The 57,671-nt window shown below is 37.9% G+C and carries 51 protein-coding genes (1 of these 51 running past the window's edge); 31 read left to right on the top strand and 20 right to left on the bottom strand.

The annotated features are described in order from the left end of the window. The 3 genes from thrS to CDL10_RS00245 all read right to left on the bottom strand — a co-directional run. Positions 1-1,671 carry the 5' portion of a threonine--tRNA ligase gene (thrS, locus tag CDL10_RS00255; RefSeq protein ID WP_100676667.1) on the bottom strand. The gene continues 270 nt to the left of window position 1, outside the view, so the window shows 1,671 of its 1,941 coding nt (coding positions 1-1,671); it begins with the start codon at positions 1,669-1,671; its stop codon lies beyond the left edge, outside the window. Between the two features lie 98 nt (positions 1,672-1,769). Then, positions 1,770-2,663, bottom strand: a complete 894-nt coding sequence (locus CDL10_RS00250; RefSeq protein WP_100676666.1) for a lytic transglycosylase domain-containing protein — start codon at positions 2,661-2,663, stop codon at positions 1,770-1,772. Further along, positions 2,660-3,346 (bottom strand): alpha/beta fold hydrolase, encoded by a 687-nt coding sequence (locus CDL10_RS00245; protein WP_165772961.1) that lies wholly within the window; start codon positions 3,344-3,346, stop codon positions 2,660-2,662. Before CDL10_RS00245 ends, CDL10_RS00250 begins: the two co-directional genes overlap by 4 nt. 85 nt (positions 3,347-3,431) lie before the next feature. Here CDL10_RS00245 and CDL10_RS00240 point away from each other — a divergent pair, with 85 nt between their 5' ends. Then, entirely contained in the window at positions 3,432-3,713 is a 282-nt protein-coding gene (locus tag CDL10_RS00240; protein WP_100676664.1) for a GNAT family N-acetyltransferase, read from the top strand. Between the two features lie 48 nt (positions 3,714-3,761). On the opposite strand, the gene CDL10_RS00235 is transcribed toward CDL10_RS00240, so the two are convergent. The 8 genes from CDL10_RS00235 to CDL10_RS00200 form a co-directional block, all read right to left on the bottom strand. Then, a complete protein-coding gene (locus CDL10_RS00235; protein WP_100676663.1) occupies positions 3,762-4,262 on the bottom strand; it encodes a GNAT family N-acetyltransferase in 501 nt (166 codons plus the stop codon). Between the two features lie 14 nt (positions 4,263-4,276). Beyond that, a complete protein-coding gene (locus tag CDL10_RS00230) occupies positions 4,277-5,962 on the bottom strand; it encodes a sodium:solute symporter (RefSeq protein ID WP_100676662.1) in 1,686 nt (561 codons plus the stop codon). Between the two features lie 103 nt (positions 5,963-6,065). Then, positions 6,066-8,516: a PIG-L family deacetylase gene (locus CDL10_RS00225; protein WP_100676661.1), complete on the bottom strand. Its 2,451-nt coding sequence runs from the start codon at positions 8,514-8,516 to the stop codon at positions 6,066-6,068. Positions 8,517-8,596: 80 nt separating this feature from the next. Continuing rightward, entirely contained in the window at positions 8,597-9,109 is a 513-nt protein-coding gene (locus CDL10_RS00220) for a mechanosensitive ion channel domain-containing protein (protein WP_100676660.1), read from the bottom strand. Continuing rightward, positions 9,099-9,656, bottom strand: a complete 558-nt coding sequence (locus CDL10_RS00215) for a Maf family nucleotide pyrophosphatase (RefSeq protein WP_243389267.1) — start codon at positions 9,654-9,656, stop codon at positions 9,099-9,101. Before CDL10_RS00215 ends, CDL10_RS00220 begins: the two co-directional genes overlap by 11 nt. A gap of 29 nt (positions 9,657-9,685) precedes the next feature. Further along, positions 9,686-10,582, bottom strand: coding sequence for a UbiA prenyltransferase family protein (locus CDL10_RS00210; RefSeq protein WP_100676658.1), 897 nt, complete (start codon positions 10,580-10,582; stop codon positions 9,686-9,688). Positions 10,583-10,825: 243 nt separating this feature from the next. After that, on the bottom strand, positions 10,826-11,350 hold the full coding sequence (locus tag CDL10_RS00205) for a KdsC family phosphatase (protein ID WP_100676657.1): 525 nt from the start codon (positions 11,348-11,350) through the stop codon (positions 10,826-10,828). Then, the gene (locus CDL10_RS00200; protein WP_100676656.1) at positions 11,334-12,101 is read right to left on the bottom strand and encodes a Rossmann-like and DUF2520 domain-containing protein; all 768 of its coding nucleotides are present in this window, start codon (positions 12,099-12,101) and stop codon (positions 11,334-11,336) included. Before CDL10_RS00200 ends, CDL10_RS00205 begins: the two co-directional genes overlap by 17 nt. Positions 12,102-12,296: 195 nt before the next feature. Between CDL10_RS00200 and clpB the strand changes: the two genes are divergently transcribed. The 16 genes from clpB to CDL10_RS00120 all read left to right on the top strand — a co-directional run bounded on the left by clpB (position 12,297) and on the right by CDL10_RS00120 (position 29,518). Continuing rightward, entirely contained in the window at positions 12,297-14,885 is a 2,589-nt protein-coding gene (clpB, locus tag CDL10_RS00195) for an ATP-dependent chaperone ClpB (RefSeq protein WP_100676655.1), read from the top strand. Between the two features lie 108 nt (positions 14,886-14,993). After that, on the top strand, positions 14,994-15,221 hold the full coding sequence (locus tag CDL10_RS00190; protein WP_100676654.1) for a putative signal transducing protein: 228 nt from the start codon (positions 14,994-14,996) through the stop codon (positions 15,219-15,221). Between the two features lie 12 nt (positions 15,222-15,233). Further along, positions 15,234-15,878: an HD domain-containing protein gene (locus tag CDL10_RS00185; RefSeq protein ID WP_100676653.1), complete on the top strand. Its 645-nt coding sequence runs from the start codon at positions 15,234-15,236 to the stop codon at positions 15,876-15,878. Beyond that, positions 15,853-17,127: a DUF445 domain-containing protein gene (locus CDL10_RS00180; RefSeq protein ID WP_243389266.1), complete on the top strand. Its 1,275-nt coding sequence runs from the start codon at positions 15,853-15,855 to the stop codon at positions 17,125-17,127. The genes CDL10_RS00185 and CDL10_RS00180 overlap by 26 nt, the downstream gene beginning before the upstream one ends. Positions 17,128-17,351: 224 nt before the next feature. Then, entirely contained in the window at positions 17,352-18,077 is a 726-nt protein-coding gene (locus CDL10_RS00175; protein ID WP_100676652.1) for a polyprenol monophosphomannose synthase, read from the top strand. A 98-nt stretch (positions 18,078-18,175) separates the two neighbouring features. Next, positions 18,176-19,510 carry a dihydroorotase gene (locus CDL10_RS00170; RefSeq protein WP_100676651.1) on the top strand — a complete coding sequence of 445 codons (1,335 nt, stop codon included), beginning with the start codon at positions 18,176-18,178 and terminating at the stop codon, positions 19,508-19,510. 4 nt (positions 19,511-19,514) lie between these two features. Further along, complete coding sequence (locus CDL10_RS00165; protein WP_100676650.1) at positions 19,515-19,925, top strand: DUF4296 domain-containing protein; 411 nt, start codon at positions 19,515-19,517, stop codon at positions 19,923-19,925. A 56-nt stretch (positions 19,926-19,981) separates the two neighbouring features. Then, positions 19,982-20,518 (top strand): STM3941 family protein, encoded by a 537-nt coding sequence (locus CDL10_RS00160; RefSeq protein ID WP_100676649.1) that lies wholly within the window; start codon positions 19,982-19,984, stop codon positions 20,516-20,518. A 134-nt stretch (positions 20,519-20,652) separates the two neighbouring features. Beyond that, entirely contained in the window at positions 20,653-21,951 is a 1,299-nt protein-coding gene (gene tyrS / locus CDL10_RS00155; protein ID WP_100676648.1) for a tyrosine--tRNA ligase, read from the top strand. Between the two features lie 163 nt (positions 21,952-22,114). Continuing rightward, entirely contained in the window at positions 22,115-23,386 is a 1,272-nt protein-coding gene (locus CDL10_RS00150; RefSeq protein WP_100676647.1) for a PSP1 domain-containing protein, read from the top strand. Next, positions 23,331-23,864, top strand: a complete 534-nt coding sequence (locus CDL10_RS00145; RefSeq protein WP_100676646.1) for a gliding motility lipoprotein GldH — start codon at positions 23,331-23,333, stop codon at positions 23,862-23,864. The genes CDL10_RS00150 and CDL10_RS00145 overlap by 56 nt, the downstream gene beginning before the upstream one ends. A 4-nt stretch (positions 23,865-23,868) precedes the next feature. Next, positions 23,869-26,217: a penicillin-binding protein 1A gene (locus CDL10_RS00140; protein ID WP_100678582.1), complete on the top strand. Its 2,349-nt coding sequence runs from the start codon at positions 23,869-23,871 to the stop codon at positions 26,215-26,217. 240 nt (positions 26,218-26,457) lie between these two features. Beyond that, the gene (locus CDL10_RS00135; protein ID WP_100676645.1) at positions 26,458-27,156 is read left to right on the top strand and encodes a CoA transferase subunit A; all 699 of its coding nucleotides are present in this window, start codon (positions 26,458-26,460) and stop codon (positions 27,154-27,156) included. Between the two features lie 64 nt (positions 27,157-27,220). Further along, entirely contained in the window at positions 27,221-27,880 is a 660-nt protein-coding gene (locus CDL10_RS00130; protein ID WP_100676644.1) for a CoA transferase subunit B, read from the top strand. A 34-nt stretch (positions 27,881-27,914) separates the two neighbouring features. Then, positions 27,915-29,114: an AI-2E family transporter gene (locus tag CDL10_RS00125; protein WP_165772960.1), complete on the top strand. Its 1,200-nt coding sequence runs from the start codon at positions 27,915-27,917 to the stop codon at positions 29,112-29,114. Beyond that, positions 29,114-29,518, top strand: coding sequence for a hypothetical protein (locus CDL10_RS00120; protein WP_100676642.1), 405 nt, complete (start codon positions 29,114-29,116; stop codon positions 29,516-29,518). The genes CDL10_RS00125 and CDL10_RS00120 overlap by 1 nt, the downstream gene beginning before the upstream one ends. A gap of 68 nt (positions 29,519-29,586) precedes the next feature. Here CDL10_RS00120 and CDL10_RS00115 read toward each other — a convergent pair whose 3' ends face one another. Together CDL10_RS00115 and CDL10_RS00110 are read right to left on the bottom strand one after the other, a co-directional pair. Then, on the bottom strand, positions 29,587-30,285 hold the full coding sequence (locus CDL10_RS00115; RefSeq protein WP_100676641.1) for an OmpA family protein: 699 nt from the start codon (positions 30,283-30,285) through the stop codon (positions 29,587-29,589). 20 nt (positions 30,286-30,305) lie between these two features. Continuing rightward, a complete protein-coding gene (locus tag CDL10_RS00110; protein WP_100676640.1) occupies positions 30,306-30,746 on the bottom strand; it encodes a lipocalin family protein in 441 nt (146 codons plus the stop codon). 158 nt (positions 30,747-30,904) lie between these two features. Here CDL10_RS00110 and htpG point away from each other — a divergent pair, with 158 nt between their 5' ends. From htpG to CDL10_RS00095, 3 genes are all read left to right on the top strand, one after another. Next, positions 30,905-32,770 (top strand): molecular chaperone HtpG, encoded by a 1,866-nt coding sequence (gene htpG / locus CDL10_RS00105; protein ID WP_100676639.1) that lies wholly within the window; start codon positions 30,905-30,907, stop codon positions 32,768-32,770. Between the two features lie 332 nt (positions 32,771-33,102). After that, positions 33,103-34,197, top strand: a complete 1,095-nt coding sequence (gene ychF / locus CDL10_RS00100; protein WP_100676638.1) for a redox-regulated ATPase YchF — start codon at positions 33,103-33,105, stop codon at positions 34,195-34,197. Next, complete coding sequence (locus tag CDL10_RS00095; protein WP_100676637.1) at positions 34,190-34,726, top strand: hypothetical protein; 537 nt, start codon at positions 34,190-34,192, stop codon at positions 34,724-34,726. The genes ychF and CDL10_RS00095 overlap by 8 nt, the downstream gene beginning before the upstream one ends. A 13-nt stretch (positions 34,727-34,739) precedes the next feature. Here CDL10_RS00095 and CDL10_RS00090 read toward each other — a convergent pair whose 3' ends face one another. Next, complete coding sequence (locus CDL10_RS00090) at positions 34,740-35,651, bottom strand: TIGR01777 family oxidoreductase (protein WP_165772959.1); 912 nt, start codon at positions 35,649-35,651, stop codon at positions 34,740-34,742. Positions 35,652-35,653: 2 nt separating this feature from the next. Then, positions 35,654-36,106 (bottom strand): DUF4442 domain-containing protein, encoded by a 453-nt coding sequence (locus CDL10_RS00085; RefSeq protein ID WP_100676635.1) that lies wholly within the window; start codon positions 36,104-36,106, stop codon positions 35,654-35,656. Between the two features lie 158 nt (positions 36,107-36,264). On the opposite strand from CDL10_RS00085, the gene CDL10_RS00080 reads away from it, so the two are divergent. Then, positions 36,265-36,600, top strand: coding sequence for a PadR family transcriptional regulator (locus CDL10_RS00080; protein WP_100676634.1), 336 nt, complete (start codon positions 36,265-36,267; stop codon positions 36,598-36,600). Next, positions 36,597-38,132: a PspC domain-containing protein gene (locus tag CDL10_RS00075; RefSeq protein WP_100676633.1), complete on the top strand. Its 1,536-nt coding sequence runs from the start codon at positions 36,597-36,599 to the stop codon at positions 38,130-38,132. Before CDL10_RS00080 ends, CDL10_RS00075 begins: the two co-directional genes overlap by 4 nt. A 161-nt stretch (positions 38,133-38,293) precedes the next feature. Here CDL10_RS00075 and bshA read toward each other — a convergent pair whose 3' ends face one another. Then, positions 38,294-39,427, bottom strand: coding sequence for an N-acetyl-alpha-D-glucosaminyl L-malate synthase BshA (gene bshA / locus CDL10_RS00070; RefSeq protein ID WP_100676632.1), 1,134 nt, complete (start codon positions 39,425-39,427; stop codon positions 38,294-38,296). A gap of 279 nt (positions 39,428-39,706) precedes the next feature. Then, positions 39,707-42,622 carry a glycoside hydrolase family 3 N-terminal domain-containing protein gene (locus tag CDL10_RS00065; RefSeq protein WP_243389265.1) on the bottom strand — a complete coding sequence of 972 codons (2,916 nt, stop codon included), beginning with the start codon at positions 42,620-42,622 and terminating at the stop codon, positions 39,707-39,709. A gap of 830 nt (positions 42,623-43,452) precedes the next feature. On the opposite strand from CDL10_RS00065, the gene CDL10_RS00060 reads away from it, so the two are divergent. From CDL10_RS00060 to CDL10_RS00035, 6 genes are all read left to right on the top strand, one after another. Next, complete coding sequence (locus tag CDL10_RS00060) at positions 43,453-45,357, top strand: hypothetical protein (RefSeq protein WP_100676630.1); 1,905 nt, start codon at positions 43,453-43,455, stop codon at positions 45,355-45,357. Positions 45,358-45,422: 65 nt separating this feature from the next. Next, positions 45,423-46,097, top strand: coding sequence for a hypothetical protein (locus tag CDL10_RS00055; protein WP_100676629.1), 675 nt, complete (start codon positions 45,423-45,425; stop codon positions 46,095-46,097). Positions 46,098-46,121: 24 nt separating this feature from the next. Next, the gene (locus CDL10_RS00050) at positions 46,122-49,424 is read left to right on the top strand and encodes a hypothetical protein (RefSeq protein WP_133119426.1); all 3,303 of its coding nucleotides are present in this window, start codon (positions 46,122-46,124) and stop codon (positions 49,422-49,424) included. 17 nt (positions 49,425-49,441) lie between these two features. Next, positions 49,442-50,710, top strand: coding sequence for a gliding motility-associated C-terminal domain-containing protein (locus CDL10_RS00045; RefSeq protein WP_100676627.1), 1,269 nt, complete (start codon positions 49,442-49,444; stop codon positions 50,708-50,710). A 3-nt stretch (positions 50,711-50,713) separates the two neighbouring features. Then, entirely contained in the window at positions 50,714-51,634 is a 921-nt protein-coding gene (locus CDL10_RS00040; protein WP_100676626.1) for a PorP/SprF family type IX secretion system membrane protein, read from the top strand. Between the two features lie 3 nt (positions 51,635-51,637). After that, positions 51,638-53,578: an OmpA family protein gene (locus tag CDL10_RS00035; RefSeq protein WP_100676625.1), complete on the top strand. Its 1,941-nt coding sequence runs from the start codon at positions 51,638-51,640 to the stop codon at positions 53,576-53,578. Between the two features lie 201 nt (positions 53,579-53,779). Here CDL10_RS00035 and CDL10_RS00030 read toward each other — a convergent pair whose 3' ends face one another. Then, complete coding sequence (locus CDL10_RS00030) at positions 53,780-54,547, bottom strand: META domain-containing protein (protein ID WP_100676624.1); 768 nt, start codon at positions 54,545-54,547, stop codon at positions 53,780-53,782. Positions 54,548-54,556: 9 nt separating this feature from the next. Further along, a complete protein-coding gene (locus CDL10_RS00025; protein WP_100676623.1) occupies positions 54,557-54,907 on the bottom strand; it encodes a 4Fe-4S dicluster domain-containing protein in 351 nt (116 codons plus the stop codon). Positions 54,908-54,980: 73 nt separating this feature from the next. On the opposite strand from CDL10_RS00025, the gene CDL10_RS00020 reads away from it, so the two are divergent. The 3 genes from CDL10_RS00020 to CDL10_RS00010 all read left to right on the top strand — a co-directional run bounded on the left by CDL10_RS00020 (position 54,981) and on the right by CDL10_RS00010 (position 57,273). Beyond that, complete coding sequence (locus CDL10_RS00020) at positions 54,981-56,036, top strand: acyl-CoA reductase (protein ID WP_100676622.1); 1,056 nt, start codon at positions 54,981-54,983, stop codon at positions 56,034-56,036. Positions 56,037-56,046: 10 nt separating this feature from the next. Beyond that, on the top strand, positions 56,047-56,520 hold the full coding sequence (locus CDL10_RS00015) for a hypothetical protein (protein WP_100676621.1): 474 nt from the start codon (positions 56,047-56,049) through the stop codon (positions 56,518-56,520). A 228-nt stretch (positions 56,521-56,748) separates the two neighbouring features. Next, a complete protein-coding gene (locus tag CDL10_RS00010; protein ID WP_100676620.1) occupies positions 56,749-57,273 on the top strand; it encodes an inorganic diphosphatase in 525 nt (174 codons plus the stop codon). 25 nt (positions 57,274-57,298) lie between these two features. Here CDL10_RS00010 and CDL10_RS11380 read toward each other — a convergent pair. Then, positions 57,299-57,671 (bottom strand): metallophosphoesterase (locus CDL10_RS11380; RefSeq protein ID WP_243389264.1); only part of this gene is annotated, 373 nt, incomplete at its 5' end.

Genomic DNA, 57,671 nt, shown 5'->3' with positions numbered 1-57,671 from the left:
TTCATATTTCTCACTCAAAGACAGTACAATAACTTGCTCCGGCATGAGCCAAAGCGGAAAATGTCCTGCAGTATGCTCGAGTAAAATCGCAATAAATCTTTCCATTGAACCAAACGGTGCTCTGTGAATCATAACTGGTCGATGCAGTTTGTCATCGGCTCCTTTATAATTCAAATCAAATCTTTCCGGAAGGTTGTAATCGACCTGGATAGTTCCCAACTGCCAGCTTCTGCCTAAAGCATCTTTAACCATGAAATCTAGTTTGGGACCATAAAAAGCGGCTTCGCCTTCTTCGATAACATAGTTCAATCCTTTGTCTTTGGCGGCGTTGATGATGGCTTGCTCTGCTTTTTCCCAATTTTCGGTGCTACCTATATATTTGTCCGGGTCTTTCGGATCACGAACGGAAACCTGTGCGGTGAAATTTTCGAATCCTAATGAACCGAATACATACAATACAAGGTCAATTACTTTTTTGAATTCTTCGTCTAACTGATTCGGCATACAGAAAATATGGGCATCGTCTTGCGTAAATCCACGTACTCTGGTTAAACCATGCAATTCGCCGGACTGTTCATAGCGATAAACCGTACCAAATTCGGCATAGCGTTTTGGTAAGTCTTTATATGACCAAGGTTTGGCGTTGTATATCTCACAGTGATGCGGACAATTCATCGGTTTGAGCAAAAATTCTTCGCCTTCTGCCGGTGTATGAATCGGTTGGAAAGAATCTTTACCGTATTTGGCATAATGTCCAGATGTTTCGTATAGTTCTTTTTGTCCGATATGTGGAGTGACCACTTGCTCGTAACCTGCTTTTTTTTGAGCTTTTCTCAGGAATTGTTCCAAACGGTCTCTCAATGCAGCTCCTTTTGGCAGCCACAAAGGTAATCCTTGTCCTACACGCGGCGAAAAGTGGAATAATTCGAGTTCTTTTCCTAATTTACGGTGGTCTCTTTTTTTAGCTTCTTCCAGTAATTCGAGGTATTCCTTCAATTCTTTTTGCTTCGGAAATGAAATTCCGTAAACTCTTGTGAGCTGTTTGTTTTTCTCATCGCCTCTCCAGTAAGCCCCGGCAACATTCAATATCTTAACGGCTTTGATGATTCCTGTATCCGGAATATGCCCTCCACGGCACAAATCGGTAAAATTATCATGGTCGCAAAAAGTGATAGTACCATCTTCGAGATTCTCGATTAATTCGGTTTTGTACTCGTTGTCTTTGTACATAGCCAAAGCCTCAGCTTTCGTTACTGAACGCATTTTGAACAAATGTTTTTCACGGGCAATTTCGAGCATTCGGTCTTCGATTTTTTTGAAATCGTGCTCACTTATTTTCTGATCGCCGAAATCTACATCATAATAAAAACCGTTGTCTATAGCCGGACCAATAGTCAACTTAATGCCCGGATACAAATCCTGCAATGCCTGAGCAAGAACGTGGGCAGACGAATGCCAGAAGGCTTTTTTTCCGTCTTGGTCGTTCCATGTATATAAAATTAAATTACCGTCGGTGGTAAGAGGCGTTACCGTTTCAATCGTTTGGTTGTTGAATTTTGCCGAAATTACATTCCGGGCTAAACCTTCGCTGATGTTTTTGGCAACTTCAATAGCAGTAATGCCTGAATCGTATGCTCTTACTGAACCGTCTGGTAAAGTTATGTTTATCATTTTTTACGCATTTATTTAATGGTGCAAATATAAATTATTTTTCTACTTAATGTAGTCAAATGTAGTAGATATGTAGTTGGATTTTTATAATCAACATTTTATGGCTTTTCGGGAATTTCTATTTCGTAGGTTTTGCCCATTGTTACCTCAAGTTTATCTGATTGCAGCCAAGGGTTGTGCAGTTTTAATAATTTATAATTAATTCCCTGGTCTTTTGCAAACTGATAAAGATTGTCAATATTTTCAGTAGCTCTGATTTTTTTTGTTTTGATGATAGGATATCTGGCATCTTTCGGAATGTTAAATCCGTATTTGGCAGGGTCGCTCATGATTTCTTTCAGAGCGAGAATCCGGAATACATAGCGGGAAGTTTCCTGATTGATGAACAAATCGTAGTAATTATTTACCATTTGTAAATCGAGCTGGCGTTGAATGCCCGTTGTTCCGCGGTTAAATGCTGCAGCGACCAATGTCCAATTTCCGAAACGTTCGTAGGCTTTATTAAAGTAAACACAAGCTGCTTCGGTGGCTTTAATCAGGTGGTAACGCTCATCTACAGTATCTGATACTTCGAGTCCGTATTCGGTAGCAGTCGCTGGCATAAACTGCCAGAAACCCTTGGCACCGGCAGGCGAAGTGACGTTGCTGAGCGAGCTTTCAATTACGCATAAATATTTAAAATCGTCCGGAATACCATTTTTTTTCAAAATCGGCTCAATAACCGGAAAATAGCGATTGGCTCTTTTGATAACTAAAGTAGTGTTGGAATGAAAGTTAATATTCACAATCATTTCTCTGTCCAACCGTTCTTTCACGTCGGTAATATGCACCGGAACGGTTTCATTGCTGAAATGAAGGTTTTTGTTGAGAAAAACATGGTTTTTTACGTCCACGCCCCGGTTGTTATCGGTGCTAGCGAATTGCGAAAATAAAATACCGATTCCGATGAGTGAAACGGCATAAACAGATTTTTTAATGATGTTCTTTTTCATTGGTCTAAAATAATTTGGTGTAATCGCTGGTTTAGCCAGGTTGCTTTGGTCAAAACCAAGGCATGGTCGGCATTTTCTACAATAATAGCGTTTTTTATTAAATCATACGGAAAAATATGGTCTTTTTTTCCATGTATATGTACAATATTCTCAATTTCGGTTTCATTTTGCCATTGGGCAAGCGTTTTCAAACACCACCGCAGGTAATTATTCGAGCGGACAGTCAGGTATTTGTCATAGGCTTTGATTCTGTTTTTTAGCTTTTTATCGGGGGTTATGCGAGCATACAGGTCGAGTGCTTTCCATGTGAGCTGATTCGGGAAAATTTTATATAAATGCGTCCTGTTTACCCACTTAAAATAAGCCGGTAGCTCGTGGCTGTTTTTTATGCTCGATATGATAATAACCTGTTTAACAGTAATCATTCTGGCGATTTCCTGAGCGACAATTCCGCCAAAAGACACGCCGACCAAAACCGGATTTTCAGCTGTGATTTCCCGGCTTATTCTTTGACTGTATTCGTGAAGTGATTCATTTTTAATCGGTTCCAGCCATTCGATATAATGAATTTGATATAAGTCTTCATCGAGGTGTATGCGTTCAAAAATCCGGGTGTTGGCAGCCATTCCAGGGATAAAATAAACGGAGGTTTTATTTTGATTTTTAGTGTTTTGTGATGTCATATTTGATTTGTGCCAAAAAATGTTGTAATTTAGTGGTCTGATTTTCTTCAGAGAAAGGTAAGGTTTTTTAATTAAAAATTCAATCATGGAGCTAATAAATAACGAACTTTTAAGACAGTTTGAGTATCGGTGTGACGATGATGTGCTGGTGGCAGAGTATTCATTTCAGGAAAGAAAAATATTTTTGACCAAGCTGATTACCGACAAATGCCAGAACAAGGAAAAAGTGGAAGAATTTTTAAAAGAAATCATGAATATTGCTGAAGAAAACCGTTGGCGAGTAGTGCCGATTAACCCCGACGTGGTTAGTTTTTTTAAGAAAAATCCGGCTTATAAAGATGTGTTGGCAATAGGGTTGAGGATATAATTTTCTTTTACTGTAAATCGGATATTTTTTGGTAAACAAAGAAATTTTTTATCTTTCAATTTTGTAAATTACTGCCTCTTTTCCTTCAAAATCAACATTTTGTTCGTACTTGAGTCCAATTTTTTCGAGAACTTTTATAGAGCCAGTATTCTCTTTCATTGCTCGTCCGACTATTCGCTTTAAATTCAATTTCTCAAAACCATAATTTATACAAGCTATTGCACTTTCTGTTGCGTAGCCTTTATTCCATTCTTCTCCAAAAAAACGGAATCCAATATCTGTTTCGTTTCCGATTTCTCCGAATTTCAATCCGTACCAACCGATAAATTTGTTTGTGTCTTTCTTTATTACAGCCCGTCTCCCGTAACCGTTCTGTGCATAGTCCTGATAATTTTTTAGAAACTCTCTTGCTTCTTCAACATTTTTAAAAGCCGAATTTCCTGTATATTTTATGACGTTAGGGTTTAAGTTTAAATTGTAGAAATTTGCTGCATCGTCAGGGATTAGTTCTCTTAATGATAGTCGATTAGTTTCTAAAATTTGTTTCATTTGCTTTGTCTTCTTTATTTATTATTATCATTCCCCAACACCAATTGTAATACAATAGCCAGTAAAATAACCATCAGTGCTCCGACAAGATTGAGCCATAAGTAGCTGACTATGTCTAAGTTGTAGATGATGATAACCGAGATTTGCGTAATTAATGCCGACCAAAAAGCGGCTTTACCTTTAACAAATTTAATAAAGAACGCAATCAGGAATACACCTAAAACTGTTCCGTAAAATATTGACCCTATGATGTTTACCAGCTGAATTAGATTTTCAAACAAACTGATGAAACAAGCTGTGATAATACAAACGATTCCCCAGAAAACAACCGACAGTTTAGTAGCTTTCAGGTAATGACTTTCCGATTTTCCTTTCACATGTGATTGGTATAAATCAATGGCAGAAGTTGATGCTACTGCATATAAACCCGATGCAGATGATGACATGGCAGCCGAGAAAATCACTGCCAGCAACAAGCCGATTAATCCTTTAGGTAAATAATTTAAAATGAAATAGATAAAAACATAATCTTTGTCGTTCACGTCGCTGTTTGGCGACGCTTGTTTGATTAAATTTCCGGCTTGTTGCCGTAAGTCTTTTTCCTGTTCGTTCAGCGAAATCATTTTTTCTTCCAGAATGAGGTTATCGTAACCCTGATTAAGTTGCCCGGTATAAAGCAATGTAATCTCTTTTTTCTCATCTAAAAGGTAATCCAACTCTTTTTCCAGTTGGTGGTATTCTTCTTTGTATTCGGAGTTTTCAACTTGTGAAACATTAACCGGATTAAAATGTAGCGGAGCTTTGTTGGTTTGAAAAAAGATAAAAACCATCACACCTACCAGCAAAATAAAAAACTGCATCGGCACTTTGAGCAATCCGTTCATGATAAGTCCCATTTGGGTTTCCCGAATACTTTTTCCAGACAAATAGCGTCCTACCTGAGATTGGTCGGTGCCAAAATAAGCCAACATCAGGAAAAATCCGCCCGTTAATCCGTTCCAAATCGTATATCTTTCTGCCGGGTCAGTCGAAAAATTCAGTAGGTTCATTTTGTCGTTCGCTCCCGCCACGCCTAAGGCGTTGTTGAAAGTCATTTCGTCCGGAAATTTGTATATAATCAAACAAAAAGTAATGAACATTCCCATCATGATGATAAAAGCCTGTTGTGTTTGGGTCACATTCAGGGCTTTGGTTCCGCCGAAATAAGTGTAAAAAATAATAAGCACGCCAATAACAATGGTAATCCATGTCAAATCCCAGTTGAGGATAGATGAAAGGATAATCGCCGGTGCATAAATCGTCAAACCCGTACCGACACTGCGTTGAACGAGAAAAATTACTGCTGTTAATGTTCTGGTTTTCATGTCAAAACGCTTTTCCAGAAACTCATAGGCCGTGTAAACCTTCAGTCGATGATAAACCGGAATAAAAACCATACAAATCACAATCATTGCTAATGGCAGTCCGAAATAAAACTGCACAAATCCCATTCCGTCGTGATAGGCTTGCCCCGGTGTGGACAAGAACGTAATCGCACTTGCCTGCGTTGCCATGACCGACAACCCGACCGTCCACCAATTCGTTTGTTTGTTGGCAAGCACATATTCTTCCACATTTTTGCTTCCTTTGGTTTTCATTGTGCCGTAAATCACAATAAAAAGTAAGGTGCAACAAAGTATAATCCAGTCAATTACAGCCATAATTTATGCGTAAAAAATCATTAAAAAATAAAAGAAAGCAATGTATAACACATTCATCAGCAAGACAAGGCTGTATATTTTTTTCCACTTTCTGCGTTTAAAATCAGTCATTTTTCAGCTCGATTAAATTGATGAAAAGCTCCAGAGCTCCTGCGTTTCCGGCAGGTAATTGTCTGAAAAAGCTCAATCCGGTATAAATATAGTAACCTTTTCCGTACGATGCAATCAATAAACCTCCGTTGGTTGGTTTTTCATCGAAATCGCGTGAGGAAAAAACAGGTATAAAATCATCAGAAAACTCGTCGGCATAATACAAACCTTGTTCCTGAACCCAGTTTTTAAAATTTTCCTGTGTGATTTTAAAAGGTTGGTTTAACACCTTCATATCAGGATTGATAAAACGAACTTTAGCATTTTCGTCGGTTATTCTTGTTCTTCCCAATTTCAGTTTATAAGGTGCGATTTTGTCGGTTTTTAAATTCATATTCGTTTGATATTGAACGATAACCGTTCCGCCATTTTTAGCATAATCAAACAATAATTGATTTTTAACTTTTAGTTCTTCTTCGGTATTAAACGCACGAATGCCGACGATAATGGTTTCATATTGAGCCAAATCGTTTGTTTTAAGCGTTTTTAAATCAATTAAATCAACCTGATAACCAACGTTTTGTAACACTTGCGGAATTTCGTCGCCGGCTCCCATAATATAGCCAATATGTTTCTTTTTTAAATTTGAGTTATCGAAATTTATGATTTTAGTAGTTGAAGGTTTTATATAATAATTTAATGGAATGTGTTCGTAATCAATCCATTTTGTTTCATTTGAAGATAAGGTTTGATTTGAGTTATTAACTAATCTCACAGAATAATTATAGCTGTCGTCATCAAAATTTATTTCTTTATTTTTCTCTTTTTTGTTTAAACTAAAAGCAATTTCTTTTTGAGGTTTAGCAGCGTGGAGTCCCATATAACTTGGAGTTGTCACTATTTTTCCATTAACATCTTCATCAGAATAATTACTTAATACAACCGAAATGTTTTGCTGTTTATCATTATTAGATAAATAAACCGGTTGTTTAAATTGTACCGAAACTTTTGGAACAACGTGAAACGGTTTGTAAACTTCGCCTTTTACTTCGTCTTTATATTTATATTGAATTTCGACAGGAAACGAGACATAAACACTACTATTGATTTCCAAGCCAATTTCGTGTTTACTGATAGGATTGAATTGATTTTTGAAATCGTTAAACGAATTGATGAATTTAAAATTAGTTAAGTCTTTATTTGTAAATACCACATCAAAATCGCCATAAAACACTTCTTGGTTGGTCAATGATTTATTTACGGTTGTTTTTTGATTGTTGAGTGTAACATCTTTGATTTTTAAAGAAATATCAGCACGATTAGCAACTTCAACTTTTACAGAAATATTTTTATCGGGAACAGTATAAGGCTCGTTTGTGGTAATATCCAGAAATAATCCGGTACAATCTTTAATCAATTCTTTGACTTCATTTTGTTTACGGGTTTTCCAGATTGTTTCAGGCAATTTATCAATCTCAGCATAAATTTTTGTCAGTAAATCAACAGATTTAGAAGGGTTTTTAAAATCATATTGATTTAAAAGTTGGGTAACCAAAGGTTGGATTTTTTGTCCGCCTTCTATACGGTTCCAGCTCGTGTCAATACCTTCAAACAAATTCGATGAGTTGAGAGGTTTACCGTCAATCAATTCCACATAATCAATTTCTTCGCCTCGTGAAGACAAATCACCAAATCCTTGCGATTGGTGCTGGCTCCGGCTCAATGATGCAATTTCCTGATTATTTTTACCCAATTGATTGTAAAAAACACCAATATTCAATGGGATATATCTGGATTTATCGGCTTTTTCAAACGCTTGTTTACTTCCGAAAAAGAACCACGAAACATTGAAAAACAATCGGGACGGTTTCCAGATTTCTGAAGGTATTGTCGGAAGTTCAAAAGATGCATCTTGTGCCAACGCAAAAGCCTCTTTTGATAATTGAGCCGATGCTGTATGGTGTCCGTGCGTATTGCCCTCAGTTCGGTGGTCAAAACGATTGATGATGATGTCGGGTTGCTCTTTGCGAATCATATAAACCATTTGTTGCAACAGCGATTCTTTGTTCCATTTTTGAAAGGTCTCTTGTGGAGTTTTGGAAAAACCAAAATCATCTGCAGTAGAAAAAAATTGTTTTCCTCCGTCGATTTTCCGTGCATTCCAAAGCTCGTTGGTTCGGATAACACCCAGGTCCGTTCCCAATTCATCGCTGATTAAATTCTGCCCACCGTTTCCGCGTGTTAGCGACAGATAATTGGTGTATGCTTTTTCGTGATGTGTCAAATAGGTAATCAAACGGGTGTTCTCATCATCGGGGTGTGCAGCGACATACATCGCACTTGCCAGAACATTCAGCTGTTCCATTTTGAAATAAATTTCTGAAGGAGTTGGAGTCTGTGGTTTTTGGGCGAAACCAAGGTGTAAAAATGCAAGGCTGAAAATATATAAAAAGGTGTTTTTCATTGTTATGTTTTTTTTAAGCTGTTGTAATAACCGTAAAATTGTTCATTTGCTAATCCGCTAATTGTCTCATTGACACATTTTTATTCTTCCTGGTCTAAAATAACTACCGATTTTTGCAAAAACAAACTGTTAGGATACGAAATATATTCGCCATCTGTGGTAAGCAACATGGTATGAAAAGCTCTGATATCTTCAATTCTGGCTTCGATAGGAAAATCTTTGTCCTGAATCCGGATTTTATCCCCGATTTTGTACGGAAACGAAAAAAACATAACTACACCTGCAGTTACATTACTCAAAATAGACCATTGGGCAAATAATGCAACACCGATAAAAGCAGTCAGGGCGGTCAGATAGCCGAATATACTTTTAGAATCCACACCCCAAACCAGCGGAATAAAAATAATGAGGAATGTGCTCAGGAATATATCCACATATTTTTTGATGAGATTGCTTCGCCGTTCAGTTTTTTTAGACAAAGAAGCAAAACGTTTTATTAGCCTGTGTGTGATAAAACGCAGCAGCCAGAAGATGACAAACGCAATAACAGTCAGCCAGATTTGAGCTTCATAATGGCTAAAATTAAAGTTCATAAATTCCGATGTTTTTTAATTCGCAAATCAGTTTTTCGGTCGGTAATCCGACCACATTATTATATGAGCCGATGATTTTTTCGATACCGACAGCACCAATCCATTCCTGAATGCCGTATGCACCGGCTTTATCAAACGGTTGATAATTGCTGATGTAATAATCGATTTCTTTGTCGGAAAGTTTACGGAAAAATACTTGGGTAATGTCGCTGAATACAAGATAGTCAGTGTTGCTTTTCAGGCATACGGAAGTAATCACTTCATGCGATTTTCCGGATAATGACTGCAACATATTTCGGGCTTCGCCGGCATTTTTGGGTTTGCCCAAAGCTTGGTTTTGATACCAGACGATGGTGTCGGCAGTAAGGATAATTTCATCAGCATGAATATCGGTAAATGCTTCAGCTTTCAACTTTGCCAGGTATTCACTGATTTTTTCCCGGGCTAAATCACTTGGGAAAATTTCCTCGACCGGGCGGGTTTCGACCTCAAACGTAATTCCGGTTTGTGCAAGTAATTCCTGCCGCCTCGGCGATTGCGATGCCAAAATAATCTTTTTGTTGTGTATCAAGATAACTATCCATTTAAATCAAGGCTTAAAATTACGATAGAAAAAATACTTAGCCAAATGATTATCGACAGGATATTGGAGGAAAAATTAAAATCTTTAGCGTCTTTGGCATTCCATAGAATATATAGAAAATATAACATTGGTAAGGTAGCGGCAATGAGCAGATAATAAGGTGTATAGCTATATTCTGACAGATTTACCACAATAAAAATGACCAATAGTGCAAGCGGAATCAAGGACAGAAATGTAGTTCGCTTGGCACCTTTTTCCCGCCCGTGCAGGGTTGCCAATGTTTTTTTGTTCCGGCGGATATCGTATTGCATAAACTGTAAATCCTGTAAAATGGTTTGAATAAAAAACAAAATCCAAAGAAAAATCCCTAACGACAGCGAGAACCACAACACAGGTTCATTTGCAAAGAAATGCTCTTCAGAATCTTGCGAAGTAGGTAAATCGGTGAAAATTTCCAAAAAAATCGGGAAAGTAACCACAAAAGCAAACACGATGTTGTCCACAAGCAACACCTTCCGCCATTGAGTAATATACAGATAAAGTATAGCTGCAAGAGCCAGCGTATAGCCGAAATATACCGTTTTTTCGATAGCATTGGATACCATAAAACTGACAGCAATGGCAACCATATTTAACCCCAGATACTGATAATAAGCACGGTCGATATTTTTGAAGATAACCCGATGTGGATTTTCTTCCTGACGGACAATCCGGTAGAGGTACAATCCGGCAAAAGCCACGATAACAGTCGATAGGAAATAGCCCAGAAAGTAGATATCGGTCAGTACCAAGCCTTCTGCATGATGCCTGAATAGAAGAAAACGCAACAGCATTACGGCGACAAATATCTGTAAAATACTTTGCCATTGTTTGTTTTTAAAAATTTTCATAATGTATAGGTTTTGAATTAATTCAATATGAATTACTGTAAAAATACATATTTTTTTAATACAAACTTTGTTAAAACTATGATTGTTGAAAATTGTTTAAAACGTTTTTGGGGCAGCAAAGAAAAACCCGCCGAAAATAGGCGGGTTAATGGATTTTTTTTCAAGACATGTTTAAATTGCATTCTGGCAATAACGTAAGCATACAGGTATGAATTTTAAAACAGGACTTACTTATTTAAAAAATCAGAGCGTAGCATCATAAGTTCTCAGCCATTTATTCTGTACTTTCAGTACTTGTTCAATCACATCTCTGACTGCACCGTTTCCACCATTTTTGTGTGAAATATACCGGCAAATAGTCTTGATTTCAGGCACGGCATCTTGAGGACAAGTGGGCAGACCAACTTCTTTCATTACCCAATAATCAGGAATGTCGTCGCCCATATACAAAATGTGTTGAGAATCAATGTTATGCTTATTTATGTATTCCTTAAAAATGTCCATTTTGTGTGGTATGCCAAGATAAATATCGGTAATACCAAGGTTTTTCAGCCGTTCTCTCACACCGTCATTTTTCCCGCCCGAAATGATACAAACTCTAAAGTTTTTATCTATTGCAGCTTTGAGTGCGTAACCGTCTTTCACGTGCATCTGCCGGAGTAATTCGCCGTCGTTGGAAATGTGTAATTTTCCGTCTGTGAGTACGCCGTCCACATCAAAAATAAAAGTATTGATATTGTTCATAATTTCTTTATAACTCTCTGCCATGGTATTCCTGAATTGATTGGGTTAAAAGTTGATATATTTTTTTTGTTAATTCGTTTGTAATAAAGCGGATATGAGTGTCAATGGTTTTTTGGTCGTGTCGCACAGCCGGTCCGGTTTGTGCTTCCATCGGTGATAAATTGGTCAGTTTGTCAATCGTTTCCCGTAGCAAAGGTTGTAAAATTTTGCCCGGAATTTGATTTTTTTGACAAATATCTTCGGCAATCGTACATAAATGATTGGTAAAATTATTGACAAGAACCGCTGCAACGTGCATAGCTTTTCTTTGTTCTGAGTCGATAAAATGTACTTCTCTACTTAATATTTTTGCCAGTTGTTGGACCAAAATCAAATCATTTTCGTTTTCCGCCTCAATACAAATCGGGATTTGTGTAAAATCCACTTTTTTGTGTTTAGAGAAAGTTTGTAGCGGATAAAAAACGCCTCTGCGGTTTTTCGGATTAACCATTTCCATTGCGGTCGTCCCGGAAGTATGTACCACCAGATTGTTGTCAAAAGACAACGCTGATGACACTTCACTAATAGCGGAATCACTCACGCTTATCAACGTGATATCAGCCGGTTTGAGGTTTTTTATATCGTGGCAAATGTTTGTGCTTTCGGGAATATCATTCGGTAGATTTTTAATATTTCGGGCATAAATTTGTTGCAGATACAAATCATCATGAGATAGTATTTCCTGAATCAGATGATGGGCTACATTTCCTGAACCGATGATATTGAGCGTAATCATATTTAATGAATTAGACCAACAAATATAGAGATAAAAAGACGAAAAATAATTACCTTTATCATAGAATAAAATTGAATAAATGGTGTCAAAATGTCATTTTTTATAAATTGAATAATAAAAACAAGACAAAACGTCAGTTTTTGATAAATGGAATAGCTTTTGACTTTAGATGAGCATAATCAAAAAAATAAAACAATGAATTTGAATAATTTTACCATAAAATCACAGGAAGCGTTGCAACAAGCACAAGTTATTGTGCAAGGTTTAGGGCAACAGCAAATAGAGAATGAACATATTTTCAAAGCGATTATGGAAGTCGATGAAAATGTGACGCCGTTCATTTTGAAAAAAGTAGGCATAAACATTCCGGTTTTCACGCAGGCACTCGATGCGATTGTAGAAAACTTTCCAAAAGTAGAAGGCGGGCAAATGGGGTTGTCCCGGCAAGCTGGTTCGATGCTGACGAGTGCTCAGTCGATTGCCAAAAAAATGAATGATGAATTTGTGTCGATTGAACATCTTGTTCTGGCGATATTTAAATCGGGAGGCAAAGTCTCTCAAATGTTGAAAGACCAGGGCGTAACGGAAAAAGATTTACAATCGGCTATTCAGGAAGTGCGAAAAGGTGAACGAGTTACATCAGCATCGGCGGAAGAAACCTATAACTCGTTGAATAAATACGCAAATAACCTCAATCAGTTAGCCAACGAAGGAAAATTGGATCCGGTAATTGGTCGTGACGAAGAAATCCGTCGTGTATTACAGATTTTATCACGCCGTACCAAAAACAACCCGATTTTGGTCGGCGAGCCCGGCGTAGGTAAAACCGCCATTGCTGAAGGAATTGCTCATCGTATTATACAAGGTGATGTACCGGAAAATCTGAAAGATAAGCATTTGTATTCTTTGGATATGGGAGCTTTGATTGCCGGAGCTAAATACAAAGGAGAATTTGAAGAACGCTTGAAAGCAGTGGTCAAAGAAGTAACTTCTTCCGAAGGACAGATTATTTTGTTTATTGACGAAATTCATACATTGGTGGGTGCCGGTGGTGGCGAAGGGGCAATGGACGCGGCGAATATTCTGAAACCAGCATTGGCTCGCGGCGAACTCAGAGCAATCGGGGCAACCACTTTGGACGAATACCAGAAATATTTCGAGAAAGACAAAGCACTCGAACGTCGTTTCCAGAAAGTAATGGTAGACGAACCTGATACCGAAAGTGCCGTGTCGATTCTGCGAGGTATTAAGGAAAAATATGAAGCACATCACAAGGTGCGTATCAAAGACGAAGCGATTATTGGTGCGGTGGAGTTGTCGCAAAGATATATTACTAGTCGTTATTTGCCGGATAAAGCGATTGATTTGATTGACGAAGCAGCAGCGAAATTGCGCATGGAAATCAATTCCAAACCGGAAGAATTAGATGTTCTCGATCGTAAAATCATGCAGCTGGAAATCGAAATTGAAGCGATTAAACGGGAAAATGACGAAGCGAAATTAAAAGCTTTAGGTATTGATCTGGCAAATCTCAAAGAGGAACGAAATGAGATATACACCCGATGGAAATCGGAGAAAGATGTAGTGGACCATATTCAAAATGAGAAAGCCAATATTGAAAACCTGAAACTGGAAGCTGACAGAGCTGAGCGGGAAGGCGATTACGGAAAAGTAGCCGAAATCCGTTACGGAAAAATAAAAGAGGCAGAGGAAAATCTGGCTAAGTTACAAACCGAATTAGCGGAAACACAAAAAGGTAATTCGTTGATTAAAGAAGAAGTTACTTACGACGATATTGCTGAGGTTGTGGCAAAATGGACTGGCGTTCCGGTAACCAAAATGCTACAGTCTGAACGGGAAAAATTACTCCATCTCGAAGCCGAACTTCACCAGCGTGTAGTAGGGCAGGAAGAGGCTATTCAGGCAGTGAGTGATGCGGTGAGACGAAGTCGTGCCGGCTTGCAGGATCCGAAAAAACCGATTGGTTCGTTCTTGTTTCTCGGGACGACAGGTGTGGGTAAAACCGAGTTGGCGAAAGCCTTGGCGGAATATCTGTTTGATGATGAAAATTCAATGACACGAATCGATATGAGTGAATATTCTGAGCGTCACAGCGTGAGCAGATTGGTCGGAGCACCTCCGGGATATGTGGGTTATGATGAAGGCGGACAGCTGACAGAAGCGGTCAGAAGAAAACCTTATTCGGTTATTCTTTTGGACGAAATAGAGAAAGCTCACCCCGATACGTTTAATATTTTACTGCAAGTATTGGACGAAGGACGGTTGACTGATAATAAAGGACGGTTGGCTGATTTCAAAAACACGATTATCATCATGACTTCCAATATGGGAAGTGATATTATTCAGGAAAGTTTCGACAGCAATCCGACACCACAAGAAGTTGAACAAACCAAGCAAGATGTATTGAATTTGCTGAAACAAACGGTACGTCCGGAGTTTATCAACCGGATTGATGAAATCACGATGTTTACACCGTTAAGCGAAGATAATATCAAGCAAATTGTAAATATTCAGTTGCAATCTGTGTTCAGAATGCTGGCAGAGCAACACATTACAATGGACGCCACGCCGGAAGCGGTGGATTATCTGGCACGTAAAGGTTATGACCCGCATTTTGGAGCAAGACCGGTAAAACGGGTTATCCAAAAAGAAGTGCTGAATGAATTATCTAAACAAATATTGTCCGGCGAAGTAAAAACAGACAGTATCATTTTGCTTGATTCCTTTAACGGAGAAGGATTGGTTTTTCGTAACCAAGATTAATCAACAAATTTATATCTGAAAAACGCTACTCAATCGAGTGGCGTTTTTTGTATATAGGTTTAAATTAATTTTTGTACCTTTATAGTATAATCAAATAAAAAGCAGGTTATGGAAAATCATAAAAAAATATTCTCAGGGAGTGAAATTACAGCTTTGGCAGTAAAAAATATTCTGGAAGAGAATCATGTCGAATATCTCGAACGCAACGATGTGCAGTCGGCAGTCCGTGCGGGTTTTGGTACGTCGATTCAGGCAGTACATATTTTTGTGTTTGAAGAGGACGTTCCAAAAGTTCGCGAACTTTTGACTGGTTTTGAACTGGCAGATGAAGATTGAGTCGCGTAAAATATGGATTATATCAATCAAACCATTCGATATGTAAAGCAAGAATTGGCAGGTGCGGAAGCTGGTCATGATTGGTTTCATATCGAAAGAGTGTATAAAAATGCTTTACAGATTTTACAAGATGAACCGGCAAATCAAGAAGTAGTAATTTTAGGGGCGTTATTGCATGATATTGCAGATAGTAAGTTTCACAACGGAAATGAAGACATCGGACCAGAAAAGGCTGATGCGTTTATGACTTCAATCGGTATTGATGAAGAAGTAAAAAATCATGTAGTGAAGATTATTCAAAATATTTCATTCAAAGGAGGCAATTTTCAACAGCAGTTTTCATCTTTGGAGCTAAATATTGTGCAGGACGCCGATCGGTTAGACGCTTTGGGAGCCATCGGTGTTGCCAGAGCTTTTCATTTTGGGGGCTTTCACAACAGGATTATATATGACCCGATGGAAAAACCCAGAATGAATATGAGTAAGGAAGAATATAAAAAACATATCGGAACGACAATTAATCATTTTGATGAAAAGTTATTGCGGTTGAAAGATATGATGAATACCCTGGCAGGTAAGAAAATTGCAGAGCACAGACATCAATTTATGAAACAGTTTCTCGAACAGTTTTATGCAGAATGGAACGGAGAACGATAAGGTAAGAATGAACGAAAACGAAAAACAAAAGCAACTCCGAAGATATAAAGCCATTGCCACAGGGTTATTTGTGCTGATGGCGGTGGTGTATTTTGTATTGGCTTACCTGACCAAATATTATCCGCAAAACTGGATGTTTTATGTCAAAGCCTTTGCCGAAGCCGGAATGGTAGGTGCTTTGGCAGATTGGTTTGCCGTGACGGCATTGTTCCGTTATCCTTTCGGACTGAAAATCCCGCATACCAATCTCATTGAAAAAAGTAAAGATGCTATTGGCGAAAATCTGGGCAATTTCGTAACCGATAATTTTTTAACTCCATCAACGATTCGACCATATATCGAAAAATTAGACGTGATGAAATTTGCGTTAAACTGGCTGGAAAAACCTAAAAATCAACAAATTGTTTCTGAGCAGATAGTCGGTTTGTCACATTATATTATTGCCAATCTTGATGATGAAACAGTCGTCGATGCCATAGCAAAAAAAGGGAGTAATTTGCTCGATGATTTGCCTTATCATATATGGCTGTCAGACGGATTACAGTATATGATAGAAAACGCTGAACACAATCGTTTGCTCGATATTTTGTTGCCAAAAGCCAAAGATTATGTAGAAGATAACCGATTATTGATTTATAACAAAGTAGTCGAAAAACAACCTTTACTCAAACTGGTTGGAGGTAAAGCGGTTACCAATCAGCTCATATCCGGAATTACTTCTTTTCTGGACGATGTAAAGGAAAATGCCACACACCCGATTCGTGCCGAAATTGAGGATAAACTCAAAGAAACCGCTGGTCGTATCAAAACCGAACCAAGCTGGCGAGAAAAAATAGAAAATATTAAAAATCAGTTTATTACTTATGAAAAAATCAGGCAATATGCCGAAGATGTCTGGCTGAAACTGAAAGAAGAAGCCTTGCATAATCTCGAAGATAAAGATTCCAAAATCTGGACGTATATTACCAATGAAATGTCAAAATGGGTAGATAATATCCGTGAAGACAAGGATTGGCAGCAGAAAATTAACGGTTGGGTAAGACAAATGCTTTACAAACAGGCTTTAAAGAACAGTAGCGAAGTTGGCGGAATTATTACGCGAACGGTTGCCGATTGGGACGGTAAAGAATTAAGCGAAAAACTAGAGCTCGAAGTAGGTAAAGATTTACAGTATATCCGCGTGAACGGAACGCTTGTCGGTGGACTTGTTGGTGTGATTATCTACACTTTGACTCATTTTCTGATATAAGATGTTCCGTAGCCGTAGTACGCCATAGAACTCATAGAAGTTTGTATTTATGCTAAAAAAACATATCTATGCATCTGTGGCAAAAAAGAGCTAAATATCAATAATTTTTTTGCTTATAATTTTAAATTACCCGCTATATTCTATAGCTAAAAGCAAATTTTAAAAATATTCTAAGAAAATTATCTGGTAAAAAACTTACATTTGTGAGCTAATCCATAGAGTGAATGCACAAAAAAATAGTTGTCATACCAACCTATAACGAAATTCTGAATATCAAAAACATTATCGAGGCAGTTATGAAATTGCCAGAAGAGTTTGACGTTTTGGTAGTAGATGACGATTCTCCCGATGGTACAGCAACGGCGGTCACGGCTTTGTTCGAGCAATTTCCTCAACGTATATTTTTAGAAAAAAGAAAAGAAAAATCAGGTTTAGGAACGGCTTATGTTCACGGATTCAAATGGGCGTTGGCAAACGGCTATGATTATATTTTTGAGATGGACGCCGATTTTTCCCACAATCCGGAAGATTTGAGCCGTTTGTATCAAACTTGCTTAGAAGGTGCCGATATGGCTATCGGTTCTCGTTATGTAAAAGGTGTTAATGTAGTTAACTGGCCGTTAAACAGGGTTTTACTGTCATATTTCGCTTCTATTTACGTTCGGGTAATAACCGGAATGAAAATCCATGATACCACGGCAGGCTTTATTGGATACAAAAGAAATGTTCTGGAAAGTATTCCGCTGGGCGAGATTAAGTTCGTCGGTTATGCTTTTCAAATAGAAATGAAATACAGGGCTTTTTGCAAAGGTTTTCAAATTCGCGAAATACCTATTATCTTTACAGATAGAATCCACGGTGAATCTAAAATGTCCGGTGGCATTATCAAAGAAGCGGTCTTTGGCGTGTTGGATTTACGAATCAAAAAATTATTCAATCGACTCAAATGAAACCGATATGTTTAAAATCATCATTAAACACACAGCGGAATGATTGTTTTAAACATCAAAGGTTACATGTGACCATTGAAAAACAATAAAAATAACACATGAAACGAATCCTTATAAAAAACGGTACAGTTGTCAATGAAGGCAAAATTTTTCAAGCAGATTTATTGATAAACGGCGAAAAAATTGAACGTATAGACAGCGATATCAGCTGTGATAATGCCGAAATTATCGACGCTTTCGGATTACATATTTTACCCGGAATCATTGACGACCAAGTGCATTTCAGAGAACCCGGACTCACGCACAAAGGTAATATCGCTTCGGAATCCAAAGCAGCACTTGCCGGTGGGGTAACGTCTTTTATTGACCAACCCAATACCATTCCGAATGCGGTTACACAGGAAATTCTGGAAGAAAAATATAAAACTGCGGCTCAAAGTGCGTTCGTGAATTACTCGTTTATGATGGGCGGCACGAATGATAATCTGGAAGAAGTGCTGAAAACCAATCCAAGAAATGTGGCAGGAATCAAATTATTTTTGGGTTCATCAACCGGAAATATGCTGGTGGACAATGAGCAAACGCTGGAAAAAATATTTTCTTCTACCGATTTGTTAATCGCCACGCATTGCGAAGATGAAGGCACTATCCGCAGAAATCTCGAAAAGGCAAAAGCTCAGTTTGGCGAAGATATTCCGCCTTATATGCATCCGGTTATTCGAAGTGAAGAAGCCTGTTATATTTCTTCTTCCAAAGCGATTGAACTGGCAAAAAAAACAGGAGCGAAATTACACGTTTTTCACATCAGCACAGGCAAAGAGACAAATTTGTTTGATAATAATATTCCGTTGAAAGACAAAAAGATAACCGCTGAGGTTTGCATGCATCATTTGTTTTTTTCAGACAAAGATTATGAAGAAAAAGGCAATTTTATCAAATGGAATCCGGCGGTAAAAACGGCACAGGACAGGGAGCAGATTTGGGAAGCATTGCTTGATGACCGTATTGATGTTATCGCAACAGACCACGCACCGCATACTTTTGAAGAAAAATCACAGAAATATCTGCAAGCTCCGTCAGGCGGACCAATGGTTCAGCATTCGCTGCCCATGATGCTTACTTTCGTAAAACAAGGAAAAATCACACTGGAAAAAGTGGTAGAAAAAATGGCTCATAATCCGGCGATTTTGTTTCAAATCGAGAACAGAGGTTTTTTGAGAGAAGGCTACCAGGCTGATATTGTTTTAGTCAATTTGAATCAACCTCAAACTGTTCATAAAGATAATATTTTATACCATTGCGGTTGGTCGCCGATTGAAGGAGAAGAACTTTCGGCAACGGTGGTGTCCACCTTCGTAAACGGAAATCTGGCGATGAACCAAGGTGAAATTACCGAAGAAAAATTCGGTCAACGGTTACTTTTTAACAGATAACACGATGAGAAAGATAATTTTATTCGTTGTTTTGATGATAACTTTTTGTGCTTGTGCAGACAAGAAACCAAAGAATTTACTGTCTCAGTCCGACATGACCGATTTATTGTATGAGTTGGTTTTGATTGGAGCGATAGAGTCTTCTTCGTACCAGCAAGATACCATTTACATTACACAAACCCCCGAAGATTTATTAAAAAAATACGAATTAGATAGTCTTGGTTTTGTAGAGCAACATCGGTATTATCTGCAACACGAACCTCAGGTGTATGTAGAAATGCTTGATACTATCCAAAGCAAATTCCGACAAAAAGCAGAAGAATTAGGTGGTACTAAACCAGACATTAAAAAGACAAAAAAAATATTGAAATCGACAATCAATAGGGATAGTTTAACGTCGAAAGTGGGGGAGTAGTATATTTTTTAAAATACTAAAAACGTAAATGAAATTTTTACGATAATAGGGAGTGCATGGTAGAAGAATCAAAAAATACACTACATTTTTATATTAATCGAAAGAAGGAGATAAGAGACCTGGTGGTATCTACAATATTTGTATTTGTGCTGTTATTTCTTCGAGATAAATTAATGAATTTTGAACTAAATCCGATTAGAGGTAGCATTATTGCTATAACCATAGTGTTTTTGTTTTTCGTAATAATTCACTCTATTATTTTGTTGTTACGAAATAAACCTTCTATTACCGTTACAGAAACAGAAATAATTCTTTACAAACTATTTGGAAAATTGATTATCGTTAAATTTTCAGATATAGAATCGTTTAATATTTTAACAACCTATCACAAAGGAATACCAAGTTCAAACCAAATTGTAATCGAATTAAAAAAAACATCTGAAAAATATAATAGAATATGGTTTTATAAATTTTTAAAATTATTTGGGTCAAAAGTCGCTAATTCTCAATATGGAATATTAACAAATAATCTGGATATAAAAAGCGAGGAATTGTTTAAGATTTTAAAAAGAAGACTGAAAAAACATAATTAAATAGCTTAAATTTTAGTGTTTGTCTTGATTTGAGTTTAAAAACAACAAAAACTATATACTAACAGATACCAAAAATCCAGATTAAATCTCGCAAACAGATTCTAAATATTTATATTTGCATAAAAATTATAAACATGCAAAATATAATAGAAGAACTAAGCTGGCGAGGTTTAGTACACAATATAATTGACGGAACTGAAGAACAACTTTTGAAAGAGCCTACAACTGCTTATATCGGGTTTGACCCCACTTCAGATTCTTTACATATCGGTAGTCTGGTGCCGATTATTTTGTTGGTACATCTGAAAAACTTCGGACACAAACCAATTGCACTCGTTGGAGGTGCAACGGGTATGATTGGCGATCCTTCGGGAAAATCGGACGAAAGAAATCTTTTGACAGAAGATGCCTTAAACCATAATGTGGCAGGAATAAAACGAGTGTTGTCACGCTTTCTAAATTTCGATTCAAAAGAAGAAAACGCTCCGATTTTGGTAAATAACTACGATTGGATGAAAACCTTTTCGTTCATTGCATTTGCCCGCGACGTAGGGAAACGAATCACTGTAAATTATATGATGGCGAAAGATTCTGTAAAAAAACGTTTCGCTGCAGACGGTGCCGGAATGTCTTTTACGGAATTTACCTACCAGCTGATTCAAGGTTACGATTTTTACCATTTGTATAAAAACTACAACTGTTTGCTACAGATGGGAGGGTCTGACCAATGGGGAAATATCACGACCGGAACCGAATTAATCCGCAGAATGACCGACGAAGATTCCAAGGCTTATGCTATGACTTGCCCGCTGATTACCAAGGCAGATGGTTCTAAATTCGGCAAATCCGAAGGCGGAAATGTTTGGTTGGATTCAGACAAAACATCGGTATATAAATTCTACCAGTTTTGGCTGAATACTTCTGATGAAGATGCAGAAAAATATATCAAAATATTTACCTTTCTGCCCAAAGAAGAGATCGAAAATCTGATTGATGAACATCGGGAAACACCGCATTTGAGAGTGTTGCAACGAAAACTGGCAGAGGAGGTTACTGCTTTTGTTCATTCGCAGGAAGAATTGGAAAAAGCAGTCAAAGCATCTGAAATTTTGTTCAGCAAAAACACTAAAGCATCGGACTTAAAGGAATTGGACGCACAAACTTTTCTGGATATTTTTGATGGTGTTCCACAGGCAACTATCGCCAAAGAAAAACTGACAGAAGGCATTGATATCGTTGATGCATTAAATGCCGAATCCGGATTTTTAAAATCCAACGGTGAGGCGAGACGAGCCTTGAGTGAAAACTCTATTTCCGTGAACAGAGAAAAGGTAACGGAAGAATTTAAAATAACCAATAACGATTTGATAAATAATCAGTTCGTTTTGTTGCAAAGAGGTAAGAAAAACTATTTTATTTTAAGTTTTGAATAAAACCAGAGTGACTGTTTCAAATAAAAAAAGAGTGTTTTTTGTCATTCCGACGAAGGAGGAATCTCTTTTTGAATAAAATTTCAACAGTTTCTGACTTAAAATTTATATCTTTACCTAAGATTTATTAACTAAAAACACAACAACGCAAGTTGTTTCGAGATATATGGGATGTACTAATTGTTCGTCTAAAACAGACGCTACAGGTACACCAAGAGGATGTGGAAACAAAGGAAATTGCGGAACAGACAGCTGTAACAAGCTCTCTGTTTTCGATTGGTTATCCAATATGCAATATCCGTCAGATCACACCCCTTTTGATGTAGTTGAAATCCGTTTTAAAAACGGAAGAAAAGATTTTTTCAAAAATACGGAAAAGTTAAGTTTAAGTATTGGCGACGTTGTCGCTACGGAAGCAAGTCCGGGGCACGATGTCGGTATTATAACCCTTACCGGTCAGCTGGTTAAGGTACAGATGAAAAAGAAAAAAGCAGATTGGAACGGTCTGTTGCCAAAGGTTTACCGAAAAGCCTCTCAGCGGGATATTGATGTGTGGACGGCAGCGAGAAACCGGGAAGATGTCATTCAGAAAAGAGCCAGAGAAATTGCTATTCAGCTCAATCTGGAAATGAAAATATCCGATGTGGAATTTCAGGGTGACGGTTCTAAAGCCACATTTTATTATACGGCACAGGAAAGGGTAGATTTCCGCCAGTTGATTAAGGAATATGCACATGAATTTGGTATTCGTGTGGAAATGAAGCAGATAGGTTTTCGTCAGGAGGCCTCTCGTTTGGGCGGAATCGGTTCATGCGGACGGGAATTGTGCTGTTCTTCGTGGCTCACAGATTTCCGAAGTGTGAATACTGCTGCGGCAAGATACCAGCAATTATCACTCAATCCGCAAAAACTGGCAGGACAATGTGGTAAACTTAAATGCTGTCTGAACTTTGAGCTTGATTCTTATCTTGATGCATTAAAGGATATGCCGCGTTCTGACGCAAAAATCAAAACAACCAAAGGCGAGGCGATTTGTCAGAAGATAGACATATTCAAACAGCTTATGTGGTTTTCTTATACCGAAAATCACAGTAACTGGATAAAAATGAAAGCTGAGCATGTCAGGGAACTGATTGAAAAAAATAAAAAAGGCGAAGTAATTGCTTCTCTCGAAGACTTTGCGGTAGAAGATACAGTACCGGAAGGGCATAAGGAATCTGAAAAAACAACCGATGTGTTACTGGCAGAGGACAGCCTGAACAGATTTGACAGAAAGAAACCTAACAATAGAAGAAAACAGAAGGCGAAGCCAAAAGAAACGGTAACCAGAAATCAGGATAAACAGACAGCTAAAAAAAGAAACCCTAATAATTCCAGACGAAATGGCAACAAACGTAGAAACGACAAGCCAAACAACAACAATAATCAAGAGAAGTAAACGTATCTTTTCGGTTGCATTATTAGCTTTGGTAACTACATTTTGCAGCAGAACTGACGGTGCACTTTTTTCTGAATTTCAATCGACAAATGGCGATTGGCAGGTTTCAGATGTGAAAAAGTTTACTTTTGAGCAAAAGGATAGTCTGGAAAAATACAATGTTTATTTACAGCTTCAGGCAAATAATAATTATCCTTTCAGCAATATATTTCTGATTGCAAAAATTCATACGCCGGATAGCAAAACTTATACCGATACGTTGCAGTATGTGATGACCGATGAAACAGGAAAGCTGCTGGGCGATGGGTTCACAGATACTAAAACGAGCAAACTCTTGTATAAAGAAAATTACTCCTTTGCACAAAACGGTATATATACCATCGAAGTGGAACAGGCTGTACGAAAGGCAGAAGATGTTGAAGGTATCACAGAACTGGAAGGAATTACCGGCGTGGGTTTAACCATTGAAAAACAATAAAAGAATGGCAGAAAAACAAAAAAAGACCAAAGGTTCAAATAAGTATCTCAAGTGGTTTTGGATGCTGTTTTTAGCAGGGATATTCGGAATTATTTCCATTTTTGCTTTGGCAAACTGGGGCGTTTTTGGTGAAATGCCAACTTTCGAGGAACTGGAAAATCCTTCTTCGAGCGTGGCTACCGAAATTATTTCGGCAGATGGAAAAACGTTGGGTAAATTTTACCTCGAAAACCGTGTGCCTGTAAAATACGAAGATTTACCACCGCATCTGGTTCAGGCTTTAATCGCAACGGAAGATGAAAGGTTTCATTCCCATTCAGGTATTGATGCAAAAGGAACACTGAGAGCGGTAACCTCGCTGGGTTCTTCCGGAGGGGCGAGTACCATTACACAACAGTTGGCAAAAAACCTGTTTCACGGCAGTTCGGGCTCAAATAATATCGTTAAGCGGATTACCCAAAAGATTAAAGAATGGATAATCGCGACAAGGCTCGAAAGACAATATACCAAAGAGGAAATTATTGCTTATTACCTGAATACAGTGGATTTTGTAAGTAATGCTTACGGAATTCGTTCGGCTTCAAATGTTTATTTTGGTAAAGAACCTAAAGATTTAACGGTAGATGAAGCCGCAGTTTTGGTCGGAATGTTACAGGCACCATCAAGATTCAACCCTCGTTTTCACCCCGAGCGTTCTCAAAGCCGTCGTAATGTTGTGTTGCACCAAATGGAACGCAACGGTTATCTGACGGAAGAGGAGAAGAAACAATATCAGGCTTTACCGATAAAGATTAATTATTCACCCGAATCTCACGTATCTGGTCAGGCTACTTATTTCAGGGAATATTTGCGGGAATATATGCGCACCTGGGTAAAGGAAAATCCGAAGAAAGATGGCGGAACCTATGATATTTATCGTGACGGATTAAGAATATATACCACCATAGATTCTCGTATGCAAAAATATGCTGAAGAAGCAGTGACAGAACATTTGACTACTTTGCAGGCAGAATTTTTCAGACAGCAAAAAAGCAATAAAAATGCTCCGTTTATTCATATTTCGAATGATGAAACCGAAAAGATTATCCGAAGAGCTATGAAAAACTCTGAAAGATGGCGGTTGATGAAAGATGAAGGAAAATCAGACGACGAAATCCTGAAATCATTTGATGTAAAAACCAAAATGAGCGTTTTCAGCTGGAAAGGGGAAATTGATACCCTGATGACACCGAGAGATTCCATTATCTACTATAAACATTTTCTGCAAACCGGAATGATGTCTATGGAGCCGATGAGCGGAAATATCAAAGCCTGGGTAGGCGGAATAGATTATAAACACTTCCAGTACGACCACGTGGCACAAGGAGCAAGACAAGTAGGTTCGACTTTCAAACCATTTGTTTATGCAACAGTTATCGACCAGCTCGGCATGTCGCCTTGTGATATCGTTCACGATTCGCCGTTTACAATGCCTAAAGGGCGTTATGGTATATCAAAACCCTGGTCGCCTAGAAATTCGGGCGGAAACTATCACGGTTTGGTTAATCTGAAATATGCTTTGGCTCAATCACTGAATACAGTTACGGCAAAACTAATGGATAGAGTAGGACCAAAAGCAGTTATTGATATGTGCAGACAGTTGGGAGTAAATTCAGACATACCTGAATCACCGGCAATAGCACTCGGAGCTGTAGAAATTACCGTAAGCGATATGGTAGGAGCTTACAGTACTTTTGTGAATCAGGGAGTGTATATCAAGCCGAGATTCGTGTCAAGAATTACCGACAGAAACGGTGTAATTCTTTATCAATCCAGAGCAGAAACCAAAGACGTATTGAGCAAAGATGTTGCCTATGCCATAGTTAATTTGATGGAGGGAGTTACAGAAAGTGGCTCAGGAGCAAGGTTGAGATATACAGGTCGAGGAAGTGCAGCCTATAGCGTGATGACCGGCTATCCATATGCTTTTAGAAATCCTATTGCCGGAAAAACCGGAACAACACAGAATAACAGTGACGGCTGGTTTATCGGTATGGTACCAAATCTGGCTACCGGAGTTTGGGTTGGTAATGAAGACCGGGCAGCTCACTTCCGGACTACGGCTTACGGACAGGGTGCAACAACCGCCTTGCCGATATGGGCATTATTCATGAAAAAATGTTATGCCGATGAAACTTTATCTGTTTCAAAAGATAACTTTGAACGACCACAAAATCCTCAGATAGAGGTAGATTGTTCAAAATATGTTCAGCCGGTAGATTCTTTAGGGAATTTTATTGATGAAAATGGTAATATTATAAGAGATTCACTTTCGCCACCACCACAAAGTGTGATAGATGAATTTGATTTCTAAAATTAAGAGCCTGTTTAAATTTGTATTGTAAAAATGTTTATAGGTTATTTTTGAGGCAGAACAAGGCAAATTTTCAAAGGATAGCAGGGCTATCGTTTTAAAATTTAACGCGGTTATGACCAAAAAGAAGCATAAACAAATTATTAGATAAATTTTAAACAGGCTCTAAAAACGGCTTTATTTATTATTGAAATAAAGCCGTTTTTTTAGTATATTTACCCGACTACAAAATCAAGTATTATGATAAACAAAAAAGTTGCAAACGCCCAAGAAGCGTTACACGACGTAAAAGATAACCAAACCATTATGTTTGGCGGATTTGGCTTATGCGGCATTCCAGAAAATGTCATTAACGAGCTGGTAAAAAAAGAAACCAAAGGATTAACCTGTATTTCCAATAATGCCGGTGTAGATGATTTTGGTTTAGGATTATTGTTGCAGAAACGCCAAATCAAGAAAATGATTGCTTCGTATGTAGGCGAAAATGCTGAGTTTGAAAGGCAAATGCTTAGCGGAGAGTTGGAAGTAGAACTGACACCACAAGGCACACTGGCAGAAAAATGCAGAGCCGCACAAGCAGGGATTCCGGCATTTTTCACACCGGCAGGCTACGGGACAGAAGTAGCCGAAGGGAAAGAAACCAGAGAATTTAACGGTAAAATGTATGTGCTGGAAGAAGCTTTTAAAGCTGATTTTGCTATCGTAAAAGCATGGAAAGGCGACGAAGCCGGAAATCTGATTTTTAAAGGAACAGCCCGAAACTTTAATGCGTGTATGGCAGGAGCCGGAAAAATCACTATCGCTGAAGTAGAAGAATTAGTGCCGGCAGGAGAATTAGACCCAAATCAGATTCACGTTCCGGGAATATTTGTTAAACGAATTTTCCAGGGCGAGAACTACGAAAAAAGAATTGAACAACGAACCGTAAGAAAAAGATAATTAGTTGATTAGCATATTGTCTTATTAACTAATTAATACATTATCAAATTGACACATTAAAATTATGGCTTTAGATAAAACAGGAATTGCAAAACGAATTGCAAAAGAACTCAAAGACGGATATTACGTAAACCTTGGAATCGGTATTCCGACTTTAGTGGCAAACTATGTGCCGGGAGGAATGAACGTAGAGTTCCAGAGTGAAAACGGCGTATTAGGCATGGGACCTTTTCCGTATGAAGGAGAAGAAGATCCCGATTTGATTAATGCCGGAAAACAAACCATTACTACCTTGCCCGGAGCGGTGTTTTTTGACTCAGCAACCAGCTTTGGTATGATTCGTTCCCAGCATGTTGATTTGACCATATTAGGTGCGATGGAAGTAGCCGAAAACGGAGATATTGCCAATTGGAAAATTCCCGGAAAAATGGTTAAAGGAATGGGCGGAGCTATGGATTTGGTAGCATCGGCTGAAAATATTATCGTGGCGATGATGCATGTGAATAAGCACGGCGAATCAAAAATCCTGAAACAATGTACACTGCCCTTAACAGGTGTCGGGTGTGTGAAAAAAGTAGTTACAGAATTGGCTGTCATGGAAGTTACACCAAACGGATTCAAGCTATTGGAAAGAGCACCGGGAGTCAGCGTTGAAGATGTTGTAAAGGCAACAGAAGCCGATTTGATTATCGAAGGCGATATTCCTGAGATGCAGATAGATTAATCAGTTTCAAATTCATTATTGATATGAAATGTCTATGAAAAAAGCTGTTACATTACCTTTTTATGCCAAATTAACATTGGTGTTATTGGGAATAATTCTCTCGGTATATATAGGAATAATCGGGAAAGGAATCATCATTCCGATGTTTATTGCATTTCTTATTTCTATGTTATTGCTGCCCGTAACCAGATTTCAGGAAAACAAACTACGGTTTCCGAGGATTGTTGCCTGTTTGGTTTCGCCGATATTATTTCTTGGTATGGTACTTGGCGTCGGATATTTTCTCGGTACGCAGGTTGTACAGTTCAAAGATGACATTCCGGAATTCAGAGACCAGATTGTCGGATTGTTCAACGATGCACAAATCTATATTGCCGAGCATTTTGACGTGACAGAACAAGAACAGGTAGATTATTTGAGCAAAAATGTAGAGAAAACATTCAAAACCGGCTCGTCTTTGGTTAGCGGAGCGATTCTTTCTATTACTTCGGTGTTGCTGAATGGTGGGTTTATTTTCCTTTACACTTTCTTTTTCCTTTTGTATCGCGACCATCTTATCAAATTTTTGATATGGTGTTTCGGCCCTCAGCAGCAAGACAAGGTTATTACTGTGAGTTCGTCTGTTCAGGGAATTATCAAGCAATATCTGGTCGGACTGATGATACAGGTAGCATTGATTACCGGAATGTTATATCTCGCTTTTTCGATAATTGGCATTAAGTATGCTTTTCTGTTTGCGATGCTTTGCGGTATTCTGAATCTGATTCCGTATATCGGTATTTTTTCTGCGACTGTAGTTGCTTCATTAGTCACTTTGGCGACCGGAGAACCTATTCAGGTGTTATATTTGATAATTGCTATTATTGTAGTCAATTCGATTGACGGTAATATTATCATGCCAAAAGTTATCGGTTCAAAAGTTCAGGTTAATTCATTCATGGTCTTTGTCGGGTTGATTGTAGCAGAGTCTATATGGGGAATTGCCGGTATGTTTCTGGCTATTCCTATTTTGGCTATTGTGAAGATAATCTGTGATGAAGTAAAAGACCTCAAACCAGTTGGTTTTCTGCTTGGCGAGGAGGAAGAAGTACGCCCGATGTTCGAGAAATATTACAAAAAATATTTTTATAATCAACAAGAGGAAAACCAAACGAATGAGGAAGATTTGACTGACTCAGAACATTCAGACGAAGAACCGGACGAGGATAATAACCAAGAAGAAAACAAACCGTAATGAAGAAATTTTACTTTTTATATTTTCCGGTAATTTTAGCTTTGGCTGGTTGTAAAAATGAAGAATCCGGCAACGACGAACAGCATTTACAGAAACAGGAATCAGTAGTTCAGTTTAAGGTACACGATTCAACTATCTATAAAATAACACAGTTACCTGTACCGGAATTACGTGATTCGGTTAATTATGTGTTTCTGAAAAATTACAAAGCATTTACAGGAGATTATTTGCGTGCCATGCAAAAAAACGACAGTCAAAAAATCAAAGCATTGCGTGCGGAATCAGAAGAGTGGGCAGAAAAAAACAAAGTTTTTGTCAATAAACTGAATAGTGAAGATTTGAGAAAAGTAGATATATTCATGCAACAATTATCCGAAGCATTAAGTGAAGTAAAACAGTTGTAATCTTAACCGTAATAATAAAAAAACCGATGAATAACTCATCGGTTTTTGCTTATAAAAACTGTACTTGATTAATATCTTGCAGCTTCTTTTCTTGCGTCGTAAATCATATCTTCGTTAGCCACGATAGAAAACTCTACACGTCTGTTTTTTGCTCTGCCAGCATCGGTGTCATTAGAAGCAACCGGGTCTGCAGGTCCCATACCTTCAGTAGTAATACGTTTTGTACCGATTCCTTTACTCACTAAGTAAGATTTTACCGCGTTTGCTCTGGTTCTTGACAATTTCATGTTATATTGCTCTCTACCAACGCTGTCGGTATAACCGAAAATACTGATTTGTGTTTTAGGGTTGTCGATAAACACTTTTGCCAATTTGTCCAGATTAGATTTTGCAGTAGAAGTCAAATCAGAACTGTCGAAAGCGAAGTTAACAGTAGATTCGTTCATAATCAAACGAATACCTTCTCCGACACGTTCTACTTCCGCACCCGGGATAGACTGCTCGATTTCCTGAGCTTGCTTGTCCATGTTTTTACCGATAACGGCCCCGGCTGTACCACCGATAACACCACCTAATACAGCACCCAAAGCACTATTGTTTTTGCTGCCGACATTGTTACCCAACACACCACCGATTACTGCTCCTGCAGCAGCTCCTGCAGCAGCTCCTTTTTGGGTGTTATTTGCATTTTTAACAGAATCACAACCTGTGAAAACAGAACCTAAAGCAAAGGTTCCTGCTATGAAGTAAAGATTAAATTTTTTCATGATTAATTATTTTTTTTAAATTAATTATTTTTTTTAAAATGATATTCAATTTGAATTTCGGTAGAATTATCTACCAGTTTAAAACTCTCTTTGGTTTGGTTTTGAATGCTGAAAACATAACCTTCTCTTACGTTTTTCGGTTTATCATCACCGACAAATTTCAGTGTAAAATCGTTATTCGGAGTTATTGTCCAAACGATATTGGCATCAAACACCGGGCAATCTTTTCCACCGTTTACAGAAACTACACCTTTATTGTTATTAGGTACAAATTTCCAATGGCTGTTTTCAAAACATTTTGCATCAGCCACACCAAAAGGTTTCACATTGTACCCTTTCGGATAGGTAACCAATGTCAAAGTCCAATCGCCTTTCAGCCCTACCTGAGCTTGCGGATTGGTTGTTGGCTTACAGGCAACAAAGCCCAACGCCAAAACACTAAGTCCGATAAATTTTTTCATAATGATTATTTTTTGTTAAACAAATTTACAAACATTGTGCCACAAAATCAAAAGTGGAGGCGATTTTTTTTAAGAAAGCTGACTTTTTGTCACAAATAACAGCTTGGTACTTTTTTTGAGAATTTATTTCCGACTAACTCAAAAATGAATTTAAAAATATGGAAAATAGCACAACAGGAAAAATTAATGTAACAGTGGAAAACATTTTTCCGCTGATTAAAAAGTTTTTGTACAGCGACCACGAAATCTTTCTGAGAGAGTTGGTGTCCAATGCAACCGATGCCACATTAAAGCTGAAACATTTAATTTCGCTGGGCGAAGCCAATGTTAATCAGGATAATCCGGTTATTGAGATAAAAACAGATAAAGAAAACAAAACGCTTCATATCATTGATCAGGGTATTGGAATGACTGCCGATGAGGTCGAAAAATACATTAACCAAGTGGCTTTTTCCGGAGCGGAAGAATTTTTGGAAAAATATAAAGACACTGCCAAAGATGCCGGAATCATCGGGCATTTCGGATTAGGTTTTTATTCCGCTTTCATGGTTGCCGACAAAGTGGAAATCATCACGAAGTCCTACAAAGATGAGCCGGCAGTACATTGGACGTGTGACGGTTCGCCAGAATTTACATTGACAGCATCAGACAAAAAAGATTTCGGAACAGAAATTATCTTGCATATTGCTGATGATTCCACAGAATTTTTGGAAGACGGGCGTATCCGGGAATTATTGTTAAAATACAATAAATTTATGCCGGTTCCGATTCAGTTCGGAACGCATACTGAAGGTGAAGGCGACGACAAAAAAGAAGTACCAACGATTATCAACAACCCGAATCCGGCATGGACAAAACAACCGACGGATTTGACTGACGAAGATTACAACAACTTTTATCGAGAGTTGTATCCGATGCAATTTGCCGAACCTTTGTTTCATATTCATCTGAATGTCGATTATCCGTTTAACCTGACCGGAATATTGTATTTCCCGAAATTACAAGGAGATATGCAGGTGCAGAAAGATAAAATACAACTCTATCAAAATCAGGTTTTTATCACAGATAATGTGGAGGGAATCGTGCCGGAATTCTTAACGATGCTTCGCGGTGTGATTGATTCGCCGGATATTCCGCTCAATGTGTCGCGTTCCTATTTGCAAGCCGACGGAAATGTGAAGAAAATAGCCAATTACATTACCAGAAAAGTAGCTGACAAACTCAAATCATTGTTCAAAAATAACCGGGAAGATTTTGAGCAAAAATGGAATGACATCAAAGTGGTTTTGGAATACGGAATGCTCACTGAACCAAAATTCTATGAAAAAGCCAGTGAATTTACACTCTATCCGACTGTGGACGGAAAATATTATACTTTAGATGAGCTGAAAGAGAAAATCAAAGGTTCACAAACCGATAAAGACGATAATTTGATTGTGTTGTACGCATCTGACAAAGAAGGGCAACACAGTTATATCGCTGAAGCAAAAGAACGCGGGTACAAAGTGTTGCTACTCGATTCGCCAATCGTTTCGCATCTTATCCAAAAACTGGAAGCAGATAATGAAAAATTGCGTTTTGCCCGTGTTGATGCTGATTCCATTGACAAACTGATTAAAAAATCTGATGATGAGGTATCGAAATTATCTGAGGAAGAGCAAAAACAACTCAAAGAAACTGTTGAAAGCGTAATTGATAGTAAATCTTATACTGTGCAAACGGAGGCTTTGGACAGCAATGCCGCACCTTTTCTGATTACACAGCCGGAATTTATGCGACGAATGAAAGACATGCAAATGAGCGGTGGCGGCGGAATGACAATGTTTGGCGATATGCCCGATATGTACAATCTTGTGGTAAATACCAATTCGCCATTGGTTGGAAAAATCTTGGAAACCAAAGAGGAAACCAAGCAAAAAGAACTGGTTAACCAAGCTTTGGATTTGGCAAAACTGTCGCAAGGCTTACTCAAAGGAGAGGAATTGACCAAGTTTGTGAAAACCAATTTCGCGAAGTTGATATAAACAGGCTGAAATGAGAAATTACAGCGTCCGTGAATATTTTTTACGGGCGTTTTTTTGTGATTAGTATTTATTAGTACGCGACAAAATTTATAAATACCAGAAAGATAAAAATTTAATTGTTAGCCACAGATACACAGATATAAATTTCAAAAATAAATCTTGTTCAGATAATAATTCCACCGATTTTAATCAGAAAAAATTATCTGTGCATCTGTGGTAGATTAACAATAGTTTGTAAATGAAACATTTGCGTTTTTTGTCGTGTACTAAATATATTTTAATGCGAATTCGCGTTATTTTGGTATATTTGCCCTTTCGCAATAAAACGTAATATGAAAGCAGGAATTGTAGGACTACCCAATGTAGGAAAATCAACATTATTTAACTGTTTGTCAAACGCTAAAGCCCAGAGTGCAAACTTTCCGTTTTGTACTATCGAGCCTAATATCGGGGTGGTTAATGTACCCGATCCGCGATTGGAAAAATTGGAAGAATTGGTGCAACCCGAAAGAGTTTTACCGGCAACAGTAGAGATTGTCGATATCGCCGGTTTGGTCAAAGGAGCCAGCAAAGGCGAAGGTTTGGGAAATCAGTTTTTGGGTAACATCAGAGAGTGTAATGCCATTATCCATGTGTTGAGATGCTTTGATAACGATAATATTGTTCACGTTGACGGAAACGTGAATCCGGTCAGAGATAAAGAAACTATTGATATAGAATTGCAGTTAAAAGACCTCGAAACTGTTGAAAAAAGATTAGAAAAAGTAAAAAAAGCAGCCAAAACAGGTAATAAAGAAGCACAGACAGAAGCTGATTTGCTGGAAAGAATCAGAGGGATTTTGCTCGAAGGAAAATCAGCAAGAGTCGTACAACCGGCAAATGAAGACGAGCAGGAACTGATGGATAATTTTCAGTTGATTACCAACAAACCGGTGTTGTATGTGTGCAATGTAGATGAAAATTCGGCAGCCGGAGGTAATCAATATGTAGAACAGGTTAAAGAGTTGGTCAAGGACGAAAACGCTGAGGTTTTGGTGCTTGCCGTTGCCACAGAAGCAGATATTACTGAGCTGGAATCTTACGAAGAACGCCAGATGTTTCTCGAAGATATGGGCTTGGACGAGCCGGGAGTTTCCAAACTGATTCGTTCGGCTTACAAACTACTGAATTTACAAACTTATTTTACCGCTGGTGTAAAAGAAGTTCGGGCATGGACGATTAATGTTGGCGATACTGCACCACAGGCGGCCGGCGTGATTCATACTGATTTTGAAAAAGGATTTATCCGTGCCGAAGTAATGGCGTATGCCGATTTTGTGGCATTTGGCTCGGAAGCAAAAGTAAAAGAAGCCGGAAAACTCAGGGTAGAAGGGAAGGAATATGTCGTGAAAGACGGTGATATTATGCACTTCAGATTTAATGTGTAAACCTGAATACCATCGGAATAATTTTCACAGAAACACTTTTTGCGTTTTTGATGTGGTAGAAAAGGAATTTGATCAGTTTCACTATATCAGCCGAAAAGGCAGTACTTATTACTTCACTTCAGAAGGAATTTTTCGAAAATCAAACCATTGGGGTAGGGTAGGAAACTGTCGATGGAAATTGGCTGGGAATAACAAGATGCAAAATCAGCATATCGGTTATGCATCTTGGGATTCCTTTTACCCGAACAGTGAAAACGAGGCTGTTTTTTATATTCAGAAATCAGTAAACGGTTATGACTATAACCATTACTTATCGCCGCAATATGATGGAAAAGCTGTATTGAGAACAGCCAAAGAAATCCGGATAGCACTAAAGAAAATCAAAGACCTCGACGCACCGGACTGGATAAAATATTATCCGCAATTAATTCTTAGTCAGGAATTAAAAACGGATATCATTCAGCAGGTTATTTATACCCCAAAAACTTTCCGGGATATCTTAAAAACTTTTCTAAAACCACATCTTTAGAAAACTCTACGCATTACTTTTTCCCATACAAATCATTAATTGCACTATCAAAATCAGGGTATTTGAATTCAAAACCTTTGGAAATAATTTTGTCTGCACATACTTTCTGACTATCGGTAATGAGTTTGTATTTTCCTCCCATAGCGAGTATCAATAGAAAAGAAGGAATAGGTGGTCTTGTGATTGGGCGTTTAAGTTTTTTAGCGATTTTTCGGATAAACTGACGTTGTTTGATTGGTGTCGGGGCAACGGCATTGTAGGTACCGGTTAGGCTGTTTTCGATACAAAAATCAATCATTCGTACGACATCATCAATGTGTATCCACGAGTACCATTGACTACCTGAACCCAAACTTCCGGCAAAGAAATATTTGCACATTGTGACGAATGGTTTCAGTACACCTTGTCCTTTGTTGCACACCAATCCTAATCGTAACACGGTTGTTGGTATTCCGATGGATTCGAATTGGTTGTTATACAATTCCCATGTTGTGCAAACCCGCCCTAAAAAGCTGTTGCTTAATATTTGCGTATCTTCTTTATAATATCTGTTTTTGTTTGAACGGTATATGGCAATGGCAGATGCACTAATGATTTGTTTTACCTGATGCGGATTGTCTTTCAGGTAATTATATAAAGCGTCAGAAGGTTTCATACGGCTTCTGAAAATGTCTTTTCTACCTTCTTTGTTCCATGATGAATTGATTGATTTTCCGGCAAGGTTAATAATAATATCTACTCCGTCGAAAGCCTCATTGTCTATTTCCTTATTATACGGGTCCCAAAAGAAACCGCTTAATTTTCCATCGTTTTTTACTTTTGTTTTACTTGTCGTCAGGTAGTTAACCTCATGCCCTTTATCAAGCAAGTGTTGTGTTAATTTCGTACCGATTAATCCGGTGGCTCCGGCAATTAATATTTTCATAATCATTTAAGTTTAATGGTCCATTCAAAATTAAAAACGGCTACCTGATTTCCTTTTTCATCTTTTCCAATAGATTGTGCCCAGAATTTCTGTCCTTCCCCGGTTCCTATGGCTTGGTTAACGGCTTCCCGGATTTTATTTCCGTCTTCACAGACAAATGTAATTTTTCCAGTAGCTTTTTTAGTAAACTCTGCGTTATTTTTTGCCACAAGCATCGAAATCTTCCGACCGCTTTCCTGAATGGCAGTCATTACCAACGCTCCGGTACTTAATTCTGCTGCCATTGCTTGTACGGCAAAATACATCGAACGAAACGGATTTTGATTAATCCATCGGTGCCTGACGGTTACACAACAGGCTCTCTCGCTTATTGATAAAACCCGAACACCGCACCAAAAGGCGGACGGCAACTTGAAAAACAAATAGCTGTTTAACTTTTTCGGGCTTATTTTCATCAGTGTTCTTAATTGGATTCTAAAATTAGGAATAATATTTTAAGATTGCAAATTTTTAGTAAAGTTAATTTATTGTTAAAATAAACTACTTTGTATTGCATAGTACAAAATATAATATATATCTTTGCAGTGTAAATAACTAATCAAAGCCAAGTTCTATGAATATTGAAAACACAAAAGCACAAATGCGGAAAGGCATTTTGGAATTTTGTATTCTTTCTTTGCTCAAAGAGAAAGATTACTATACTTCCGAAATACTGGAGGAGCTCAAAGGTGCGAAATTGCTGGTGGTGGAAGGAACAGTTTATCCTTTGCTGAATCGGTTGAAAAACGGCGAATTTTTGAGCTATCGTTGGGAAGAATCTAACGCAGGACCACCACGGAAATACTATAAACTCACAGAAAAGGGAGGAGTATTTTTAGAAGAATTAGCCCTGACATGGCAGGAATTATCAGAAGCAGTTAAACAAATCACAGAAAAAACGAAATCATGAACAAAACATTGACCATTAATATAGCCGGATTGTCTTTTCACATTGATGAAGACGCCTACCAAAGACTTAATGATTATCTGGAGTCTGTTAGAAATTCTTTGAACGATGAGGGTAGAGAAGAAATTATGGCAGATATCGAAGCTAGAATTGCCGAGATATTCGCAGGAAATGTGAATAATCAAAAAGAAGTCATTGGAATGAAAGATGTTAATCAGGTAATTGATTTATTAGGTCAGCCTGAAGATTATATGTTGGGAGAGGAAGAAGACAATAATCATAAAGAAACCTATTACAGTGGTGAGAATTATTCCCGCAGGAATAAGAAACTGTATCGTGACGGCGAACGCCGGTTATTGGGAGGGGTGTTGTCCGGTTTAGGACGTTATCTGAACATTGACGTGGTTTGGCTTCGCTTGCTGTTTATTCTGTTGCTTTTCGCTTACGGGGCAAGTGCTATTGTGTATATTGTTTTATGGATTATCGTTCCGAAAGCACGCACTACTTCCGAGATATTGGAAATGTATGGCGAACCCGTGACTATAGATAGTATCGAAAAAAGAAATCTGAAATATGCACAAAATAAAAAAGAGTATTATGACAGAGTCGATAACAATTCCAAACGCTTGGTCAATGCTATTCAAAAAACATTTGGAATCTTTTTGCTTGTGTTGGGAATTCTCGGAATGATAGGAGCTGTAATTGCTACTTTTGCCATCAGTATGGGGTCTAATTCTAATATTTTTGGTGAGAATATTATAGATTTCGTATCCTTAGGATATCCAAAATGGGCAGTATTGTCTGCATTTTTCGGATTGATATTCCTTCCTTGTATCGCCATACTTCTTTTTGGATTATCATTGCTATATTCTAACATAAGATATTTAGGTTTATCATTGATTGGTATTGGGATTCTGTGGGGAATTAGTTTAGTGTATTTTTCCATTGTCGGTATCGATTTAGGCATGCAGAAAAAGAAATTCTTTCAAGACCATTTCAACAGTTACAAAACAGAAATTTCTAAAGAGATAATTCAGACAGAAAAGGACACATTGTTGATAGATTTCGTACGAGACAGCAGAATGTATTCGGTTAATGATTCGATTACAAACGGTAATTTTTATAAAGAATATCGCCGTGTGAATCTGGAAATATTATCGACACCTTTTGATACGACCTATATGGAAGTAAAGTCCAAAACATTTTATGATAAAAAAACGAGAGTATCTATCAGCAAAAACAATAGTTATGTAGAAACTATTCATACACCTAAAGTTTTACCTTATCAGTATAATACGGAAGATAACCGAATTTTATTGTCAGATGCCTTGCTGGCGACAGACTCGTCTTGGCGTATTGATAATCAGGTAACTGTTTATCTTTACTTACCAAAAGGTAAAACTATCCGACTCAATGAAAAGTATGAAAATTACATAAACAATGATGATATTGAAGATGGAATTCAGTATTATCAGTTTGAAAACGGGATACTCAAATGTGTGAGTTGCCTACCAGAACATGATGATAACCTTTAAAAATATAGATTATGATTCCATTTGTATGTTTTTTAGTCCAGAAAGTAATGCAATTACTACTGTAAAGTTTTTGAATTAATTTGAATATTACTTGTTTACGCAGAAAACCACCTTGTGAAGAGGTGGTTTTTGTTTATTGTCACACTGACGTAGGAAGTGCCTTATAAACTAATCACAGACAAAGCCTCCTGGTAAATTTTTTCATATATCGGGACGATATTATCTACGCTAAATGTCTTGGAATGATTTAAAGCGTTGGATTTAAATTGATTGAGTGTTTTTTCATCTTTCAGGATATGTATCGCATTACGAGCCATGTCGTCCACATTGCCGATGTCACTCATAAACCCGGTTACGCCCTGTACGTTTACTTCAGGCAAACCTCCGGCATTGGTAGAAATAACCGGAACGCCGCACGCCATCGCCTCCAAAGCAGCCAAACCAAAACTTTCCGTTTCGGACGGAAGCATAAACAAATCTGAATATTTCAGAATACTATCCACTTCGTTGCTGTTTCCGAAAAATATTACCTTATCTCTTATACCTAACGATTTGACCAGTTCTTCAGCCGGAGTACGTTCCGGACCATCGCCGACCATCATCAGTTTTGCAGGCATTTTTTGCTGAACGCGGTAAAAAGTTTCTACAACATCATTGATTCTTTTTACTTTTCTGAAATTGCTCACGTGGGTAATTATCCGCTCATTCGGCTCAGCCAGTTGCTGTCGCTGGCAATGCACATAAGCAAAATCATTCATTTTTTCTTCAATGAAATTCGGAATTACTTTAATGTCTTTGTTTACATCAAACAAATCGTAGGTGGATTTTTTCAAATCGTCCGAAACTGCCGTTACCACATCAGATTGATTGATACTAAATGTGACTGCGGTTTTGTAATTTGGCAGATTACCCACCAAAGTAATATCTGTACCATGCAGAGTAGTTACCATAGGTAGTTTTATACCAGATTCTTCCAACATTTTCTTCGCCATATAACCGGCAAACGCATGCGGAATGGCATAATGCACATGCAAAATATCAATGTTGTATTTCTTGACCGAATCTACGATTTTACTAGCCAGAGCCAACTCATAAGGCTGATAATGAAACAGCGGATAATCGGGAACATTCACTTCGTGAAAAAACACATTCGGGTTCAGTAAAGCCAAACGCACCGGTTGTCTGTAAGTAATAAAATGCACTTCATGACCACGTTGTGCTAATGATAGTCCAAGCTCGGTAGCAACCACGCCGCTACCACCAAATGTTGGATAACATACAATAGCTATTTTCATTTTGTTAGAAATTGTTTGTACAAAAATAGCGGTTTATATCCTAAACCGCTATTTTTTATGATAAAGATAAGATTGTAAATCAATGGTGTTTTGAACTCAACGTCGTGTTCATGCTTAAGCATCTTTACAGATACTGATAAGAAATTAACTTCGTTCTGTTCGCAAGCTCGAGTCCTGCGGAAATCGAAGATTCGACGCAGTCAATGACAACCGTTGTGTTTAAAGGCTTTTACAAAGTCTAAAAATATGTAATTATCTGATTACCTCTAAAAAGATATATTAATCTTGAAGGGCATCATAAATAATCTGTTGAATATCTTCACGGGTTCCAGCTTTTGAAAGTCTGTTTTCATCAGCATGAGGGTAGGTGCGATTGGACAAGAAAATATATACCAAATCATAATCGGGGTCTGCCCAGGCAATGGTTCCGGTAAAACCGGTGTGTCCGAAACTTTTCGGCGATGCACACCCGCAAGTCGGTCCTTTGTCGCCCGGTAGCTGAGGTTTATCAAAACCTGCACCACGCCGGCTCCCTTTTTGGCAGGAATAACAATGGTTGAAATCCTGTAAAGTTTTTGCAGAAAGTATTTGTTTGCCATTAGCTTTTCCTCCGTCCAGATAAAACTGCATCATTTTAAAAACGTCCTCAGCATTTCCGAATAATCCGGCGTGTCCGGCAACTCCGCCCATCATAGCGGCTCCCATATCGTGTACATAACCGTGTACTTCGGTATGTCGGAAATAATTGTCTTTTTCGGAAGGAGCAATATAATGTATATCGGCTTTACGCAACGGATTGAATGTTAGTCGTGTACCTATCGGTTCATAAAAATATTGTTCAACCAATTGATTGATGGGTTTGCGATAATGCTTTTCTACTATTTCTTTAAGCAAAATAAAATTCAAGTCACTATATCTGTATTTCTTGGTACCAAGTGAGGATTCTACGATTTGTTTCATCATTTCTTTGCGGTAATTTTTACTCAAATATAAATGCTCCGCCACTTGTACCGGAAAATCCGGGCTGTATTGCGAATGGTACAGTTTTTCGTCGGGTTGTCCGTCAACTAAAGTATGTTTGTAAAACGGAATCCATGCCGCCAAACCAGATTCGTGCAACAGCATTTGCTTAATTGTAATATTAGCTTTGTCAGTGTTTTTAAATTCCGGAAGCCATTGCCCCAAAGTCTGGTCAAATTTCAGTACGCCGTCGTTATACATTTTCATAACCATCGGTAATGTACTCAGGATTTTAGTCAGGCTCGCCAAGTCATAAATCGTTTCGTTGGTTATGTCGATAGACGGATAATCGTCGGTTTGTTCGCCAAAAGCTTTCTGATACACAATTTTTCCGTTTCGGGCAACCAAAACCTGGCAACCCGGCGTGTAGCCGTAATCGACCGCTCGTTGGGCAACCTGGTCTATTTCCTGAAGTTTTACTCTGTTCAAACCTTCTTTTTCTGGGGTAGAATAAGACAGGTTTTGTAGCTTTTTGGGCGATAAATCGTGTAATTCTGCAATGTAAGGTTCGTCTTTATCCTTTTTTTTTGTCTGTTTTTTTATTTCGGTTTTATCGTTGCTCCATGCTGCCAGTTTCGGAATGGTTACCGGAATTTTTCCTTTGGCTTCGATTTCTCCGAACAAGATTTCGGCAGCTGCTTCGTGGGCATATTTGTTGTTTTGGTAAGCTAATAAAACTCCGTCAAGATGAGAAAAATTATCAATCGAAAGCAGGGAATAAGGTTTGGTAAACGCAACCAAAGTGGTTGGTTTGACTATAGCAATTTGCTGAATAAACTTTAATTCGTTGGCTGTGAAATCATGATTTTTCCAGGCATTATCAGCCTTATGAAATCCTAAAACTATTTTGTCATATTCTTTAAGCTGTTGCGGATTATCTATGCTTGACAGGTAAAATGAGGTAACATTTGCCCGTTGTTCCAAAGCATATACAAAATTAGTATTCACGTCATCGCCCAATTTCACATAGGCGATTTTCTCTGATTCGTTTAAAAATGAAGATGGTTTTTTGCCCCAACTCAATGCTGACTGGAACAGCGTTTTGTTTAAATCTTCATAGGTTTGTTTATTTAAATCCTGATTCAGGTTTTTCAGATTGATGGCTGTTGAGTTTTGAGCAGCAATCGGGTATTTATAATTTAAAATTCTTTTTACAGATTCTTCCAATCGTTGTTCGGAAATAGCTCCGGATTCAACTTCTTCTTTGATTTTTTGAATCGCCAATGATACATTTTCAGAAAAAAGCAATATGTCATTACCAGCTTTGAATGCCTTCAAATCCGCTTCGCCCGGTGATTTGTATTGTGTTACGCCTTTCATATTTAAGGCATCGGTAAAAATTAATCCGTCGAAATTCAGTTCGTTGCGAAGTAATTCTGTGATTGTTTTGTAGGAAAGGGAAGTAGGTAACCCTTTTTTTGGTTCAAGGGCTTTCACTTCCAAATGAGCGACCATCACACTTGATAAGCCCGATTTAATCAATTCTCGATAGGGATAAAGTTCCATCTCGTTTAATCGTTCACGTGAAAAACTGAGATAGGGTAGGGTGTGATGCGAATCGGCAGAGGTATCGCCATGTCCGGGGAAATGCTTGGCTGTTGCCAGTACGCCTTTTTGCTGCAAACCGTTTTTGAACGCAATAGCGTGCATCGCCACTTGTTCTTTATCTTCGCTATACGAACGCACGCCGATAATCGGATTTTTTGGGTTGGTGTTGATATCCACTACCGGACCAAATATAAAATTAATGTGCATACGATTTGCCTGTTCGCCTATTTGTTCGCCCACTTGATGAATTAGTTTGTAATCCTGAATGGCACCCAAGGTCATATTAAACGGATAGGTGTGGGTAGAATCGAGCCGCATACTCAGCCCCCATTCAGCATCAATGCCGACAAATAACGGAATGTGAGATTTTGCTTGCAAACGATTGGTTATTTCCGCTTGCCGGTGCGGACCGCCCTGAAAAAATATTACACCACCGATTTTCTGCTGCTCTACTAATTGCTCCAACTCCTGAATATGCTTTTCATTTTTGTTGGAATAAGCGGCAACCATAAACAACTGCCCGATTTTTTCGTCCAGCGTCATTGCTTCGTATTGCTGGTTAACCCATTCTGTTTGAGATTGGGCATTCATCAAGGTTGCGGTTATCAGCAGGGAGAATAATATCAAATATTTTTTCATAATAGCGGTAAAAACAAAATCAACTCCAAAAATACAATTTAAAGAGGCAAGATGCAAGAGAAAAGTTTTGCTGTTACTTTTTGCCTAATTTTCTTAATTGACTTTTTTGAAGAGATAATTTGACCTTATTTGAATGTAAAATAGCAAGTAGTTAAGCTAGCTTTGCAGAGGAAATTTATAGCATAACATAATCAAAGTGTGAGTTCATATATTGAATTTATTTAAAATTTTTATCGTTACAACCAAAGTTGAAATTTCACATTCAAAATTTCAGAAACTATTTAAAATTTATCTAATAATTTGTTTATGCTCTAAATGAAAAAAAGGGTGCATTGGTTGGTTTTTTATATGAAATGAGTGTAATAATAATGTTATTTATGGATAAAAAATTTCTTATTTTGTTTTAAGTAAAGGTAAATAATGAAAAAAACAAAAAAGTTATTAACATAAATAAGTCTTATTGATGGTTTATTGTTTGTAGTGGTTAATATGGTTAATTTCAGCTTTTTATGGTCAATATTCGATTTAACATAAAAAAGTTATTAACAAAGAATAATGTTAAATTGTGCAAAACAAAAGACTTTAAAAAATGCTCAGGTAGGGAATGGGAGTTAAAAAATTTGTAATTTTACTGCAAGATTTAGTAAAAAAATGATTTGTTGTTTTTATAAAATATGACAATTATCTGTTTTTATAAAATATGACAATTATCATGTTTTGAAAAACAACGAAAAAAAAATATACATCTTTAATTAAAAAGAAAAAAATATAGTAAGATGTGATAATTCTAAAGAGAGCAAACATTAAAATTTATAGATATGAAAAAAATTACTATTATGGCTGCCCTTTTGGGTTCAGTTTACTTTGCAAATGCACAGGTAGGGATTGGCATTTCTACACCGGCAACTTCAGCACAATTAGACATTGTGGCAGAGAATAAAGGTATTTTAATACCACGAGTTGAACTTACTGACGTGAATACTTTTGCTCCGATAACAGGCACACAGGAAGAAAGTTTATTGGTGTATAATACGATAGACCGTAACGATGTAACGTCGGGTTATTATTATTGGGCAGATAACCAATGGAACCGCGTGATTAACCAAGCTGATTTGGACGATGTTTCCGGCTACAAAGAAGGAGATGTCATCTATAAGGAAGTAAGCGGCGACTGGGTTTTCCAATACTATGATGAAAATGGCGACTGGCAAACCATTGATTTTTCAGATTTGGTTGCAGCCAACGAAACCAAAACATTTTTTAAGAAAGTAAACGAAACGGGGACTGATAACGCTCAGTATCTATATTTCTCTGAAGAAGCAATTCAAAACTGGCTGGCAGCAGATCCGGCAAATACAGTTGCAAATATTCCCGATTCAGCAGCCTCAACAACTATTGATGCGGTGGGCGATGTGGTTAATAATTTTGAGAGTATCTTAAATCAAACCACAGAGTATGACGGCGATACTATTACTATTGAACAAATAATTCAGGAAATCGCTTCTCAGGTTGAAGGAAATGTAATTTACAAAAACATCGCAGCAGCGGGAGATCCTGCTGAGTGGGTATTCCAATATTGGAACGGAACACAATACTTAACCATTCCATTAAACGACTTGGTAGCAGAGGCAGAGTCCAAAACTACAATTGTAGAATATAACGGGAACCAATACTATTTGTCTGAAACATATATTGCAGGTGGAGGAGAAACGGATACTGATGAGTGGACAGCTGTTCCTGCCGGTGCAATTTTAATTGATGTAGTAGCTGGTGTTGTAAACAACTTTGAAACAATTTTACAAGAAGAAACTACGATTTTAGTTGATGGTTCTACTACAGATTATTATACTGTTGAGGAATATATTGAGTACATATCTCAAAACGCTATGCAGAGTGGCGTTACCAAAATCGTTTTAGACGGAAGCGGACAGGCTTCTTTCGAGATGTGGAATGCAACTACAGAAGCATGGGACACTGTTGAAAATACAGCTTTTCAGACGGTTGTAAGAGCTAATGAAACGAGAACTACTATTGCAAGAAGTGCAGATAATGCAGCTTATGCACCAGTAACGACAGACCCAAGTGCAAGTGATATTGTAGCTTATGAATACAATGCAGAGAACAGTGTGAAAAATTATATCAACGTAACAGCAGATATGATTTGGTCTATTACAAACAATACAGATGTCCAAAACGCAATCACTAATATCCTGAATGCCGGCGGAAATGTATATTATGGAGACCACGACGATGATGCAAATACACCAGATGTTCTGTACACGATTGATACCAACGGAGATAAAACTCCGATTGATATTTCAGAAGTTGTAACAAATGCTATCACTAACGCGTCGACAACCCAAATACAGGAAATCAAAAATGCATTAGGGGATAACTTCAATACTACCAATATTGTAAACACAGGTGACACCTGGATTGACGGAAACCCGATTTACAGAGGTGTATTTGACGCAACCATTACAGGAGGTACAGCAAACCTTGACGCACCATTTTCTATTGCTCCAACAAGCGGAACAGTAGGGCAAATAGTCAGTATCAAGATTTTAGATGTGAATAATGCCATTATTACTACAGCTACTACCGATGTGTCAGTAGCAGCAGGAGCGTTGAATTTCAAAATCGGTACAGGAAGTATGTATCAGGTATTAAGTGCAACTGATTTGGCTATCAAAGTAATTGTTGAATACTCAGTAGAAGAATAATTAATTATAAACAACCAACCTGCAAGACCAATGAGGTTTTGCAGGTTCTATTAAAAATCAGAGTTATGAACAAAAAATATTTTTTATTAGCAGCAGTTTTATTTAGCGCAGTAGTTTCTGCACAAGTAAAAATAGGCGGAACCGACGGTACGCCAAACGCTAACGCTATGTTGGAAGTGGAAGCAACCGACAAGGGAGTTTTGTTACCGCGTGTTGAGCTAACTACTTTAACCGACGAAGCCCCACTAGAGGCTCATGTTCAAGGAATGGTTGTTTATAATACTACCGTTAACCCAGCGGAAAATCTTGATCTCGGATTGTATCAAAATGATGGTACACAATGGAGACGATTGATAACAAGTGGTGATGAATCTTTAGGTGGTGTAAAATTCTTTTACATGCCGTCTATTATGATTAATACTTCTAGTAATGGAACAGGGTTAAAACGAAACCTACATGCAGAATACATTTCACAATTTACCAATAAAGAGTTTATTCCTGACACGACAACTGGTGGAGAGGTTGGAACCGATGCTCGCCCAACTTTTGTAAAAAGTACCGACGCTCCAGACGAAGTGCCAAATACACCAGCAGCTACTGACTTATGGTACTATGTAACCGACTACGACGATACTGCTTTGGATAATTTAAGTATAGACGAAAACGGTATTTTAACCTACGATGTTATTGGATCAGGAACCGATTATTCTTTTGTGAACATTGTTTTCGTAGTGAAATAGTTGTTGAACTTTTAAACTTAGAAAATGATGAAAAATAAATATATATTAAAAAGCTTGTTACTATTGTCGTTTTTGGCATTAGGAACAAATGCGATCGGACAAACCACGAAGAAAAGAGCGGATGTAGCATTAGGAGAAAGAAGAAATCATATTGCTTTAGGTATCAAAGGTAGTTGGGGCAATAGATCAGACATGAATGCTGACAACGCAAGAGATACAGACGAAAGTACTTTTGCTCGTGTAAGAGGAAATTCAGGATTAGCATTGGGAGTAGGAGGTCTTGATGAAAGACTTCGATTGGATCATACCGCTACCATTCCTGCCGGGACAAAATACTATTCAAAAGTGGGTCTCGATGGAGGTAATGAGCTTTTAGGAGCTTTATTGGGAGGTAGTTTAGGGAATGTATTAAGTGACGTCCTTAGTCTTGTGTTATTAGGTAATGCAGATGCAGATTTTAGTCTTCAAAATGGAACAACTACAGTTCTTAGTGGAAATATTTACAGCAGTGATTTTGCAGGTCGTTCAGATATGTTTATCGGGCTTTCAGGAGCTAATGAATATTATATGGTAATGACTCCGGATCAAGACTATAATCGTTTCCAGCTTCAGGTCGAAGTAGGGGGAACATTGTTAGGGTTAGGTAACAATGCACAGGTAAATATTTATGATGCTTTTTATTATGAAAATTTGAATACTTGTGATGTTCCAATACTTACTTCATATACAGCTACAGGGGGGCTATTGAGTTTAGTAAACAGTGCTCCTGTTACTGATTCTCATTATGCGATTGATAATGACCTTGATACCTATTCAACGATCGGAATAACGTCTTTACTAAATGTTACAACTGCTAGTACAGTAGAACAGTTTTTTTATCTACCAACCGAGGTTGATGATAAATCTGTAAGAATCACTATGCAATTACCGGCAAGTTTATTAAACCTTGCTGTTGCACAACAGTCGTCGGTTGTGTTTTATAATGATGGGGCAGAAGTTGCTACAGTAAATATAGACGAAGAGGTACTTGGACTTGATGTTTTAGGGCTAATCAATTCAGATGATGTAGCTTTTAGTTTTGCCGCAGCACCAAAAGATCCTATTACTGGAGATATCATTCCGTTTGATAAGGTAGGTATTCGTATCAATATACCAGTAGGACTTGATTTGTTAGGAGGTAGCAATATTCGAGTGTATGATTTCACTTTAATCAACGACGAACCTATCACACAAAAAGTTTGCACCAAAGAGTTTATCAGAACAGTAGGAGGTGTTGATATTCGCGAAACAAAATTCAATATTACAGATATCATTCCTAATTACAATGCTGTTAACACTTATACGATTAGCGATGCAAACGGTAATGCTGTAGATTTATCTATTGAGGGTAATGAATGGCAACCATTAGGTTCTTATGTAATTAGAGGAATTACAGGTTCTGACGAATATTGTCCAGACGAAAATGTTAGTATTATGGCAATTCAAGATACACAATATCGTATCAATGGTAAAATTGCAATCAGTATGCCATTGGATGCCAACGATGATGAAACGCCAGATGCACAACATACATTCAATTTAGCTGATTATAATGTCATTGATAGAGAAGATGAAAATGCAGATGTAACTGCAGATTATAATACAATACAAATTTTTGCCGAAGACAACCCTACAGTTGATTTGATGGGACAAACTATCGAATATGACCAAATAGGTAGTTATAACTATTATGTCAAAACAACAAATATAGCTAACCCTGATTGTGATTTAGTACGTCGAGTTACGGTATATGTATATGACAAAGCAGAATGTGAATACCGTTTCGAACAATTAATGGCAGACCAAGAAAGTGCAAGTACTGTTAGTTTATTAGGAATTCCACTAGGAGGAACTTCGGAAAGTGCTCGTGCAATTGACGGGGATTTATCCACACACGGCTCGGTATTCAATGTGGTGTCATTACTAGGTATTGGTACTACATCACAAAAATTAATGTTTACAGAAGGAGGAGGCAACAAAGTGATTGAGGCTGGCACACCTGTAACAGTGAAAATCGGCCAAGACTATAGTTTACTTCAGGTAATCGGAGGATTAACTATTCAGGCAGTAAATACAAATGGAGATGCTGTAGGATCTTTATTAAGTGTTGATGAAATTGATCTAGCCAATGTATTAGTAGGAGACAATATTTTTGAGTTTACTTTTATTCCGGAAATTGACGGTGTTCCAATTGATTATAGTGGCGTTCAGGTAAACCTTGGTTCTGTCTTAGGGTTAGGGAATACCATGAGGGTATATGGAGCCTTTATCGACGAACGTACTCCTGTTGCTGATGCCACTTGTAACCCTAATATTACTGTAGATGGAGCAGAAATACCTGGAAATCTTGATGCGACCTTATTATTAAATACTTCAACAAGAGATGTTTTGTGGGGAACTCAAGATATTGGTTTAGGAGTAGCTACTTTGTTAAGCTCTACTCTATACGGTTATCAGGCTGCAGATGCAATCAATGACCCTGGAAATCCGCTGCATGGCACACCTGATTTTGATACCTATGCTGAATTCAATGCAGCAGCAGGAGTACTTAATCAAATGTCTTTAACTGTTAAGTTTAAGGAAATTGCCCGACCGGGAGATAAAGTTCGTTTTGTTTTTGGTCGAGAAGGCGGCTCTATATTAGATGCAAATGTATTAGGTAATGCACTAACAATTCAAAGATATATGGGGACAATCGCTATCGGCGAACCTGTAGTTGTTGATGCTAATGCTTTGATTCAGTTAGACCTATTAGGGCTAATCAACCCTCAGGCTACAGGAAAATATGCTTATATGTTAGAAGGAATTGGGGCACCGTTCGATCGAGTTGAAGTCAGATCAGGAAACATTGCTACTTTAGAATTACTATCAACTAGTTTAAGAATTTATGATGTCTCTCTATTGCCATATTTTGCTTTCGATTCGGATGATGAGACCACTACATTGTGTACATCAGCACCTTTTGAGATAGAAAAAATGGATCCTTGTACCAGCTACGAGATTTCTTATGCCTATCCGACGCTTGATGTTGATGGTAATATTACAGCATGGAATGATATTGTTGGTTCAGAAGTTGTTATCGCTAACGAAACTGAAGACAGGGTTCAGTACCGTTTACAAATGAAAGAACTATTGAGAGAGTACAACGAAGCAGGAACACTTTATATGAAAGTAATTACTACTCGTCAAGAATGCCTGTATGGTGATGCACAATATCTAAAGGTTAAAATTGCTGCTTGTGGGGCAATTGTCAACCCTATGATACGAACCAGATTAAATACTAATTAATCCTAAACTTTAAAGTCATGAAAAAAAGAACTATAAATAAAATTGGTTTGCTGACAGTAACTTTAATGTTAGGAGGTGCTGCTTTCGCCCAAACCACCGAAACAATAACCATCAATAAAGGCGAATTGTACATTCTGCCAAACAGTTTGGTTTCCACTCATTTTGACTTTGTCAATACAGCCGATGGTGTGTTGATAAATGATGGAACGTTGGAGGTTAATCAGGATTATGAAAACCTTGGTATGGTGGGTTTTACACCCGGCAGATCATCTGGGCTAACCATTTTCAAAGGCGTAAACCATTTGGCAGCAGGCGATTCACCGTCATTATTTCAAAACATTGAGTTTAATACTACCAGCACGGCTAATGCGGTAAGACTTCAGAACGATTTTGTTATCAGAGGAAATTCCTATTTCAAACACGGTATCGTAGCTATTGACTCGCTAAGTGGCGGGGCGATGCTTTTTGGAGATCAAGCTATGGCATTGGAAGCTTCCGACGACAGTTTTGTTATCGGTAGTGTGGAAAAAGAAGGACGTAATCAGTTTACTTTTCCTATTGGTAAAGACGATTATTATCGACCGCTTGGCATAGCACAGTCAGCCGCTACGCAAAATTATTTTGTATCTAGATACAAGCTGGAAAACCCAACCGTGAGATTTCCACAGGAAAACAAAATGGGCGTGTTGCGGGTAATCGACAATCAGGAGTATTGGGAATTGAGTAATACGGGCGGACAAGAAACGGTTATCGTTACTTTGTCATGGCACGACGAAACTACTCCGGCAGAACTTTTGAGAGAAACGGAAAACTTGCGGGTAGTTCGTTGGGATTCCGATAAAAACCTTTGGGTAGATGAAGGCGGAATCGTTGATAACGGTAACCAAACCGTAACGACTTCTGTACCTGCCGAAGGTTATGGTGTTTTTACCTTAGGATTAGCGAAACCAAATGTAATCCTGCCCGACGATGTAGTGGTGTACAACTATGTTTCATCAAACGGTAATGACAAAAATGATTATTTACTGATCGACAATATTGATCGATATCCGAATAATCAGCTGGAGGTTTTTAACCGCTATGGGGTAAAGGTGTATGAAACTACCAATTATGGAAGCAATGGCAATGTCTTCAAAGGCTATTCTGAAGGCAGAGCAACAGTTTCCGGAAGCAACAAGTTGCCATCAGGTACATATTACTACATTCTGGTATATGAAAAAACCGATAACGACGGTGTTTCTCAGAGAATTAAGAAGGTAGGTTATATTCACTTAGAAAACGATTAGACTATGATTTTAAAAGCGATAAAAAAAGTAACTCTGTGTGTGTTTATGATGAGCTCCGGTTATATGATGGCTCAGCAAGAACCGCAGTTTACACAGTATATGTACAACCCAATAAGTGTGAATCCGGCGTATGCCGGGGCAAGAGATGCGTTGTCTGTTTTCGGACATTACCGCACCCAATGGGTTGGTGTGGAAGGTGCTCCGCAAACTATCAATTTCTCGGCACACACGCCTTTGTATAATTCGAGAATAGGGTTGGGGGTTTCATTTCAGAATGATGCTTTGGGTGCTATGGACGAAAATACGCTCGCAGTAGATTTCTCCTACACCATTGATGTTTCCCGCGATTTCCGGTTGGCATTCGGATTGAAAGGGTCAGCCAATTTACTGAATGTAGATTATAATAAGCTAATTATTGCCGACCCGACAGAAGTTGGCGACAATATCGAAAATAAGTTTACGCCCAATGTCGGAGCCGGGTTGTTTTTGTATTCCGACAAAACCTATGTGGGCGTTTCTGCACCTTTGTTGCTGAGTTCAACCAGATATGATGATAATATCAAATCTACCATGAGCCAGAAAGCACATATTTATGCCACAGCGGGGCATGTTTTTGATATTTCGAGAGAAGTCAAGTTTAAGCCGGCAGTGATTGCCAAAATTATTTCCGGTGCACCTTTGCAGCTCGATGCAACAGCCAATTTTCTGCTGTACGACAAGCTCACTATCGGAGTGGCATACAGATGGGACGCGGCATTCAGCGGTTTAGTAGGCTTCCAGTTGACGGATCAGGTTTTTATCGGTTATTCTTACGATGCTGATACCAAACCTTTGGCTAATTACAGCTCAGGCTCGCATGAGTTTTTGGTAAGATTTGAATTGTTTAACAGACACAACCGAGTTGTTTCACCAAGATTCTTTTAGATTATGAACAAAAAAATACTTGTAATACTCATGTCTGCCTTTTGCTTTACGGCTTTTGGGCAGGAAATGAAAGAAAAGAAAGCGGATACCAAATATGAAAACTCCGCTTACATCGATGCGATAAGTATATATACCAAACTCGCAGACAAAGGATATGCTTCCGAAGAGCTGCTGACCAAATTAGGTAACGCTCATTATTTTACCGCCAACTACGAAGAATCGGCAAAATGGTATGGGCAACTGTTTGAAATGGCAGAGGAAGAAGTGGATACTGAAATTTATTTCAGATATGCCCAATCGCTCAAATCCATTGGCGAATATGATAAGGCAGACAAATACCTGAAAAAATTCCATGAATTAAAAAAGGAAGACAGCCGGGGAAAGATGTTCAATGAAAATCAGTCTTACCTGAATGAAATTGAAGAATTACCTCAACGTTTTTTTTATCAATTGGCAGATTTTAACACAAGCTACTCGGATTTTGGAGTAGCTTTTTACAACCAAAACGTTGTGTTTAGTTCTGCCAAGCCGGTAAGAGGACCTTTTAAAGATGAAAATACCTGGGACGGACAACCTTTTTTTAATTTGTTTATGGTCGATGAAAACGGCAAAACCAATTATTTTGAATTGACAAGAAGTCGTTATCATACGTCCAATGCGATATTCACTAAAGATGGTCGGTTTGCCTATTTCACACAAAGTTTTAAGGTAAAAGCTGAAGAGCGTGATGGAGTGGTTTACAAAGACCAAACAATCCTGAAGATTTTCAGAGCCGAAAATGTTGAAGGGAAATGGACTAATGTAGAAGAGTTGCCATTCAACAGCAACGAATATAGCTGTACGCACCCGACAATGAGTCCTGACGAACGTGAATTATATTTTTCCTCCAATATGCCCGGAACCATTGGTCAGTCAGATATATACAAAGTTGCCATTATGGCAAATCATGCCAGTTACGGTCAGCCGGTAAATCTGGGAAAGCCGGTTAATACCGAAGGCAGGGAAAGTTTTCCGTTTGTATCGGCAGATAACCGCTTGTATTTTTCATCAGACGGTCATTTAGGTTTGGGCGGACTGGATTTTTTTCAGTTGGATTTGTCAGACGAACAAGCAAAAGTTGAAAATCTCGGAAAAGGAATTAATTCGCCTTACGATGATTTCAGCATTTATATCAACAACGATTTAAAAACAGGTTTCTTCAGTTCCAATCGACCAGATGGAACAGGACGAGATGATATTTATGAAATAACCGATATTATTTCAGATGAAGAACCATATTATCAGATTTTTGAAGGATTGGTGAAGGATGAAGAAAGTTTGGAGCATATTCCGAATGCTAAAATATCCATATTCAATGATAATTTTGATCTACTTACATCAGGTAATACTTCGTTTGACGGTTCGTTTAGCAATTTAAACATAGAAGGAGTTAATCCGGGTGATATTGTATTTATCAGAGCTGAACACGACGATTATAACACCGAAGAAGAATCTGTGATTTTACCGGAAGAATCTGGAGTGCAATATCGAACAATATTTATGGAGAAAAAAGTAGTAGAGGTTAAAGAAGGAGATGATTTAGCGAAAATATTTGAAATTGAAAATGTCATTTATTTTGATTTTGACAAATCTGAAATCAATACAAAAGCTGAGGTAGAACTGGCTAAAGTATTAGAAGTATTGAATCTTTATCCGACAATGAAAATAGATGTGCGTTCACATACCGACAGCAGAGGTACACATCAATATAACCAAAACTTGTCTGACCACAGGGCCAAAGCTACTATTGATTGGCTGGTAGCACATGGCGTTGAAAGAGATAGACTTACAGGCAAAGGTTATGGGGAAACCAGCTTGATTAATAACTGTACCGATGAGGTGGAGTGTACGGAAGAGCAACATCAGGAAAACAGAAGAAGTGAATTTATTATTACAGAATTGTAATAGCATATGAATAATTTTAAAAAGGCGGGAAGGGTTTTGAAAAAGACTCCTCCCGTTTTACTTAAAAAACGAATACTAAAATCTATTCAGCAAATTAATAAATCAACAGATAAGCGAATTGGTTGATTGGCAAATATGCGAATTAGCGAATATGCAAATTAGCAAATATGCGAATATGCAAATTAGCGAATAAACTAAATACTACTTCTCTAATTCCATCAATAATTTCTGGTCTTTATACAGCAGTAATTTATTACCTGACAATTCATACCGGCTAATTTGATTTAACGCATCTATAAAAAGCTTTTCGCCTTTGTTTTCGCAGTAAATTTCGGTGCTGATAACATTGGAAAAACGCATTTCATTAGCATGAATCAAAACTTTTCCCTGAATGACATTACAAGCAGTATGCCCGTTGAATTCCAAAGAGTTAATATTGATTTGTATAAAAGGTTTTCTGTACGGAAACAATTCCGCAACGGTCGGTTTAGTGTTGTATAACTTGCTTAATGTCCATTTGCCGTTGAGTGCGATTCTGAAAAAACGCAATTCTGCCGACTCACTTTTTAATGTCAGATAATTTCCGTCAATTGAATAACTTTCGGCTGATAAAACCGCTTGTTTAAAGCTTTCGTCAGCTACATTGTCACAATTCATAAAAGTACTTACCCATTGTTCTGCATCAAACTGAATAGTACCGCTTTTTCGCACTTTTACGGCAGTACGGATTTGGTTACAACCGTCATAACCATAAATCATGATTTTGTTTCCTCTTTCTTCAAAAGACAAAACCGGCAATCCTTCCGGATAAGATTTTCCCGGATTTTTTATATTGGTTTGTTCCACAAGCTCCCATCTGCCAATGATTTCGTCAGGTTGGGTGTTACTCTTATTGCTTGATTGGTTGTTTCCTGATTTACAGGCCGTCAGAGATAATGCAATAATAGGAATCCAGAAAAAAATCTTCATTTTTTTTAATTATTCGTTGTGTAGAAATGCTTGTCTTTCCAATAAAATTTCCTCAGATTCCACCCGATCTTCGTCCGGAACACAGCAATCGACCGGGCAAACCGCAGCACACTGTGGCTCTTCGTGAAAACCTTTACATTCGGTACATTTGCTTGGAACAATAAAATAAATATCGTCAGAGATAGGTTCCTGAGCTTCCTCAGCGTCCACTTCGGTGCCGTCAGGTAAAGTCACTTTGCCTCTGAGGGCAGTACCGTCTTTGTATCGCCAATCGTCGGCACCCTCATAAATCGCCGTATTTGGGCATTCCGGTTCGCAAGCCCCGCAGTTGATACAATCGTCTGTTATAATGATAGCCATAGCGGTTTTTTTTAAATTAATTAATTAACTTTACCACAAATTTACGGCAATAAGTATTCTCAACCAAACAACTATGTTAGCAGAAACAAAAATAAATGCATTCGTCACACTCGGCAAATTTTTAAGACAGTTTCAAAACACAGATTTTGAGCAAAATAATGCAGATTTTAATGATATTTTCTTCGATGATTTTGTTCAAATTTTAAATGATTCTAAATATCACAATGGTTGGTTTACTTTAGAGCAGGTTACACACGCCTGTAAGAGTTGGGCAGATGCTTTGCAGGAAGAAAATATCCGGCGATGGATTTCGGCTTATGATTTGAGCCGTGAACCGTTGAAAAAAGTAGGGTTGATTTTGGCAGGAAATATTCCGATGGTTGGCTTTCACGATGTGTTATCGGTGCTGATGTCGGGCAATATTGCTTTGATAAAATTATCGTCAAACGACCAGAAAATGATTCCTTTTTTGCTGGAATACCTGAAAAAAATTGAACCTGAATTTGCGGATAGAATCGAGATTACAAAAGAACAGTTTACCGATTTCGATGCCGTTATTGCCACCGGAAGCAACAATACCGCAAGATATTTCGATTATTATTTCGGAAAATATCCCAATATCATCAGACAAAACCGAAATTCGGTTGCGGTTTTAACCGGAAAAGAATCAGCGGAGGAATTAACACAATTGGGCGAAGATATTTTCAGATATTATGGATTGGGCTGCCGTAATGTGTCCAAATTGCTCGTGCCGAAAGACTATGATTTCAAAGATTTTTTTGAAGCGGTTTTTACCTATGCAGATTTGATTAATTACGAGAAATACGCCAATAATTACGATTACAACAAAGCCGTTTTTCTGATGAGCGAATACAAGATTTTAGATAACGGTTTTCTGACGCTGCGGGAAAGTGAAGCGATGGTTTCGCCGATTTCTACAATTTTTTATGAGCGATATGAAAAAGAAAAAGAAATTTTTACTACCTTGGAAGCTCGAAAAAATCAAATCCAATGTGTAGTTTCATCTGGGTGGATTGATGGGAGTATTCCGTTCGGAACAACCCAGTCTCCACAGCTTTGGGACTATGCAGACGGAGTGGATACAATGAATTTTTTAACCAAATTATAAATAAATTGTTATGAATGAATTAATGCAAATGGTGGAGCAATTCACTAAACAGAACCTGAACCAAACCAGTGAATCTAAAGTAGCTGAAGTGGCAAAAGAAACCGGAAACTCATTAGTGGAAGGATTCAAAAGCGGTAACCTGACCGATTTACTAAACCTTGGGGAAAATACCAATGTGAATGCTTTGGCTTCCAACCCGATGATTGGTAGTATTATTGAAAATCTGAGTGGTAACCTGACCAAAAAAGTTGGTTTGGACAGTACAACGTCTAACCAATTTGCCGGTTCAGTTATTCCGCAGTTAATCAGCGCTGTTATCGCGGGAGTGAAAGATGGAAAATTTGAACTTTCGGATTTGATGAGCATGGCAGGTGCTGCCGGACTTGACCAGAACGGCGACGGAAAACTGGATTTAAAAGATGCTATGGCAGCTGTAACCAATGGAAAATTAGGCGATATGCTTGGCGGATTTTTTAAAAAATAAACTGTCTTTAGAGCCTGTTTAAATTTGTATTGTAAAAATGTTTATAGGTTATTTTTGAGGCAGAACAAGGCAAATTTTCAAAGGATAGCAGAGCTATCGTTTTAAAATTTAACGCGGTTATGACCAAAAAGAAGCATAAACAAATTATTAGATAAATTTTAAACAGGCTCTAACACAAAATTGATTACCTTTGTCGGGATTTTTAAGATTTGTTAAATTTATACTATTATGACAGATACAGCAACTTTCGATGTGTTTATCGAAATACCTGCAGGAAGCAGAAATAAATACGAGTTCGATTTTGATTTGAAAATGATGCGTTTTGACCGTTTGTTATTCTCATCAATGAAATACCCAGCTGATTACGGTTTCATTCCTGAAACTTTGGCGTTGGACAACGACCCTTTAGACGTTTTGCTTTTGGCAACTGAGCCAACTATTCCTGGATTATTGGTGGAAGTAAAACCTATCGGTGTATTTTATATGTCGGACGATAAAGGAAACGACGAAAAAATTATCTGTGTGCCTATGGGCGACCCGTTAATGCGGGAATTAAACGATTTGAGCGACATCAACAAACACCTTATCAAAGAAATCGAGCATTTCTTTAAAGTGTATAAGGATTTGGAAAACAAAAAAGTAGAAACCAACGGTTTTGGAGACAAAGCGGCAGCCATCGCAATGATTAAAGAATGTCAGGAACGTTTTGCTCAATTACCGGAAGATAAACAGAAATCTTTTAGTATCAGATAAATTTAAACCGCCAATAGGCGGTTTTTTAATTATTGATAAAAGATGTATTCATAAAAATCGTTTTACTTTCGCTTATTGTTTGTCCGGCAGTTTCGTGTATATGTCCAAACAAATGATAGCTTGGTTTTAATTTGTTTACGAACTTTTTCAAAATAGTACAACCAAAACCATTGTCTAAAATATCTTTTGGAGGTGCGTGCGTCAGCAAAAAATCAGTTTTTTCAGGAAGTTTTATCTTAGGATAGTAATGCAATGCCATTCTTGCAGGAACCGATAGAAAATTAATTCCTGCCAAACAAATGCTTCTATTTTCTAAAAAATGGTAATGTACTGAAAAATAGTTGGTGGATTTTATCAAAATAGTTGTTATATTCCGCCAGTTAATCTGAAGAGGAAGT

Source organism: Avrilella dinanensis, from assembly GCF_002807015.1.
Taxonomy (GTDB): domain Bacteria; phylum Bacteroidota; class Bacteroidia; order Flavobacteriales; family Flavobacteriaceae; genus Flavobacterium; species Flavobacterium dinanensis.
This window is presented reverse-complemented; position numbering and strand designations above follow the sequence as displayed.

Coding starts and splice junctions, on each gene's coding strand:
- CDL10_RS00145 (WP_100676646.1), top strand. CDS start 23,331: ATGGCAACAAACGTAGAAACGACAAGCCAAACAACAACAATAATCAAG.
- CDL10_RS00020 (WP_100676622.1), top strand. CDS start 54,981: ATGTTAGCAGAAACAAAAATAAATGCATTCGTCACACTCGGCAAATTT.
- CDL10_RS00210 (WP_100676658.1), bottom strand. CDS start 10,582: ATGAAAATTTTTAAAAACAAACAATGGCAAAGTATTTTACAGATATTT.
- CDL10_RS00140 (WP_100678582.1), top strand. CDS start 23,869: ATGGCAGAAAAACAAAAAAAGACCAAAGGTTCAAATAAGTATCTCAAG.
- CDL10_RS00245 (WP_165772961.1), bottom strand. CDS start 3,346: ATGACATCACAAAACACTAAAAATCAAAATAAAACCTCCGTTTATTTT.
- CDL10_RS00115 (WP_100676641.1), bottom strand. CDS start 30,285: ATGAAAAAATTTAATCTTTACTTCATAGCAGGAACCTTTGCTTTAGGT.
- CDL10_RS00185 (WP_100676653.1), top strand. CDS start 15,234: ATGGATTATATCAATCAAACCATTCGATATGTAAAGCAAGAATTGGCA.
- CDL10_RS00040 (WP_100676626.1), top strand. CDS start 50,714: ATGATTTTAAAAGCGATAAAAAAAGTAACTCTGTGTGTGTTTATGATG.
- CDL10_RS00180 (WP_243389266.1), top strand. CDS start 15,853: ATGCAGAATGGAACGGAGAACGATAAGGTAAGAATGAACGAAAACGAA.
- CDL10_RS00135 (WP_100676645.1), top strand. CDS start 26,458: ATGATAAACAAAAAAGTTGCAAACGCCCAAGAAGCGTTACACGACGTA.
- CDL10_RS00010 (WP_100676620.1), top strand. CDS start 56,749: ATGACAGATACAGCAACTTTCGATGTGTTTATCGAAATACCTGCAGGA.
- CDL10_RS00125 (WP_165772960.1), top strand. CDS start 27,915: ATGAAAAAAGCTGTTACATTACCTTTTTATGCCAAATTAACATTGGTG.
- CDL10_RS00160 (WP_100676649.1), top strand. CDS start 19,982: ATGGTAGAAGAATCAAAAAATACACTACATTTTTATATTAATCGAAAG.
- CDL10_RS00015 (WP_100676621.1), top strand. CDS start 56,047: ATGAATGAATTAATGCAAATGGTGGAGCAATTCACTAAACAGAACCTG.
- CDL10_RS00200 (WP_100676656.1), bottom strand. CDS start 12,101: ATGATTACGCTCAATATCATCGGTTCAGGAAATGTAGCCCATCATCTG.
- CDL10_RS00090 (WP_165772959.1), bottom strand. CDS start 35,651: ATGAAAATATTAATTGCCGGAGCCACCGGATTAATCGGTACGAAATTA.
- CDL10_RS00120 (WP_100676642.1), top strand. CDS start 29,114: ATGAAGAAATTTTACTTTTTATATTTTCCGGTAATTTTAGCTTTGGCT.
- tyrS (WP_100676648.1), top strand. CDS start 20,653: ATGCAAAATATAATAGAAGAACTAAGCTGGCGAGGTTTAGTACACAAT.
- CDL10_RS00175 (WP_100676652.1), top strand. CDS start 17,352: ATGCACAAAAAAATAGTTGTCATACCAACCTATAACGAAATTCTGAAT.
- bshA (WP_100676632.1), bottom strand. CDS start 39,427: ATGAAAATAGCTATTGTATGTTATCCAACATTTGGTGGTAGCGGCGTG.
- CDL10_RS00075 (WP_100676633.1), top strand. CDS start 36,597: ATGAACAAAACATTGACCATTAATATAGCCGGATTGTCTTTTCACATT.
- CDL10_RS00250 (WP_100676666.1), bottom strand. CDS start 2,663: ATGAAAAAGAACATCATTAAAAAATCTGTTTATGCCGTTTCACTCATC.
- CDL10_RS00170 (WP_100676651.1), top strand. CDS start 18,176: ATGAAACGAATCCTTATAAAAAACGGTACAGTTGTCAATGAAGGCAAA.
- CDL10_RS00045 (WP_100676627.1), top strand. CDS start 49,442: ATGAAAAAAAGAACTATAAATAAAATTGGTTTGCTGACAGTAACTTTA.
- CDL10_RS00150 (WP_100676647.1), top strand. CDS start 22,115: ATGGGATGTACTAATTGTTCGTCTAAAACAGACGCTACAGGTACACCA.
- CDL10_RS00050 (WP_133119426.1), top strand. CDS start 46,122: ATGATGAAAAATAAATATATATTAAAAAGCTTGTTACTATTGTCGTTT.
- CDL10_RS00060 (WP_100676630.1), top strand. CDS start 43,453: ATGAAAAAAATTACTATTATGGCTGCCCTTTTGGGTTCAGTTTACTTT.
- CDL10_RS00205 (WP_100676657.1), bottom strand. CDS start 11,350: ATGGCAGAGAGTTATAAAGAAATTATGAACAATATCAATACTTTTATT.
- clpB (WP_100676655.1), top strand. CDS start 12,297: ATGAATTTGAATAATTTTACCATAAAATCACAGGAAGCGTTGCAACAA.
- CDL10_RS00025 (WP_100676623.1), bottom strand. CDS start 54,907: ATGGCTATCATTATAACAGACGATTGTATCAACTGCGGGGCTTGCGAA.
- CDL10_RS00085 (WP_100676635.1), bottom strand. CDS start 36,106: ATGAAAATAAGCCCGAAAAAGTTAAACAGCTATTTGTTTTTCAAGTTG.
- CDL10_RS00130 (WP_100676644.1), top strand. CDS start 27,221: ATGGCTTTAGATAAAACAGGAATTGCAAAACGAATTGCAAAAGAACTC.
- ychF (WP_100676638.1), top strand. CDS start 33,103: ATGAAAGCAGGAATTGTAGGACTACCCAATGTAGGAAAATCAACATTA.
- CDL10_RS00225 (WP_100676661.1), bottom strand. CDS start 8,516: ATGAAAAACACCTTTTTATATATTTTCAGCCTTGCATTTTTACACCTT.
- CDL10_RS00055 (WP_100676629.1), top strand. CDS start 45,423: ATGAACAAAAAATATTTTTTATTAGCAGCAGTTTTATTTAGCGCAGTA.
- CDL10_RS00220 (WP_100676660.1), bottom strand. CDS start 9,109: ATGAACTTTAATTTTAGCCATTATGAAGCTCAAATCTGGCTGACTGTT.
- CDL10_RS00030 (WP_100676624.1), bottom strand. CDS start 54,547: ATGAAGATTTTTTTCTGGATTCCTATTATTGCATTATCTCTGACGGCC.
- CDL10_RS00190 (WP_100676654.1), top strand. CDS start 14,994: ATGGAAAATCATAAAAAAATATTCTCAGGGAGTGAAATTACAGCTTTG.
- htpG (WP_100676639.1), top strand. CDS start 30,905: ATGGAAAATAGCACAACAGGAAAAATTAATGTAACAGTGGAAAACATT.
- CDL10_RS00110 (WP_100676640.1), bottom strand. CDS start 30,746: ATGAAAAAATTTATCGGACTTAGTGTTTTGGCGTTGGGCTTTGTTGCC.
- CDL10_RS00240 (WP_100676664.1), top strand. CDS start 3,432: ATGGAGCTAATAAATAACGAACTTTTAAGACAGTTTGAGTATCGGTGT.
- CDL10_RS00035 (WP_100676625.1), top strand. CDS start 51,638: ATGAACAAAAAAATACTTGTAATACTCATGTCTGCCTTTTGCTTTACG.
- CDL10_RS00230 (WP_100676662.1), bottom strand. CDS start 5,962: ATGGCTGTAATTGACTGGATTATACTTTGTTGCACCTTACTTTTTATT.
- CDL10_RS00080 (WP_100676634.1), top strand. CDS start 36,265: ATGAATATTGAAAACACAAAAGCACAAATGCGGAAAGGCATTTTGGAA.
- CDL10_RS00235 (WP_100676663.1), bottom strand. CDS start 4,262: ATGAAACAAATTTTAGAAACTAATCGACTATCATTAAGAGAACTAATC.
- CDL10_RS00165 (WP_100676650.1), top strand. CDS start 19,515: ATGAGAAAGATAATTTTATTCGTTGTTTTGATGATAACTTTTTGTGCT.
- CDL10_RS00095 (WP_100676637.1), top strand. CDS start 34,190: ATGTGTAAACCTGAATACCATCGGAATAATTTTCACAGAAACACTTTT.